This window comes from Terriglobia bacterium, from assembly GCA_035712365.1.
Taxonomy (GTDB): domain Bacteria; phylum Acidobacteriota; class Terriglobia; order UBA7540; family UBA7540; genus SCRD01.
In genome coordinates, this window is record DASTAW010000002.1 from 1 (window position 1) to 56,949 (window position 56,949).

General features: G+C 58.1%; 54 protein-coding genes (1 of these 54 only partly in view). 23 read left to right on the plus strand and 31 right to left on the minus strand.

Going from position 1 to position 56,949, the window contains the following annotated elements; genetic code table 11:
• Positions 1-334: 334 nt before the first annotated feature.
• From VFQ24_00360 to VFQ24_00380, 5 genes are all read left to right on the plus strand, one after another.
• Positions 335-631, plus strand: a complete 297-nt coding sequence (locus VFQ24_00360; GenBank protein HET9176791.1) for a hypothetical protein — start codon at positions 335-337, stop codon at positions 629-631.
• Between the two features lie 66 nt (positions 632-697).
• Entirely contained in the window at positions 698-1,498 is an 801-nt protein-coding gene (locus VFQ24_00365) for an aquaporin (protein ID HET9176792.1), read from the plus strand.
• Between the two features lie 220 nt (positions 1,499-1,718).
• Entirely contained in the window at positions 1,719-2,150 is a 432-nt protein-coding gene (locus VFQ24_00370) for a hypothetical protein (GenBank protein HET9176793.1), read from the plus strand.
• Positions 2,119-3,618, plus strand: coding sequence for a tetratricopeptide repeat protein (locus VFQ24_00375; GenBank protein HET9176794.1), 1,500 nt, complete (start codon positions 2,119-2,121; stop codon positions 3,616-3,618). Before VFQ24_00370 ends, VFQ24_00375 begins: the two co-directional genes overlap by 32 nt.
• 394 nt (positions 3,619-4,012) lie before the next feature.
• Positions 4,013-4,213, plus strand: a complete 201-nt coding sequence (locus tag VFQ24_00380; protein HET9176795.1) for a cold shock domain-containing protein — start codon at positions 4,013-4,015, stop codon at positions 4,211-4,213.
• Positions 4,214-4,328: 115 nt separating this feature from the next.
• Here the strand turns inward: VFQ24_00380 and VFQ24_00385 are convergent, their stop codons facing one another.
• The 10 genes from VFQ24_00385 to VFQ24_00430 form a co-directional block, all read right to left on the minus strand.
• Entirely contained in the window at positions 4,329-6,710 is a 2,382-nt protein-coding gene (locus VFQ24_00385; protein HET9176796.1) for an alpha-L-rhamnosidase C-terminal domain-containing protein, read from the minus strand.
• Positions 6,711-7,010: 300 nt separating this feature from the next.
• Positions 7,011-7,889 carry a hypothetical protein gene (locus tag VFQ24_00390; protein HET9176797.1) on the minus strand — a complete coding sequence of 293 codons (879 nt, stop codon included), beginning with the start codon at positions 7,887-7,889 and terminating at the stop codon, positions 7,011-7,013.
• 105 nt (positions 7,890-7,994) lie between these two features.
• The gene (locus VFQ24_00395) at positions 7,995-8,618 is read right to left on the minus strand and encodes a PEGA domain-containing protein (protein HET9176798.1); all 624 of its coding nucleotides are present in this window, start codon (positions 8,616-8,618) and stop codon (positions 7,995-7,997) included.
• Between the two features lie 401 nt (positions 8,619-9,019).
• A complete protein-coding gene (locus VFQ24_00400; GenBank protein HET9176799.1) occupies positions 9,020-10,078 on the minus strand; it encodes an alcohol dehydrogenase catalytic domain-containing protein in 1,059 nt (352 codons plus the stop codon).
• A complete protein-coding gene (locus tag VFQ24_00405; GenBank protein ID HET9176800.1) occupies positions 10,078-11,184 on the minus strand; it encodes an alcohol dehydrogenase catalytic domain-containing protein in 1,107 nt (368 codons plus the stop codon). The genes VFQ24_00400 and VFQ24_00405 overlap by 1 nt, the downstream gene beginning before the upstream one ends.
• Positions 11,181-11,936, minus strand: coding sequence for a hypothetical protein (locus VFQ24_00410; GenBank protein ID HET9176801.1), 756 nt, complete (start codon positions 11,934-11,936; stop codon positions 11,181-11,183). The genes VFQ24_00405 and VFQ24_00410 overlap by 4 nt, the downstream gene beginning before the upstream one ends.
• Positions 11,933-12,976: a hopanoid-associated sugar epimerase gene (gene hpnA, locus VFQ24_00415; protein ID HET9176802.1), complete on the minus strand. Its 1,044-nt coding sequence runs from the start codon at positions 12,974-12,976 to the stop codon at positions 11,933-11,935. Before hpnA ends, VFQ24_00410 begins: the two co-directional genes overlap by 4 nt.
• A complete protein-coding gene (gene hpnH, locus VFQ24_00420; protein ID HET9176803.1) occupies positions 12,973-14,031 on the minus strand; it encodes an adenosyl-hopene transferase HpnH in 1,059 nt (352 codons plus the stop codon). The genes hpnA and hpnH overlap by 4 nt, the downstream gene beginning before the upstream one ends.
• Positions 14,031-16,067, minus strand: coding sequence for a squalene--hopene cyclase (gene shc / locus VFQ24_00425; GenBank protein ID HET9176804.1), 2,037 nt, complete (start codon positions 16,065-16,067; stop codon positions 14,031-14,033). The genes hpnH and shc overlap by 1 nt, the downstream gene beginning before the upstream one ends.
• Positions 16,068-16,093: 26 nt before the next feature.
• The gene (locus VFQ24_00430) at positions 16,094-17,062 is read right to left on the minus strand and encodes a 4-hydroxy-3-methylbut-2-enyl diphosphate reductase (protein HET9176805.1); all 969 of its coding nucleotides are present in this window, start codon (positions 17,060-17,062) and stop codon (positions 16,094-16,096) included.
• Positions 17,063-17,385: 323 nt separating this feature from the next.
• Here VFQ24_00430 and VFQ24_00435 point away from each other — a divergent pair, with 323 nt between their 5' ends.
• The 8 genes from VFQ24_00435 (at position 17,386) to hpnI (VFQ24_00470) (ending at position 24,548) form a co-directional block, all read left to right on the plus strand.
• The gene (locus tag VFQ24_00435) at positions 17,386-18,387 is read left to right on the plus strand and encodes a tetratricopeptide repeat protein (protein HET9176806.1); all 1,002 of its coding nucleotides are present in this window, start codon (positions 17,386-17,388) and stop codon (positions 18,385-18,387) included.
• 215 nt (positions 18,388-18,602) lie between these two features.
• Positions 18,603-20,111, plus strand: a complete 1,509-nt coding sequence (gene hpnJ / locus VFQ24_00440) for a hopanoid biosynthesis associated radical SAM protein HpnJ (protein HET9176807.1) — start codon at positions 18,603-18,605, stop codon at positions 20,109-20,111.
• A 21-nt stretch (positions 20,112-20,132) separates the two neighbouring features.
• Positions 20,133-20,549, plus strand: coding sequence for an EamA family transporter (locus VFQ24_00445; GenBank protein HET9176808.1), 417 nt, complete (start codon positions 20,133-20,135; stop codon positions 20,547-20,549).
• Positions 20,546-20,917 carry a hypothetical protein gene (locus VFQ24_00450; protein HET9176809.1) on the plus strand — a complete coding sequence of 124 codons (372 nt, stop codon included), beginning with the start codon at positions 20,546-20,548 and terminating at the stop codon, positions 20,915-20,917. The genes VFQ24_00445 and VFQ24_00450 overlap by 4 nt, the downstream gene beginning before the upstream one ends.
• 16 nt (positions 20,918-20,933) lie before the next feature.
• A complete protein-coding gene (gene hpnI / locus VFQ24_00455; GenBank protein ID HET9176810.1) occupies positions 20,934-22,094 on the plus strand; it encodes a bacteriohopanetetrol glucosamine biosynthesis glycosyltransferase HpnI in 1,161 nt (386 codons plus the stop codon).
• 133 nt (positions 22,095-22,227) lie between these two features.
• Complete coding sequence (locus VFQ24_00460) at positions 22,228-22,710, plus strand: toll/interleukin-1 receptor domain-containing protein (GenBank protein HET9176811.1); 483 nt, start codon at positions 22,228-22,230, stop codon at positions 22,708-22,710.
• Positions 22,710-23,204: a hypothetical protein gene (locus VFQ24_00465; GenBank protein HET9176812.1), complete on the plus strand. Its 495-nt coding sequence runs from the start codon at positions 22,710-22,712 to the stop codon at positions 23,202-23,204. Before VFQ24_00460 ends, VFQ24_00465 begins: the two co-directional genes overlap by 1 nt.
• A 129-nt stretch (positions 23,205-23,333) precedes the next feature.
• Positions 23,334-24,548, plus strand: coding sequence for a bacteriohopanetetrol glucosamine biosynthesis glycosyltransferase HpnI (gene hpnI, locus VFQ24_00470; GenBank protein HET9176813.1), 1,215 nt, complete (start codon positions 23,334-23,336; stop codon positions 24,546-24,548).
• 5 nt (positions 24,549-24,553) lie between these two features.
• Here hpnI (VFQ24_00470) and VFQ24_00475 read toward each other — a convergent pair whose 3' ends face one another.
• Both VFQ24_00475 and VFQ24_00480 read right to left on the minus strand, forming a co-directional pair.
• A complete protein-coding gene (locus VFQ24_00475) occupies positions 24,554-26,392 on the minus strand; it encodes a glycosyltransferase family 39 protein (protein ID HET9176814.1) in 1,839 nt (612 codons plus the stop codon).
• A 105-nt stretch (positions 26,393-26,497) separates the two neighbouring features.
• Positions 26,498-29,083 (minus strand): TonB-dependent receptor, encoded by a 2,586-nt coding sequence (locus VFQ24_00480; protein HET9176815.1) that lies wholly within the window; start codon positions 29,081-29,083, stop codon positions 26,498-26,500.
• A gap of 348 nt (positions 29,084-29,431) precedes the next feature.
• Here VFQ24_00480 and VFQ24_00485 point away from each other — a divergent pair, with 348 nt between their 5' ends.
• From VFQ24_00485 to VFQ24_00500, 4 genes are all read left to right on the plus strand, one after another.
• On the plus strand, positions 29,432-31,621 hold the full coding sequence (locus VFQ24_00485) for a M1 family metallopeptidase (protein HET9176816.1): 2,190 nt from the start codon (positions 29,432-29,434) through the stop codon (positions 31,619-31,621).
• 78 nt (positions 31,622-31,699) lie between these two features.
• Complete coding sequence (locus VFQ24_00490; GenBank protein HET9176817.1) at positions 31,700-32,647, plus strand: hypothetical protein; 948 nt, start codon at positions 31,700-31,702, stop codon at positions 32,645-32,647.
• An 11-nt stretch (positions 32,648-32,658) separates the two neighbouring features.
• Positions 32,659-32,970: a hypothetical protein gene (locus VFQ24_00495; protein HET9176818.1), complete on the plus strand. Its 312-nt coding sequence runs from the start codon at positions 32,659-32,661 to the stop codon at positions 32,968-32,970.
• Positions 32,971-33,029: 59 nt separating this feature from the next.
• Positions 33,030-33,716: a CPBP family glutamic-type intramembrane protease gene (locus tag VFQ24_00500; protein ID HET9176819.1), complete on the plus strand. Its 687-nt coding sequence runs from the start codon at positions 33,030-33,032 to the stop codon at positions 33,714-33,716.
• 45 nt (positions 33,717-33,761) lie between these two features.
• On the opposite strand, the gene amrS is transcribed toward VFQ24_00500, so the two are convergent.
• The 13 genes from amrS to VFQ24_00565 all read right to left on the minus strand — a co-directional run bounded on the left by amrS (position 33,762) and on the right by VFQ24_00565 (position 46,841).
• Positions 33,762-34,877 carry an AmmeMemoRadiSam system radical SAM enzyme gene (gene amrS, locus VFQ24_00505; protein ID HET9176820.1) on the minus strand — a complete coding sequence of 372 codons (1,116 nt, stop codon included), beginning with the start codon at positions 34,875-34,877 and terminating at the stop codon, positions 33,762-33,764.
• A 229-nt stretch (positions 34,878-35,106) separates the two neighbouring features.
• On the minus strand, positions 35,107-35,553 hold the full coding sequence (locus tag VFQ24_00510) for a hypothetical protein (GenBank protein HET9176821.1): 447 nt from the start codon (positions 35,551-35,553) through the stop codon (positions 35,107-35,109).
• A 57-nt stretch (positions 35,554-35,610) separates the two neighbouring features.
• Positions 35,611-36,474 carry a GNAT family N-acetyltransferase gene (locus VFQ24_00515; protein ID HET9176822.1) on the minus strand — a complete coding sequence of 288 codons (864 nt, stop codon included), beginning with the start codon at positions 36,472-36,474 and terminating at the stop codon, positions 35,611-35,613.
• 124 nt (positions 36,475-36,598) lie between these two features.
• Complete coding sequence (locus VFQ24_00520) at positions 36,599-38,494, minus strand: CocE/NonD family hydrolase (GenBank protein HET9176823.1); 1,896 nt, start codon at positions 38,492-38,494, stop codon at positions 36,599-36,601.
• 72 nt (positions 38,495-38,566) lie between these two features.
• Positions 38,567-39,157: a pyridoxal 5'-phosphate synthase glutaminase subunit PdxT gene (gene pdxT / locus VFQ24_00525; protein ID HET9176824.1), complete on the minus strand. Its 591-nt coding sequence runs from the start codon at positions 39,155-39,157 to the stop codon at positions 38,567-38,569.
• Between the two features lie 37 nt (positions 39,158-39,194).
• Positions 39,195-40,127 (minus strand): proline dehydrogenase family protein, encoded by a 933-nt coding sequence (locus VFQ24_00530; protein ID HET9176825.1) that lies wholly within the window; start codon positions 40,125-40,127, stop codon positions 39,195-39,197.
• Positions 40,128-40,219: 92 nt separating this feature from the next.
• The gene (locus VFQ24_00535) at positions 40,220-40,648 is read right to left on the minus strand and encodes an OsmC family protein (protein HET9176826.1); all 429 of its coding nucleotides are present in this window, start codon (positions 40,646-40,648) and stop codon (positions 40,220-40,222) included.
• Between the two features lie 150 nt (positions 40,649-40,798).
• Positions 40,799-41,323, minus strand: a complete 525-nt coding sequence (gene bstA / locus VFQ24_00540; protein ID HET9176827.1) for a bacillithiol transferase BstA — start codon at positions 41,321-41,323, stop codon at positions 40,799-40,801.
• Positions 41,324-41,387: 64 nt separating this feature from the next.
• Positions 41,388-42,254 carry a pyridoxal 5'-phosphate synthase lyase subunit PdxS gene (gene pdxS / locus VFQ24_00545; protein ID HET9176828.1) on the minus strand — a complete coding sequence of 289 codons (867 nt, stop codon included), beginning with the start codon at positions 42,252-42,254 and terminating at the stop codon, positions 41,388-41,390.
• Between the two features lie 281 nt (positions 42,255-42,535).
• Positions 42,536-45,280: a GH116 family glycosyl-hydrolase gene (locus VFQ24_00550; GenBank protein ID HET9176829.1), complete on the minus strand. Its 2,745-nt coding sequence runs from the start codon at positions 45,278-45,280 to the stop codon at positions 42,536-42,538.
• Between the two features lie 66 nt (positions 45,281-45,346).
• The gene (locus VFQ24_00555; protein HET9176830.1) at positions 45,347-45,982 is read right to left on the minus strand and encodes an MBL fold metallo-hydrolase; all 636 of its coding nucleotides are present in this window, start codon (positions 45,980-45,982) and stop codon (positions 45,347-45,349) included.
• Positions 45,983-46,203: 221 nt separating this feature from the next.
• A complete protein-coding gene (locus VFQ24_00560; protein HET9176831.1) occupies positions 46,204-46,359 on the minus strand; it encodes a hypothetical protein in 156 nt (51 codons plus the stop codon).
• Between the two features lie 2 nt (positions 46,360-46,361).
• Positions 46,362-46,841, minus strand: coding sequence for a TlpA disulfide reductase family protein (locus tag VFQ24_00565; GenBank protein HET9176832.1), 480 nt, complete (start codon positions 46,839-46,841; stop codon positions 46,362-46,364).
• Between the two features lie 514 nt (positions 46,842-47,355).
• Here VFQ24_00565 and VFQ24_00570 point away from each other — a divergent pair.
• The 4 genes from VFQ24_00570 to VFQ24_00585 all read left to right on the plus strand — a co-directional run bounded on the left by VFQ24_00570 (position 47,356) and on the right by VFQ24_00585 (position 50,605).
• Positions 47,356-48,249 carry a M23 family metallopeptidase gene (locus VFQ24_00570; protein HET9176833.1) on the plus strand — a complete coding sequence of 298 codons (894 nt, stop codon included), beginning with the start codon at positions 47,356-47,358 and terminating at the stop codon, positions 48,247-48,249.
• Positions 48,250-48,475: 226 nt separating this feature from the next.
• Positions 48,476-49,477, plus strand: coding sequence for a VWA domain-containing protein (locus tag VFQ24_00575; GenBank protein HET9176834.1), 1,002 nt, complete (start codon positions 48,476-48,478; stop codon positions 49,475-49,477).
• 247 nt (positions 49,478-49,724) lie between these two features.
• Positions 49,725-50,015, plus strand: coding sequence for a 4a-hydroxytetrahydrobiopterin dehydratase (locus VFQ24_00580; GenBank protein HET9176835.1), 291 nt, complete (start codon positions 49,725-49,727; stop codon positions 50,013-50,015).
• A 236-nt stretch (positions 50,016-50,251) separates the two neighbouring features.
• A complete protein-coding gene (locus VFQ24_00585) occupies positions 50,252-50,605 on the plus strand; it encodes a hypothetical protein (protein HET9176836.1) in 354 nt (117 codons plus the stop codon).
• A 109-nt stretch (positions 50,606-50,714) separates the two neighbouring features.
• Here the strand turns inward: VFQ24_00585 and VFQ24_00590 are convergent, their stop codons facing one another.
• A complete protein-coding gene (locus VFQ24_00590; GenBank protein HET9176837.1) occupies positions 50,715-51,743 on the minus strand; it encodes a zinc-binding dehydrogenase in 1,029 nt (342 codons plus the stop codon).
• A gap of 273 nt (positions 51,744-52,016) precedes the next feature.
• Between VFQ24_00590 and VFQ24_00595 the strand changes: the two genes are divergently transcribed.
• Together VFQ24_00595 and VFQ24_00600 are read left to right on the plus strand one after the other, a co-directional pair.
• Positions 52,017-52,841 carry an XdhC/CoxI family protein gene (locus tag VFQ24_00595; GenBank protein ID HET9176838.1) on the plus strand — a complete coding sequence of 275 codons (825 nt, stop codon included), beginning with the start codon at positions 52,017-52,019 and terminating at the stop codon, positions 52,839-52,841.
• Positions 52,838-53,470: a nucleotidyltransferase family protein gene (locus VFQ24_00600; protein HET9176839.1), complete on the plus strand. Its 633-nt coding sequence runs from the start codon at positions 52,838-52,840 to the stop codon at positions 53,468-53,470. Before VFQ24_00595 ends, VFQ24_00600 begins: the two co-directional genes overlap by 4 nt.
• A gap of 147 nt (positions 53,471-53,617) precedes the next feature.
• On the opposite strand, the gene VFQ24_00605 is transcribed toward VFQ24_00600, so the two are convergent.
• The 5 genes from VFQ24_00605 to ychF form a co-directional block, all read right to left on the minus strand.
• Positions 53,618-53,848 (minus strand): hypothetical protein, encoded by a 231-nt coding sequence (locus VFQ24_00605; protein ID HET9176840.1) that lies wholly within the window; start codon positions 53,846-53,848, stop codon positions 53,618-53,620.
• A gap of 285 nt (positions 53,849-54,133) precedes the next feature.
• Complete coding sequence (locus VFQ24_00610; protein HET9176841.1) at positions 54,134-55,327, minus strand: sorbosone dehydrogenase family protein; 1,194 nt, start codon at positions 55,325-55,327, stop codon at positions 54,134-54,136.
• Positions 55,328-55,383: 56 nt separating this feature from the next.
• Positions 55,384-55,743, minus strand: coding sequence for an iron-sulfur cluster assembly scaffold protein (locus VFQ24_00615; protein ID HET9176842.1), 360 nt, complete (start codon positions 55,741-55,743; stop codon positions 55,384-55,386).
• Positions 55,743-56,480: a ZIP family metal transporter gene (locus VFQ24_00620; protein ID HET9176843.1), complete on the minus strand. Its 738-nt coding sequence runs from the start codon at positions 56,478-56,480 to the stop codon at positions 55,743-55,745. The genes VFQ24_00615 and VFQ24_00620 overlap by 1 nt, the downstream gene beginning before the upstream one ends.
• A gap of 28 nt (positions 56,481-56,508) precedes the next feature.
• Positions 56,509-56,949, minus strand: the final stretch of a protein-coding gene (ychF, locus tag VFQ24_00625; protein ID HET9176844.1) for a redox-regulated ATPase YchF. The gene runs 642 nt beyond the window's last position; the window shows 441 of its 1,083 coding nt (coding positions 643-1,083); its start codon lies off the right edge, out of view; its stop codon occupies positions 56,509-56,511.

Here is a 56,949-nt window from a genome sequence, read left to right on the forward strand (position 1 = left end):
AGCCACGCAGGCCACCGGCTGAGACCCTACGAAGGCCCCATGCCTCGGCCGGAATCGGAAAAGCTCCAAAACATCCTCAACACCTCCTGTAATCGGTAAATTACGTCGCCGCCAAGCCAGTTGCCACACAGACTCTAAAGCTCCGACGTTCGTTGCGCCTCCATCCAGCCGGCTTCAGCCACTGAAGCGATCATCGGGAAATTCTACAGCACTGACCCGCCGCATACATTCCAAACTGCGGAACGTATGCCCGACCCGCCGCTCCTGACTTTTAGCCTCTCCCGCCGATTTTGCTTGACTTTTGTAAGCTAGTATGGTAGCCTCGACGGTAAGGATGGAGAGCGCGCGGTCTGGCAAGACTTCTGCTAAGCCGGCTGTGGACAGCCCAGGCTCCTGTGGCGTCAAAATATGGGACAAAAAAACACGTTTTTTCAAAAACAAAGCGGAGAAGTTGCTGAAAACACACAGGAATGGCAAAAAAACAAACCTGAACAAACCGGAAAACAAAGCGGAGAACTTATTGAAAACAGGTTCCTGTGGAAAAAAGCAAACCGAAAACAAACCGGAAAACAAAGCGGGCCATGTTATTCAAAATAAAGAACAGGGAAAAGGCAAGCCAGAGAACAATTGAAACACATCCTACCCGTAAGGCTAGCCATCCGGCCCTGCGCCGCGCTCCAAACGGCGAAATTAACCAATGACCAAAGCCTCCGATCGCGCGACGCCCCCGATAAAACATTTGTGGGGGCTCTTCGTAGCTGAATTTATCGGCACCGCATTGCTCGTCGCGGTGGGCGTTTCCATCGTGATCCTCGATTTCGGGAAGGGAAGTCCGGTGGCTGCGCTTTTGCCTGATCCAGGTCTTCGAAGATTGCTGACAGGTTTCATGTTTGGAGTGACGGGCGCCGCCATCGCTGTCTCGCCTTTGGGAAAAGTCAGTGGCGCGCACATCAATCCGGTTGTGACCCTGGCTTTCTGGATGAAGCGAAAAATGAGCGGGCCGCATGCACTCGGATACGTGATTTCGCAGGTTGCCGGAGGAATTGCGGGCGCTCTGCCGCTGCTGGCCTGGGGACGCATAGGGGCCAGCGTCGAGTTCGGCGGGACGTTTCCGGGAAGCGGGTTTACGCTTTTCCAGGCCACGGCGGGGGAAGTCGTCACCACGTTGGGACTGATCGCCGGTTTGTTCCTGTTTCTCGGGCACCCGCAAATCCGTTGTTACACACCGCTGTTGTTTCCTTTCCTCTACGCGGTGATGGTTTATGTTGAAGCCCCGCTTTCTGGCACCAGCACCAACCCGGCCCGCAGCATCGGGCCGTCGCTTGTGGCAGGGGCCTGGAGCGGATGGTGGATCTACTGGGTTGGCCCAGCCCTGGGGACTTTCGTGGCGCTGGCGGCCGGGGAATTGTCCTGGTTGGGTCGCCTGGAAATTGAGGTGGCGAAAATTTATCACTTCGGACACGATCCACATGGCGTCTTTCATCGCTCCCGCTGGTAGCGGCACTGCTCAATATTTCTGACGTCAATGGCGGCGGTCCCGCCGGGGCGGGGTCGCCACGTTGCTGCCTGAAGCCGCCGTTACATAAGTTGCTTCTTGCCGTGTCAGCCCGTCGCGCATGGCTTTTGTTATACTCGAGTGCAGAATTGGTACCGGCTATGGATTTGGCCGCTTGCACGGCCCACAAGTTCTCTGATCTGCAACGACTCGGTCAGTTGCCATGATCCGAAAGAAGACTGCAATCCTGACGGTGTCCGGCATCGTGGCCGTCGTTCTCATCTCGGTGGCGGCTTACCGCCTTGGCGTGCGCCACGCCGCGAAACTCGACAACCGCGCCGGCAGTGCGGAGGGCACGCAAGGAGGATGCGTTGGAATTTCGCAGGCCGGCCTTCATACAGGAGAGAACACCTGCGTGGAAGGACGAGTGCTGCGTGTTTTCACCGCGCGTTCCGGCAGCACCTTTCTGGATTTTTGTCAGGACTACCGAAATTGCGGTTTTGGCAGCGTCATCTTTGCGTCGGACCGTTCCCGCTTTGGAAACCTGGGTTCGCTCGAAGGCAAAAGGGTTAAGATTGCAGGCGAGATCACAACTTACAATGGCCGGGCTGAAATCATTATTCATGATCCAGAGCAAATTCGCGTACGGGATTAGCGGCGGTCTGAGAGCTGCGCGGCGTCCGCACGGGCTGGTTTTTTCAGGCTGCTGCTGCGCAGCCCTGCTGCTCGCTGGCGTGGCAGTTTCCGGCACGATTTTAGGCGCCGGACAGAAACCGGAAAGCAGCGTGCGAGCGCCGCAACCCGCCGCCAAGGGGGCGCCATCGCAGGAGGCCATCGCACTCGTAAACGAGGGCAACGGATTGCTCGATCGCAATGACTTTGCGGGCGCGGAAGCCGACTACCAGAAAGCTCTCGAGACCTCTCCTGATTTGCCGGCCGCGCATCGGGGGCTAGGCCTCGCCTTGTGGCGCGAAGGAGCGCTTGCGCGGGCGTGGCAGGAACTGAGCACGGTGGCAAGGCTTGAACCCGACAACGGCCGGGCGCACTTTGAGCTTGGCCAGCTTGCCTGGGCAATCTACAGCGGACCTTCAGAGACGGTCGCAGCCACCGGCCTAACCGCGGGTGATTTCCGGTCGATGGCGTTAAGCCAGATTCAGAGGGCCTCCGCGCTTGCGCCGCACGACTTCAACATGCGCCTGGAACTTGCGGAAATCGAGCTTGAGGCTGGGAAGAAAAAAGAAGCCGAGGCCGATGCATTGGGATCAGTCGCGATTGCCTCCACCGCTGCGGAACGCTCGCAAGCGCACGTGGCGCTTGCGCGCGCCTATTCCGCGACGGGCGATGAATTGCGATCTGAGACCGAGTTCAGGAAGGCCATTGAAGAAAACGCATCCAGCGGCGCCGCTTATCTCGGGCTGGGCCAGCTTTCTCTCTCGCAGAGTGACCCAGCCCAGGCGGAAAAGTATTTCAACCAGGCCATCCATGTCACCCCTGAACTTGGCGCCGCCTACGCTGCCCTCGCCAGGATTTATGTTACGGCCCGGCAGCTCGGGCAGGCCATGGGTTTGTTGAAGAAGGCGGTATCGCTTGATCCGGACGACTGGCAGAGCGAATTTGAACTTGGCAAGCTCCAGATGCGGTCAGGAGATGCGGCCGGCGCCAAAGAGCTGTTTACGAAGATCGTCGCGGCGCGGCCGGATTTCCTTCCGGCCGGCGAGCAACTTGCCTTAATGCGTCTTCGCCAGGGAGACGTGCAGGGGGCCATAGCGCAGGCCCAGGCGCTTGCGACACGCGATCCCGGGGCGGCGGAAGGCCACCGGGTGCTGGCATTGGCGTACTGGCGGGAGCGGCAAAACGATGCATCACTGGCGGAGTGCGCGCAGGCGCTGGCCGCTGATCCACACTCGACCTCCATGCAGGCGCTCGAGGCGTTCGTGCTTTGGCAGAGCAAGCGGCACGGGGAGGCGCGGCGGGTGCTGCATGAGGCGGCCACCAGAGACCCCGAAATCCTTTCGCCCGTGACGTTCTGCCGCGAAATCGTGTGCGGAAGTTCGGATGTTCTGCTGGTGGGCGCGTTTCTGCGGGACAATCGCTGGATTCTGAGGACTCCGGCAGACCAGTAGCCGCCAGTTGTCCAACGGGGTGAGGACCGGACCCTCGGGGTTAATTTCAGGAAAAGTCGATCAATGTTTGGGGGTCAGTCGGTATCGCTCAAACGGCGGTGTCCTGTGCGGTTTGAGACCAGATGATCGGTGGTAACTTGGCTCGATTTGTGGCACGGGCGTCTCGCTCGGGCTTCGGACAAAAAAGCACAGTCAGGATGGCCCGTGCCACAAAATGGGGAGCAAACTGCGCCACCACCAGATAGTCCGGGTGTTTGACAAACGTACAGGCACGCTGATACATTCAAGCCAATGCGACAAAGGGAACCTTTCTCCGACCGGCATTTCCCACTGAAGAAACAACTCTGTGCCTGTCTCTGTGGTAGCCACCCTTCTGTCGACATGCGAGGTGTCTATGCAAGGAACAATCAAGCGCGTGGTTCGCGACCGCGGATTTGGATTCATCCGGTCGGCTGAAGGGCGTGAGGTTTTTTTTCACCGCAGCAGCCTTCAGGGACTTAACTTCGATACGTTGAAGGAAGGTGATACGGTGGAGTTTGAGATCGAGGACGGCCCCAAGGGTCCCAGGGCTGCTTCGGTCCGGGCCGCGGAATAGGGCGCTCGCTCCTTGCAGTTTCCAAGCAATGGAAATCTGGAACAACGCGGACGGACCGTTTGAAGCCGCGACCTTGCAGGGAAGGGTCCTCCGTCATCCGAGGTGATTGCGGCGGCTACCTTGAAACCTGCACGTGCTGTTCGCCCGCGTGCAGTTCCAGCTTTTGTCCTCCCCACGCAAGCCAGCCTGTAGTGCCCTGAGGCAGCGTGATATCAGCGGCCAGGAGGTCATCGTGCCGGTCGTATTTCACCACGATGCTGCCTTGAGGGACGGGGACCGTGGCCGAAAGATGATCGAGCGTCCCCAGGTGCGGCTGGATCAAAACCTTGTTGAAGCCCGGCGCGGCGGGTCCTATTCCTGCCACCGTGTTGAGGAAGTCGAAGTTCGGATGGGCGCTCCAGGCGTGGCAGTCGGACCGCACGGGTTCGGGTTCCTCTGCCCAGGTGGTCAGGCCAAGATCGAGCATCTGCCGCCAGGGCCCAAGCAGGTTGAGATAATCATTGCCCAGCCCAACTTTCTTAAGGGCGCGGAACAGATAGAACCGAAAGTAGTATGAGCACTGGGCGAGTGTAGAATCCGTCAAAACCTTCTGCATGACGCCTTTCTGTTGCTGCTCGGGGATGGCGTTGGCAAGGACGCCCAGGATGCTGGCATGCTGGCTGAAGCTCTGGCGCGCGGGAGTGTCCGCCAGCAGGCGGCGTGCCGGATCCCAGCACTTGTCGTAAACGGCGCGTGCAATTTTTGCCGCCATAGCGCGGTCCTGTTCCGCGAAGTTCTTGTTGCCGATACTCGATTCCAGGTCGGCGGCGTCTTGGAGGGCCGCGACAAATTGCAGCGTCAGGATTGAAGATTGCCCGTCCGCTTCTTCCGGAGGCACGCCATCTTTGAACTGCGGAGTCCAGTCAACAAAGTTCCACCATTCGAGCCGTCCCAGCAGGCCGGACGGACCCATCCGGCGTTCAAACCAGCCGAGGACGTCCCTCATGCCGGGAAGGTACTGCTGGAGAAATGCCGTATCGCCGTGATACCACCAAAGGTCATGCATCATGCCGATCCAGAAGAGAGAAAACGGCGGAATGAACTGCGGCAGACGCGATGGGTAGCGGCTTTGCGTGATGCCTTCAGGAATGCGCGACTCGTTCAGCAGTTCGATGGCATTCTTCGCCAGACGGTCGTCACCCGTCATGTAGAGCGATATCAATATCTGGATTCGCGTGTCACCGCCGTACTGCAATCGTTCATAGTACGGGCAGTCCATATAGGTTGTGTGGGCGCAAAGCCGCGCAGTGCGCCAGCCGACCTCCCACATCTTCTGGAGGGTTGGGTCTCCGCTGTCAAAGCTGGCCTCGACGGTGAAGGGGTAGGCGGTGAAAATCCCGCGAAGGTCATCGAGCGTGAGCGGTTCGTCGCCGGTCCTTATCGCGAGCTGCAGGTAACGGTAAGTGCGCCACCAGAGTGTCCGGAACATTCGCTGCTGGCCGCCATCGGGAAGAAACTGGTCCTGCATCCCCAGCATCTTCTTGCCCTGGATGTCGTTCCGGTTTCCCTTGTCGCGGCCTTTCCACAACGCCTCCGCATAGGTCAGCGTGATCACCGAGCCCTTTCCGCCACTGACCACGAGTTCCGGATAGGCGGTTGTTTCAAAGCTCTGGTCGAAAAGCACCGTGGTGGTTGTGTTGGCCGGGACCGTCACCGGCGAACCTCCTTGCAGAAAGGCGTCCGGGACCTCGACGCCCTGCGACCTCCTCACGCTGGCCAGACGCTGAAGTCTCTGTTCCATCATGGGGATGGTGCGCGGCACCAGCATCCACGGCGAGTGGCTGTCCTGAATTCCGCGTGGCCCTCCTTCGACGAGCATTTCCGCCGGTTTCCAGCTCGAATCGTCAAATCCCACATCCTGCCATCCCCAGGGAACGCGGGATGCGTCAACGCGAATCCCCGGACCCACCACCATATAGAAGGGAATTGTCTTGCGGTCGATAGGGATCATCCGGACAGCCTGACTCTCCAGAACCTTCCAGCTTGCGTTTGTATTGACCTCTGCTTCCTGAGCGGTGTCGCCCTGCACGATCAATCCCGTCTCATGGCTCATCTGAGCCATGGGGGCGAGTTCGGCAAAGTTCCAGACGATGGCGGCGATAGTGTTATGTCCGGTCTGGAGGTGGCTGGCGATGTCGAGCGTTTCGTACCGCCAATGGAACAGGTCGCCTCGCGCCGGGCCTGTGGAGACTCGCGTACTGTTTACAAAAAGCTGGTAATGGTTGTCGGCGCTCACGTGAATGACAAAATGCTCCGGCTTGCTCGAAAGCGAGAACTCTTTTCGGAAATAATAGACCCCAAACTCGCGATGCGGGCTGCCGGGACACGCAATCCATTGGGCTGTCCAGTGCTGATGGAGGATGGCAGGGTTTGACTCGCCGGAACTGGAACTCATGGAAGGGAACGTGCTCAGAAAGAGTGCAACAAAAATCAATGCTCGAGTACGGCTCGCGCTCATGACGGGAATCTCCTGAAGCTTGAGTCTTGCCGCGCACTGCAACTGGCATTACGACGGATGCTGAATCAGTTCAAGGCGGCGATTATGGCTATTTCACGTCTGGAAGTCAAAGGAGAAAGCCCGAATGTGCGCGGGGCAGTTTGAGCCGGGAAGAGTGCAGGGGAGAGGGGTAATGAGGTTGAACAGATCGGGCGAAAGCAATCTATCGACGAGGTATCAACTGGAACGACGGCGGGAAACGTGCGGGCACACAAGCTGGAAGGAGTCGAGATGGCTGTCATCCGGCGCCAGCCATTCTGCTCATCGTCCCTGAAGCTGATTATTATTCATGTGGTCGCTTAATTCTGTTGGAACGGCGAGTGTTCCTGAAACTTCTCCTCTTCCAATCTGTGAAACAATCAGCCGAAGAGGGTACTTGCTCCGTGAAGTGTAGAACTGCACGATTTCATTGAGGGCGCGGTCTTTCAACACAACGGACTTGTCATCCACCATCATGCGAACGGTGTAGTGCTGCTCTCTGACGCTGGTGGATTCCAGCTCCATTGGGATTGGGCCGATACGATGGAGACCCGCTCCCTTTGAGAGCGTGAAGGAGACATCGGACGCTTGCACCCTTTCCAGAAGGTAGTTAACGCCATTCTGCGTCTGCTGGATGGCTGAGCGCTGCGTATCGAGTTCGCCCACGACGTTGCCCAGGCGGTCGGTTGCTGCACGCCATTCATCATGGCTGGCTGCGAGGTTTCCCTGTATCGCATTCAGCTCTTTAGTGGGGACCGTCTGGCCGTTGGTAGCCGGTGCTTTGGTTGCAAGCTCTGGCGCCTTCACCGAAGCGGGCGCCGTGGCAGCAAGCTTTGTCGATATCGATCGACTGCTTGTGGAATGACTTGGATCGCTGGCAGGCGTTTCGCCGCGAAGGCGAGCACCAGGCCGCGCCAAAGATGCAGCCAGCAGACTGCTCTGGCCGGGGGCCGCTTTGGCGGTGGTCGTGCCGGGCGTTCGTCTGCCGGGCGCCGCGTGCCTTCGCCTTTCAAGTTCGTTCACGCGGTCCTGCATCGACTTCAGTCTGGTCTGGAGCTCCGCGATTCGGGCTTTGTCGGCGGCGTCTGAAGGGCCTTTGCCGCCAGCCTTCACGTACCGGTAGGTGGCAAAAGCCGACAGTGCGGCAACGAGCAATAGCACCAAGCCTCCTGGCAGCGGAGATCTCGACAGAGGAGGTTTCGGCTCAACCTTTTTAACGAACACCTGCCTGTCAAATACTGGACCGCCCATGCTCAACTCCCTGCTTTAGTGCAGCCCAATCTTCACGGTAGTCGGATAAAGCTGTTTGAGAGGCAGCAGGAACTCTCTTGTCTCGTTCGGCAGGAGATCAATCTCCTGCTCTGCATGGTCCATCCGTGGTCCGTTCATCGCCACGTCATATTGACCAGGAGGCAGGACCAGCAGAATCGGTGTTTTGCCCACTGGTTTGCCATCAATCTTCACGTCGGCATGGGTTGGTGTCGAACGGAGCATGAGCTTGGCCGCGTTCTTGCCGGCCTGTTTCTCCAGCACTTTTCGGTTTTCCGCCACCGAGCCCTGCTTCATGGAGTCGAATATATACTTCGGGTTTGCGCCGTCGGTCCGGATTGGTTGGCTCATGATGACCGACGATTTGTCGCCGCCGTTCGCGGTCAGGTCAGGAACTGCCACCTTGTTCATCATGTTGCTCCTGCTGATGCTGCCGGCAATACCTGAAGTTGCACCGCCGTATTCCGCCGCAGCCTGTGCGTAGAGACAGCTACTTGCCAGAACCAAGAGCAGTGATAATTCGATTGCGTGCCAAAGCGGCATCGACACGGATCGCAAAAAGTTGGGCAGCCGCATTGGTTCGGGGTGCTGAAGTCTGCTGTGGAGTGGGGTCATGTTCATCCTTTCCGGTTATCAGTGTTCACTCTGGCACGCGAAGGATCCAGCCCAAACCAGCATTTAGCTGCCCGGCCCTTCAGTCCCTGGCGCGGGACCCCCTCCCGGCTGCCCCCCGTAGTGTTGGCCTTCCAGAACTTACGTCCTAGGATATATCCTGAATGCGTTTTCGGCAAGCTCCAGATGAGCTCTCGGGAAGTTGGAAATAGCGATGTGCAGTCAGTTGCAACTTCACAGCCCGACAGAATGTGGTATCGCCTGTGATTTCAGAGGGTTACAAAAAAGAGAATTTCAGGGAGTGGATACATTGCAGGATCTGATGAATCAGGCGGACGGATCAATCATGGGCAGGCGATTTTCGGCGGTTTTGGCGGGTAACGGCGGGAACCTGCCCCGTTGTGGGAAGTTCATGGGATCACCGCCATTTTTAATTCTCCGTTGCGGTGCTTCATTTTCTGGAAGAAATGCGGCAATTCGTCAAGCGGGATTTCCCCTGTCACAAAATCTGAGGCACGGATTTCTCCTTTCGCCACCGCATCGAGGGCCTTACGGACAAATTGCGGAGTGTGATGGAAGGTCGAGCGCAGCGTGATTTCTGAATAGTGAAGGAGCGAGGGATCAAACTGCACCTGGCTGCCGCGCGGACACCCTCCGAATAGATTAACGGTGCCGCCGCGACGCACCATCTGGACGGCCCACTGCCAGGTCTGTGGGATTCCGACTGCTTCAATTACCGAATCAGCGCCGTGACCTCCTTCAGTGAGCTGGCGGACTGCGGAAACCGGGTCTTCCATCTGTGAGATGTCAAACCCGGCATAGGCGCCAAGCCGTTCCGCAGTACGGACCTGGCTCCTCCTTTTGCCGAGGGCAATCACCCGTGCGCCGCGAACTGACAGCACTCGGATGAACTTCAGCCCGATGGGCCCGCATCCCACCACCACCGTGGTGTCGCCGGCTTGAATCCCTGTTTCTTCGATGCCCCGCAGAATGCACGCAAGCGGTTCAACCAGGGCGGCGTCCCGGAAGGGCACGTGTGGGGGAATCTCCAGTGTATTTTCCCGAACGATGCGCCCCGGAATCCGGATGTACTCAGCGTAGGCGCCGTTGTTAAACAGGAGCGAATTGCAAAGGTTCGACTGGCCTTTGCGGCAAAATATGCAGCTATTACAGGGGGCAGAATTGGCAGGCACCACCCAGGATCCAGGCTTCAGCCCGTTAGCGACATCGCTTCCAACTGCTTCGACAATTCCTGAGAGTTCGTGTCCAAAAACAGCCGGAGGTACAATCATCTTGGCGTGATAACCTTGCCGCCAGACTTTCAAGTCCGTTCCGCAGGTCAGGGCCACCTTCACCCGTACCAGGACTTCATCCGGAGTGAAGGTCGGTATCGGAATTCGTTCAATTTTCAGGTCTTCGCGACCATATAACACCGCGGCGTTCATATCGCCGCTGAGATGAGTTTCCATTAAGGCACCACTATGATTTTCAGAGACTCCTCAGTAGGATGAGCTGCCAGATTTAAAGCTTGTTCAATTTCAAAAAGGGGAAACCGGTGAGAAATCAACTTCTGCACCGGAAGTACACGTTCAAAAATCAGACGGGCAGATTCTTGCTGCAGATCATATGAAGCGCTATAACTGCCGAGGATTTCTTTTTCGTCAATTCCCACCGCCGCGGCAGGAAATTCGACGCGCAGCAACGGATCGTTATAGGCAAAAAGGAGGACACGACCTCCGGGGCGGGTCAGTGTCAGGGCCTGCTCCAAGAGTTCACGCTGGGGCGCAGCAACCAGCACGACGTCTGCGCCACGGCCCGAAGTGCGAGTGCGGATGGCTTCAACCAGATCCACGCCCACAGGATCAAAGGACTCCTCAGCCCCGAGTTCGATGCTTTTCCGGCGGCGTGCCGGCACCGGATCGGCCGTCACCACTCTGCTGCCGGCGCAGATCCGCGCCAACATCATCAGCAGCATGCCGATAGGGCCCTGGCCCAACACTAGGACCTTGTCCCGCTCCTCGACACGGGCTTTGTAGATGGCCTTCAGGCATGTATTGACAGGTTCGACAAATGAGGCTTCCTCAAAGGAAACATGTGGCGGAATCCGGACCATTCCCCGTTCGGCGATCCAATCCATTACACGCACGTATTCCGCGAAGCCTCCTCCGCTGGGGCGGAAGCCGCTGGTGACTCCCACCTTCTTGTAGGTGGGGCACTGGGAGTAGAGTTTCTGATCGCAGTAGAAACAAGCGCCGCAGGGAATGTGATGAAATGTCAACACCCTGTCACCCGTCCGCCACTCTCGTACGCCGGCACCAACCGTTTCAACTGTTCCGGCGATTTCGTGCCCGAATATCTGTGGCGGAGGGAGGAACCCGTGCTTGATCTTCTTAATGTCAGTTCCGCAGATGCCGCAGGCGCGGACTCGCACCAGCACTTCGCCCTCGGAAATTGCAGGCAGCGGCACCTCCTCAGCGACCACGCGGCCCTGGCCGCGGTAGACCCCAGCCCACATCCGTTTGCTCGGCTGCTGGAGTTCCGTCGGCGTCCCGGCTTCTGTTCTGATGGTTGTCATTGGCTGATGGCTGGGACGCCCAGGTCCATTTTCTCCTGATGTCCGGTTAAAAAAGTTGTGTACCTCTCAAGGTACCGGGCAAGGGCTGTGGCAGCGCGCGCACTTCGCACACCGAGCTGCGCCAGTGGCCACAGGCGTCGCGGGTCGCCAGCAACCTGGCTTAAGACCTGGACAATGCGAATGCGCCCCGAGTCGTCAAGAGCGCGGTCAAAATCACAAGGGACTTCCATCTCAGCGGAATCGGCTACCACTCGCACTGCAACGCAGGGAACATCCAGGCGGCCCATTTCTTGCATCACTGCAAAGGCTTCCATATCCACTGCGTCGGCTGCAGCCCCGAGGCGAAATTTCTCCTGCGCCGTTCGCACCACATGGCCGCTGGAAAAAAAACGGTCCACGGGTTTTGCTCCGCACTCAACGGCAGCGCTGAAAAGACCCTGATCGCTTTCATACGAAACTCCGGCGCTGGCTTTCTGGACTGCCCTTGCAGCCAGAATTTCTCCCGACCGATGCTGAGGTTTCAGTCCGCCCGCCAGCCCCGAGGCGATACAGATGTCGGGACGGCAATCGGTGAACTTTCTGATTGCCCGCGCCGCGTTCGCCGCTCCGATTCCGGTGAGGAGCACCCTGACATCCTTTCCTGCTGCCCGTGCGATGAAGACCATGCCGTCGCCGGGAGACGCCTGAAATTTCCGCAGGCGAAGCCATGGTTTGAATTCCCACTCCAACGCAAATGTCACCAGAATTCTCATTCGCGTTCCCGGCTTGCTAATGCCGCACGTCCGAAGCCTCTTGCGAGGTTGCTATGGTTGGCGTAGCCATTCTGTATGTACCAGGCGACGGCCCTCTCGAGTGCAGCCTCCACCGGGCCAGCTCTGAAGCCGAGTTCAGCGGCAGCTTTGGAGCAATCCACGAACATTTTGTGCCGCGCCATTCGAACTCCCTCCAACGGGATTCGTGGCTGGCGGTTCAACACGCGCGAACAGACCTGGTCGGCATATCCGGCAGCCATAGCGACGGAATGCGGCAGACGAAGACGAGGGCCGGTACGTCCGCTGATTCGCGCCAGAGCATCTAGAACTTCTTTCAGCATCATGTTGCGACCGCCGAGGACGTACCGCTCGCCGACGCGTCCGCGCTCCGCAGCTATCCAGTGCCCGAATGCAACGTCTTCAACAGGCACCCAGTTGAGGCCGGTCTCGACGTATGCCGGAATCTTGCCGTTCAGGAAATCCACGATGACCTGGCCAGTCGGCGTCGGTTTCCAGTCACCCGGGCCTACCGGAGTGGTGGGATTGACAACCACCAGGGGCAGTCCTTCGCGCGCCGCCCTCAGCGCTTCTTTCTCGGCGAGGAACTTTGAGCGTTTATAGTGGCCAATCATTTCCTCGATTCCCGCCTCGGTTGCTTCGTTGGGCAGGGTGACACCGCGGTCTACTGCAATGGTTGCAACGCTGCTGGTGACCACGATTCGCTGAACTCCCACTCTGCGTGCTGCTTCCAGTAAATTCCGTGTACCGGTTACGTTGGAATCGTAAATCTCCTGAGGGCGGGAAGCACCCAGGCGGTAATCGGCCGCAACGTGAAAGACCCGATCGGCGCCTTTAATGGCGGGACCCAGCGAGCTGAGATCTCGCAGATCGCCGTATACCTTTTCTACCGGCACTCCTTCGAGCGCCAAAAGGCTGCTTTGCGGGCGCACGAGGACCCGGACCTTTTCGCCACGTTCGGCCAGCGTTCGAGCTACGTGGCTACCCACAAAGCCGCTTGCCCCGGTTACAAGAGAAATCATCCTACGAGTCCATTTGCGTACTGGGCGCCGTTGCCGTTGCGCCCGCTCTTCGGTTTCGTAAGCTGCCACCTGAGGAGTTTCCAGGTATCGGGGAAATTGCGGTTGGCTCCCAGCACCGCGGAAGGTTCAAAGCCCACGTGGACCATACAGTGTTCGCATCGAGGATCCTTCCCCGGCCCGTACTTTTCCCAGGGAGTGGATTGCATGAACTCTTTGAAGGTGGCGTAGTGCCCGTCCGTGATCAGGTAGCACGGACCCTTCCAGCCGCGCGGATTATAAGTAGGATTGCCCCATGCCGTACACTCCAGTTCGCGCTCGCCGCGCAGATATTCCAAATAGATCGGCGAAGTCATGACGCAGTATTTTTCCAGCAGACGGCTGGCCAGGCGGAACTTCTGATGAATTTCCTGGCGAGACATGAAGATTTCTTTGGTCTGGACGGCAAGATAGGAGTAAGCCGGTGAAAGCATGTGCCCGTCCACGCCGAGGCCTCGCAGGAATTCAAACAGTTCCGCGATCTCGTTCAGGTCTGTCTGCTTGTAAATGGTGGTGTTGGTACACACCTGGAAACCGCGGTCTTTGGCGAACTTGATGGCCTCGACCGCCTCGCGGAAAACCCCGTTGCGTTCTACGCAGAGGTCGTGGGTGGCCTCCATGCCGTCCAGGTGGATGTTGAAAAACATGCGTGAGGTGGGCTTGTAATCCTGCAGACGTTTTCGAATGAACATCCCATTCGTGCAAAGGTAGATGTTCTTCTTGCGGTCCAGGATTTCACTTACCAGGCGCGGCAAGTCAGGATAGATCATTGGCTCGCCGCCGCAAATGGAAACGACAGGCGCGCCGCACTCATCCACTGCATTGAGGCATTGCTCGACGGTCAGCTTGTCGCGGATGGTATCTTTATATTCTCGAATGCGTCCACAGCCTGTGCATGTCAGGTTACAGGCGTGCAACGGTTCCAGCATCATGACCAAAGGAAATTTATCAACGCGATGAAGCCTCTTTCCAGCAATATAGGTACTCAGATTTGCCGTCAAACTGAGCGGAAATCTCATCAATTCCTCCCGTTTTTCTTTCCGTTTCCATTGTGCGGCTCGAATTCGGCTGGCGAAAGGCGAACGGACTCCGCCTGCGTTCTGTTCAGACGGAGGTTTTGGTAATGCGCCAGCGCATAAAGTGGGAAGGTATTACGATATAAGGTGTAACACAGATAGAAGACCCGCGGGAAGCCGGTCCCGGTAAATTCGTTTTCTTTCCAGAAACCCTCTTCGGTCTGTTCGTCCAACAGATATTGCACCGCGTTAGTGACGGCCGGATCATTGACGCCGCGGGTGGCCAGCAATCCGATCAGTCCCCATGCCGTTTGTGACGGTGTGCACGGCCCCCTTCCTTTGAGGGAAGGGTCGTCGTAGGAAGCGCATGATTCTCCAAAACCGCCCCCCCTGTTCTGAACGGAACAGAGCCAGTCAGCCCCCCTTAGAGCTTCCGGAGTCCGGCCCAGGCCGAAAGCTTCCAGCATCCGCAGAACGCCGCTGGTTCCGTAGACGTAGTTCACACCCCACCGGCCGTACCACGCTCCTTCCGCCCCCTGCTGTCTTCGCAGATAGCCGAGAGCGCGCTGCACCGCAGGGTGCGTAGCCGGCCACCCGAGGCGCGCAACGCACTCCAGCACCCGCGCGGTGACGTCCGCCGTTGAAGGGTCGATCATGGCATTGTGATCAGCAAACGGTACACGGGTAAGGACTGCACAGTCATTATCACGGTCGAAGGCGCCCCAGCCTCCATCGCGGTTCTGCATGCTGACCAGCCAGTGGAACCCGCGCCGGAGTGCATGCTCAAGCCGGACCTTGTCCGGATAGGCGACCCGCTGCAGCGCCATCATCACAAAGGAGGCGTCGTCAACATCGGGATAAAAGTCATTCAGAAATTCAAACGCCCAACCTCCCGGCGGGGCGTCCTGATTCTTCACCTGCCAGTCGCCGGGACCGACAATCTGGCGATCCAGCAGCCATCGCGCGGCATTCACCAGGGCCGGATGGTCTGAAGGCAGACCCGCCTCCTCAAGCGAGTACATTGCAATCGCGGTATCCCAGACAGGTGACCGGCAAGGTTGCAGGGAAATCGTGTCCCCCTTCTCAACCTCGAACCCGCGCAAATGCGCGAGCTCCCGTGCCGTCAGAGGGTCATCAGCAGGATGTCCCATGGCTAGCAAGGCAAAGAGCGAGTTGAGCATGGCCGGGTAAATAGCCCCCAATCCCTCGCTCCTCTCCAGATGTTCCAGCATCCATCTCTGTGCCCGCGCAAGAGCCATCTTACGCAAGGGCCTCCAGGGGAGGGACTCGTGCAACTTGAACAAGCGGTCGATGGCAAGAAACAGGTTCCGCCAGGTGATGATTTTCCGGTCCCAGTCAAAGGCCGGAATGTGACCAGACGCCTCGCGGAAAAGTTCATCAACTCGCGCATGCTTGGGCAGGGGCCAGTGCGGACGCAGAGCGTAGAGGATCGTGAGCGGCACCACGATCGCGCGCGTCCACGACGACAGGGAGTAAACGTTAAAGAAAAACCAGGACGGAGAAAGCATTAACTCGGGAGGGATTGCCGGCACGTGCTTCCATTCCAAAGCGCCCCCCAGCGCCAGGTAAAACCGCGTGTAAGAATTGGTCTGTTCAAGCCCCCCGAGGTCGTGGATTCTCAGGCGGGCAGCCGCCATGGCGGGCTCATCCGGGGAATGGCCGGCCAGCTTCAGTGCGAAGTAAGCTTTGACGGTGGCGTTGAGCTCGGAGGGGCCGCCCAGGTAGATATTCCACCCTCCGTCCGGCAGCTGCCTGCGGCGTATGGAGTTCGACAGCTTCGCTATCCGCCCGGGAACAAATTGCCCGGCCACGTAAAGAAAAAATATGTAGTCAGATTCCAGAGTGGAATCGGCGTGTAGTTCGCCGACCCAGTAGCCCTCTGGTGATTGCAAGGAAAGCAGATGCTCGGACGCCCGGGCAATCGCCCGTTCGACGCGTTGATCGAGGCCAGCATCCAATGCTCCGACCGCACCGCCGTCTTTGAACGATTCGAGCTCTACTCTCGCTTCCTGTGTCATGAACACCCCGTACTCACTAAGTGCCTTTAGACCTTCAATTCCGCAGGCAGGGCAAAGCGAACGTCTTCTTCAATCCACTCGACTTCCTCTACTCGCGTAAAGCCCCATTCCTTCAGGCGATCGACAACTTGCCGGACCAGCACTTCCGGCGTCGACGCACCTGCGGTGACACCAATACGGCGGTGGCCGTTGACCCATTCAGGGAGGATATCGTCAGCGTTGCCGATCAGGTATGCGACCGTCCCTCCGCGCCGCGCAACTTCCACCAGCCGGTTTGAATTGGAACTGTTTTGGGCTCCCACCACCAGGATTCCATCAGCCTTGGGGGCGATGGCCTTGACGGCCATCTGCCGGTTCTGAGTGGCGTAGCAGATGTCCTGTCCCGGCGGCCCGATAATGGCGGGGAATCGCTGTTTGAGCCGGTCCACGATTTCCGCTGTGTCGTCAAGGCTTAAGGTGGTCTGCGTCAGATAGACGATCCGGTTGGGATCAGGTGGATCCAGGGTCTCCACGTCCTCGACTGAGGAAATCAACCGGATTACTTCGGGGGCTTCCCCGAGCGTACCGATCATCTCGTCGTGGTCCCGGTGGCCGATAAGGACAATGGTATATTTTTCGCGGGCGTACCGGATCACCTCCAGATGGACCTTAGTGACCAGTGGGCAGGTGGCGTCAATGATGCGAAGCTGCCGGGCGCGTGCTTCCTCGCGAACTGCCGGCGAGACTCCATGAGCACTGAAAATAACTGCTGCCCCTGTCGGCACCTCTTCAAGGTTTTCGACAAATACGGCGCCCTGGCCGGCCAACTCGTCTACAACATAACGGTTATGAACAATCTCCCGCCGCACATAAACCGGAGGTCCCAGCTTGTCGAGAACCATGCGGACAACATCAATGGCGCGAATGACGCCCGCGCAAAAGCCTCTGGGTCGCAACAGCATCAAAGTTCCTGGTTCAGCGCGAGACGAGTTCTCGACGTGAGGAGCCACGTTCATTGGTTTACCATCATCCTTTCCTGTTACATACCCTCTAAAGATAATCCTCTCATGGTCTTTCCGCACCGTCAAGATAAGCGCAGGATCCAATCCTTTCCGGACCGCGAGGGTTTGGTCGCTGCGCATACCTGACCCTCTGGATTTATTGATGTACCCATCCGGCGAAACGATGCATCATATCCACGGAGGGTTTACTATTTCTGTCACTGCTCTCTGTACACTTGCGGTGGCTTTTGATACAATGCCCTGATTATGGATTGTTCCCACAACGGAGGCCTGCCTCAAGTAATTTCCTAACCCCTGGCTACCAACGTTTTTGAACTATGAAATTTTTGAAACTACCAGTACTCGCAGCGTTACTTTGTTTTTGCGCTCAGGGCGCTCGCGGATGGGCGTCTGGTAACCCCTCGCCCAGTCCGTGTCCTGCTCGGCCGGCAATTGCCAATGACCTGGACGCCGGGAAGTACGCTGAGTCCGCGTCAATACTCCAGCGACAGGTGGCCAAGAACCCCGCGGACGCCCAAGCCACGTTATGGCTGGCGCGATCCTTCATGGACCTTGGCAGTTACGACAAGGCAGTTGCATTTGCCGAACGCGCGGCCCAATTGTCGCCCGACTGTTCAGAATCGCACTTCTGGCTGGCGCGTTCTTACGGAATGAAGGCCGATACGGACCGCAGCTTCTGGCTCGCCCGAAAGGCCAAACTGGAATATCAGAAAGCCATCCAGCTTGATCCGGACAATCTTGCCGCGCGCCGCGATTTAATGGAGTTCTATCTCCAGGCCCCGTGGATACTGGGCGGGAGCAGGGATAAGGCCGAGGCCCAGGTGCAAGCCATCGCGTCCCGTGACGCTACCGAAGGCCATCTGGCGCGCGCCATTTATTGGCGCGATCTGGGCAGATCGGACCTTGCCGCCACGGAGTATCGCAGGGTTTTGGAGGCACGGCCGTCACAGCCAGAAGCCTACTTTCAGATTGCGGATTTTTATGAGTCTGATCAGAAGCCGGTCCAACTGGATGCCGCCGTACAGGCGGTCTCTTTGATTGTGCCGAATGACCCGCGCCTGAATTACTACAGCGCAGTGGCTGACGTGATGAAACGCCGGGACCTCGCAGGGGCTGAGCAGAACCTGAAGGCGTACCTTGCCGGGACCCCGCGCCGGGACGATTTCCCGCCGCATGCGGCGGCGCATGACTGGCTGGGCCGGATTTACGAAATATGGGGGAAGAAGGCGCAAGCGATCGAGCAATACCGTGTGGCCCTCGGGCTGAGCCCCGACAACCAGGGGGCACTGGATGCTCTCAAGCGCCTGGATGCAAATTAGCCGGGCAGCCGACTGTCTGAAGACCAAAGGCCACAGAGTGGGGTGGCCAGTTTTGGTACATAGCGTTAGAATCGTAAACGGGACGTTGCGGATGCGGGTCGGTTTTGCAGCAAGTAAATTCCAAAGAAGTTATAGCTTTCGGGTACAATGCAATTCAACGGATGGCGGAAGATATACAGCCTCGTGGCATCAGGACGTTATAGAAGGGAGTCTGTATGGTGTCTGTTTTGAAGACGCTGTTGCTGAATCCTCCGAGTTTCGAGAAGTTTGATGGCGGCGCAAGTTCGAGGTGGCCCGCCACGCGCGAGATTGAGTCTTACTGGTACCCCGTGTGGCTCACCTATCCCGCGGGAATGCTGCCCGGCAGCCGCCTGCTGGATGCCCCTCCGCACAAAATTACTCCTCAGCAGACCGTCGAAATCGCCAAGGACTATGAGTTTGTGGTCCTTTTCACGTCCGCTGTCGGTTTTGAGAACGACGTTGAGCTTGTCCGCCGGATGAAGGAGGCAAAGCCCGGCCTCCGAGTAGCCTTTGTGGGACCTCCCGTGCAGGTGAAGCCCGATGAAAGCTTGATGGCCAGCGACGACATCGATTTTATTGTGCGCGGCGAATTTGATTATGCCGTGGTGGAGTTTGCGCAGGGTAAGCCGCTCAGCGAGATTCTCGGCGCCAGTTATCGCAAGGACGGGAAAATCGTCCACAATCCGCCGCGAAAGGAACTGCAGACGGAGGATTTGGACCGCCTGCCGTTTGCCACGGAGGTCTACAAGCGCGACCTGAGCATTGAGAATTACAACGTTCCTTTTCTGCTTCATCCCTTCGTCTCGTTCTATTCTTCGCGCGGGTGTCCCGCCCTTTGCACCTTCTGCCTGTGGCCGCAGACACTTTCGGGTCATGCCTGGCGGACACGCTCCGTCGACAACGTGGTTACGGAAATCGGGCAGGCTCTCAAGCTGTTCCCGCAGGCGAAGGAATTCTTCTTCGATGATGACACTTTCAATATCCGTAAGGACCGCGTCATCGAACTGTCAAAGAAATTCAAACCGCTGGGTTTCCGCTGGTCCTGCACGGCCCGCGTCCACAGCGACTATGAAACCCTCAAAGCCATGGCTGACGGCGGCGCCCGGCTCTTTATCGTGGGTTTTGAATCCGGCGACGATCAGATACTGAAGAACATCAAGAAAGGCGCAACCGCGGAAATGGGCCGCAGGTTCGCGAAGAACTGCAAGCAGCTCGGCATAGCAATCCACGCCGACTTCATCATCGGGCTTCCGGGTGAGACACCCGAAACCATCGAGCGCACCATCGATTTTGCGAGGGAATTGGACTCGGAAACCATCCAGGTTTCCCTTGCGCACGGCTATCCGGGGACGGAAATGTACAACCAGTTGTTGCAGGCTGGCCAGTTGGTGAATCTTCCCATGTCTGACACCAACGGCCACCAACTGCCTCACATTCAATATCCGGGCCTGTCGACGGCGCAGATGATGGACGCCGTCAACCGCTTCTACGATGAGTATTACTTCAGGCCGCGAGTGGTGTGGCGAATCGTACGCAAGGCGCTCTGGGACAAAGACGAGCGTAAGCGCCTGTACCAGGAAGGCGTGGAGTTTCTCCGGTTGCGGAGTGAGCGGCTTAAATTTGCCCGCCAGGGACCCGTGAAGGCAACCTCCATCAGCGTGCCGGCGATCGACCTGGCTTCCGAGCCTCCATCGAACTCCTGAGCGGTTGGGCTATGAGAGCTCATGCCTGAATTGAGAAGCCCGCGAGCCAAGACCTTCATCCTGCTGGCGTTTATGGTCACCTTCGGGTCATCCGGTGACGTACTGCTCAGCCGGGGGATGAAGCGGCTGGGCGAGCTCCGTAGCTGGGCCCCGGGGACCGCAGCGGCTTTTTTTGCACGGGCCTTCGAGAGCGGCACCATCTGGTTGGCTATCGCCCTGTTGATGCTGTTCCTGGTGAGCTATATGCTCGTGCTTTCCTGGGCGGATTTCAGCTACGTTTCACCCGCCTCGGCCATTGGCTATGTTTTGGTGGCCCTGATGGGATACTTCTTTCTGGGAGAGCATGTCCCAACCACACGCTGGGTTGGCGTTGGCCTGATCTGCGTGGGGGTTTTTGTGGTTGGCGGCACGCACCCCAGCACAAATCACAACTCATGACGGGTCAGACAGCGCTGTTCATTGCGGTTATTGTTGTGGCCGGGCAACTGGGCGATATTTGCCTGTCGCTCGCCATGAAGACCGTTGGAGAATTCAAGCGTTTCACTCCCGTGAGCGTTTTGCGATTTCTCGGCCGCGCCCTCAGAGTAAAATGGCTGTGGATCGGAGTAGGTCTGATGGCCGTGGCTTTTTTTTCACTGCTGGCGCTCCTTTCTTGGGCCGATGTGAGCCTGGTGGTGCCGGCCACGGCTGCAAGTTACGCAGTCGGCGCCTTGGGTGCTAAGTTTCTGCTGGGTGAATATGTGAACCGGGAGAGGTGGATCGGCGTCTTTATCGTCTGTATCGGAGTGGCCCTGGTCTGCATCTGAAAAAGAGGACGAAGGCATGCATGCGCACTTTCACCCGGTAGAGTGGCTTATTTCAGTCGGCGCCATCGTTTCGCTGCTTTACTATGTGGCCGCACTGTTCAGCGCCTGGAGATATTTTCGCCGTCCTGTCTACCGCGATCCTGAGTTCGCGCCCCCGGTCAGCATCCTGAAACCTGTCAGGGGGCTTGACCGCGAATGCTACGAGAACTTCGCCAGCTTCTGCAATCTTAATTACCCTGAATACGAGATTTTGTTTGGAGTGATGGACGTTGATGATCCCGTCATTCCTGTCATCCGGAAGCTCATCGAAGACCACCCCAGCCGGGCCATCCGCCTTTTTGTCGGTTCTCCCGGCAGAGGCTGGAACCGAAAGGTACGGCAATTGTGCCGTCTGTCGCGCGAAGCCCGTTACCCCACCCTGGTGATCAGTGACAGCGACATTCGGGTCCAGCCGGATTATCTGCGAGCGATTGTGGGCCCGCTTCGTAACCCGGGAGTTGGCGCTGTCACCTGCATGTACCGCCTGCAATCAGAACCCCGACTGGCTTCTGAGATTGAGGCGGTCGGGCTCTCTTCCGACTTCATGCCCGGAGTAGTCGTGGCCCGGCAGTTGGAGGGCGTGAAGTTTGCGCTGGGCGCGAGCATCGCCGTGGCCGCCGAGCGACTGGAGGACCTTGGCGGATTCGAGGCCATGGCGGATTGCTTTTCCGACGATTTTGAACTGGGGAGGCGGATCGCTGATGAGGGCCATGAGGTCGAGCTCATCCCGTACACCGTGGCCAGCGTTTCCCCGTCGCAAGGGCTGTTAGGTTCGATCCAGCACCAGCTTCGCTGGGCCGTTGGCATTACCAATTCGCGTCCGTGGGGCCAGTTTGGCAGGCTGCTGACCCAGGCGCTGCCATGGGTGGTGGCCGCGAGCCTGGTGCATCGCACTTGGGAAGCCACCGTGGGATTTTGCGGAGCTTACCTCGTGCTTCGGCTGGCCGTCGCCTGGACGGTTGGCGTGTGGGGCCTGAAAGATCCACTGCTGCGCAGGAAATGGTGGCTGGTGCCTGCATGGGATGCTCTCGCATTCTTCATCCTGGCCATCAGCTTTTCCAAGCGGCGCATCGAGTGGCGCGGGACCTCATTTTATATCCGCAAAGGCCGCCTGAGTCCTGCGCCCAGCAAGGATTGAGCCACCGCGGTTATGGGGAAGCAGACCTGAGCTATGAGATGAAGATCGGTGCGCGTCTCCTTGGACTGGAAGGGCGTTCGATGAGCAGCGATGAGTAGTATTGCAATTCCAGAAAGGGTAGAATACTCATGCGATGGGATTCAAAGTCTTTCTAAGCTATAGCCTTGATGCTGCCGAACAGGCGCTTGCCTGGCGGTTACAAACACTTGCCGCAGCGCACGGCGTTGAAATGTATGTGCCCCCACGCGGACCGCTCGCACCACAGCAGTCGGCCTCATCCATTGCGATTCACAATGCGATTGACCGGGCTGATTGCGTGCTGGCTATCATTACTGCCAAAGCAAGCGCAAATGTCGAAAGGGAACTCCGCTATGCTCTGACAAAACAAAAACTTGTCATACCAATCGTCCGTTCGGACCTTGCCGGTCATCCTCTCCTAGCGCAATTCCCCCAAGTATTTACATTCTCTCCGTGGGACAATCCTGGGCAAGTCGAGGGAGGGATTGTTGAATTCCTCAAGGAAAAAAAGATCAGTAAAGAACAACAGCAAGCTATAGGTGCCCTCGCCGCGGTAGGAATTGGGCTACTCCTGCTCTTTTCTCTGAGTGAAAAATAGTGCGGATCGCGGTTGTTGACAGCACACCGCTCATTCATCTTGTACACTTGGGTCTATGCGGAGAGATATCCCTCTTCTTTGACGTCGTGTATGTCCCCATGGCCGTCCAGCGGGAAGTTAATCGAAAGAGCAGGTTCCGCTACCGCCTCAAGAAGCTTTATGAGACGGGTTATTTCTTAAGGTGTACCACAGCGAATGCCGAGAATGTAAAGCTGCTGAGGCCTGATGTTGACGAGGGTGAGGCGGAGGCGCTGATTCAGGCGCAGGAGAGAACAGCAACGCACTTTATAGGGGACGACAGGCGGGCACGGGAAATCGGTAGCAATATGGGATTTAGGTGTGTTGGAACTGTGCGGATTCTTGCTCGACTGTTTTTAGAGGGACGGGCGTCGGAAACTCGTAGTCTCGTGCGAAAATTGCAGCGCGACCTTCGATTTCGAGTTTCCGAACAGGTTATTCAGCAGGCGATTGCAATGGCTGAAGAGCCCATTTGATTCTGGTGCAAGAAGGGGAACTTGTCCAGGTCTGCTGTAATTGCAAGAAAACGGTTCTCATGTTGTAGATGGTTGTGATTCCTTGCGCCTGTCTTATGATATTTCACGCGCGTTGTCTCTGTGTGTTCCATGTTTGAACACGCCCTGTTCATCATCGCCGGCGCCGGGCTGTCCGCTGCCAGCGTTTATCTCGTGCTGGTGATGGTCGCCGCTGTGCGTTTTCGGATCTCGGCCCAGCGTTACTCCGCTTTAAGTGGGTCCGATGCACACCTTCCTCCGGTGAGCGTCCTGAAGCCGTTGCACGGCGCCGAGCCCTTGCTTGAAGAATGTCTGGAGAGCTTTTTTCGCCAGGATTACCCGGAGTACGAACTGATCTTTGGCGCCCGGATCCAATCAGATCCGGCGCTCGCCCTTGTCGAAGTCCTCGAAAAGAAATATCCGCACGTGGCAACTCAGACCATCGTGTCTGGTCATCCGGGCCATCCGAATGCCAAGGTGTGCCTGATGGAGAAGATGGCGCCGCTCGCTACCCATCCGATATTGTTCATCGCCGACAGCGACGTGCATGTTGCCCCGGACTATCTCGCACAGGTGGTAAGGCCCATGCTGGATCCGAAGGTCGGCATGGTCACTTGTCTCTATCGGGGCGTTTCTACCGGAGGCTTCTGGGCGCTGCTCGAAGCGCTGGGCATGTCGATTGAATTGGCTTCCGGCGTGCTCGTGGCTGATCTGCTGGAAGGCATGAAATTCGCGCTGGGGCCCACTATGGTCATCCGAAAAGAAGTGCTGGAAGGATGGGGCGGCTTAGGGGTTTTGCGCGATTACTGCGCCGACGATTTCGTCATGGGCGCCTTGACGCATGCAGCCGGCAGGAAGGTGGTGCTTTCGCACTATGTGATAAACCACATCGTCCTGGGCCGCTCCGCGCGGACCTCCATGCTCCATCAGCTTCGCTGGATGAAGAGTTCGCGATTTTCGCGAAGCCTGGGCCATCTTGGAACGGGGTTGACGTTTGCCATGCCGTTTGGTGCGCTCGCCTTGGTTGCGGGATGGCTGTCGGGCAACTGGGTCCTGGGGTTGGGGATGTTGTCGGTTGCTGTTGCCAACCGACTGGTCCAGGCGCTGGTGGTTGGATGGGGTGTTAATCGGGACCGCGATTCCGCGCTCTACTGCTGGCTCTATCCGCTCCGCGACCTTCTTGGATTCACTCTGTGGTGCGCCAGCTTCTGGGGTTCGGAGATAGACTGGCGCGGAGAGCGCTACCAACTCGTTTCTGGCGGACGAATGGTCCCCAAAAGCCGTCCAGGCGAGACGGACTCCAACGACGCAGGATGCCCTGTGTAGCGCCATCACGGCTGGTTGCTGTAGACAACTTTTCCCGAACTCTCAGCGACAACATATCGAGGCTGTGGCAGTGTTTTCTTTACGTCGTCAAGTTGCCCCGGAGGAACAAACAGGAATATCCTGTGATCGCCGCCCCAGTCGCGGGCCAGATCGGCATTATCCAAAAAGATGTGCGGCGCATCGGGGAAGGTCGATCCGAACCACATGGAAGTCGTTCTTCCGTTAACCAGATCAATCGGCCTCTTCAAATAGAACAGCAGCGACGACCCGTATGCCTGGTCGCCATAAATCATCACCTGATCTCCGGGCTCTTCGCGGATGCGGATCGCATCGGCCAACCGCTTGGAGGAGAGAAACGGCCCGAAACGGGCAAAGGCGAGTTGGGCAGCAATCAGGAAGACCGCGGTGGCAAGGCCCGTTGTCCACGTGGCGGCTACGTGCTTATTTCGGAGGCGCAGAATGAGGGCCGCGAGCGGGCCGACGAGCAGCACGGCGGCCGCCAGTCCCGCGGGCAGGCGCAGTGCAGCAAACGCCGAGGTAGTGAGATCAAAAAGTTTTGACATTGATAGCGTGTCGTTGGCAACATCGCGATGGACCAGCAATTGACCCAGGTCTGTAGTGGGCGGAACGTTTCTTGAAGCCCACAGCGCGGCCACCAGGACAGAGCCGGCCGCGAGTCCTGCCGCCGCGTAAAGTCCATTACCTAAGATGGTCCATCGGCTTGACCGTTTCTGCTCTTCATCGCGAGCCAGACTTCCGGCAATCAGCAGCAGCAGCGGAAGGTAGGCGGGAAAGGTATAGTATTCCTGGTTGGTCGAAAACGAGAAGAAAACCAGCACGATGCCTGCCCATATCCAGCATAGCGCCCGCGTCCGGACGGCGAAGTTAAGCGCCGACAGATTTCGCGCTGCGGTGATGTCCCGCTTGAGGTCGCGGAAGACCAGCGGAAAGTAAAGACTCCAGGGAAACAGCCAGACGAGGTGGAGTCCCCAGTAGAGGGCAGGGGGCAGCTTGTTGTAGTCGTGTGGGTAGCGTTCTCCCAGAAAACGCAGAAACTGCTCGTTGACGAAATAGAACCAAAAGAATCCGTGATTGCGGATGCCCGCCAGGATATGCCACGGAGCGCCAACCAGCAGGAACATCAGAATGCCTTTGCCGAGACGCAGCTCTCGCCACCGCCGCCATTCTCTGGTCAGGAGCAGATAGCCCATGGCGGGAACGCCGACAAAGACCAGCGCCACCAGACCCTTGGTGAGCACAGCCAGGGCGATGATGGCATATGCAGCATACCATCGCCACTCGCGCTGCCGCCGTGATTGGAGCGCCGAGAGGAAGAAATAGAGGGCGAGGGCGATCAGGAGGCTGAGAATGACGTCAGGGATAAAGATTCGCGTGAAAAGAAAGCAGCCGAGACATGTGGCTACAAATAGCCCGGTATAGATTCCCCCGCGGTGGCCGAACGCTCGCAACCCCCAAAGCGCGCCCAGGCCGATCATCAGCAGGATGGAAAGAATAATTGGCAGGCGCACTGCAAACTCCGAAACACCGAAGACCGTGAATCCAAGGGACACCAGCCAGTAGGGGAGAGGAGCTTTTTCAAGATAGCGGATGCCGTTCACCCGCAGTGTGACGTAATCGCCCGACTGGTGCATCTCCCGCGCCGCTTCGGCGTGTGTGGAGTCGGCGTCATCCAGCAGGGGAGGATGGAACGCACCCTGAAAATAAACAGACACCCAGACGATGAGGATCAAAATCCAAGGGATGGCACTGCGGGCTGGGGCCGATGCTGCGTGCCGAGGCTGGTCTGACTTCAGTGTGTCGCGCTCCACTTCGTATTGAGGCATCAGTTAAATCCAAGCGCGGGCCTGCAGCCGGACCTTTCGTCAGGGCTTGCGCAGAGCGAGGGAGTCCCCCTACAAACCGCGGCGGCAGTATGCACTGAAAAAAGATTATTCTCCCGTGTCCACATTGACCTCGATCACCCGATGCTGGAACCCGACAAAGTGGCCAAAATTAGGAGAAGTGATATTGTTGTAAACGTCTCGTGCATCGCGAGCATCTGTCAGGTTACGCACTCCAATTCCCCACCGCAGCTTGAAACCGCCTCCCCAGGGTAGCCAGCGTGGCAGAGGTAGCACCTTCCAGATCTTGAAGTCTAAGGAGAAAAATGCCGGAAACCGGTTGCTGTTGGGGGCGCCAACGTAGTTCTGGAACTCGTCCACCTTTGACCAGGGGAATCCCGTGTGCAAATCGATAACCGGAGCAAAGACGACCTTCTTCGGGAGGTGAAAGATTCCCCATGCAATCATACGGTCCGGGACGTCGGCGTCGAGGCTGGCATAAACGTCAGTACGAATAACGGGGTCTTCAAATGGGACATAGATATGCGACACGGAATTCAGGTCACCGATCGTTCTGCTGCGAACGTACGACGCGTTCAACTGATTTCCCCGGTCGTCACGGTAGCTCACCATGGCTTCAAGTTCGTGGTATCGCGCTGCACCTCGGTTGGAGAGCAGCATCATACCTTCAACAGGGGAGGTCAGCACAGGGTTGACGACGAAATCCTTGTAGGTGCTGCTGCCAAGGAAGCTGGCCCGGACCGCAACGCGGCTGGTGATCTGGCGGTCGAACTCGGCGTTCCATGTCACGTTGTAAGGCGTGGCATCGAGGTCAGAACAATCCGAAACGAGCCTCAGTCCTGTGCGGACCCTTGTGGCGCATTGGCTCATGTAAGTGACAGGAACACCGATCGGTGTTTGCGTGGCGTCGAACAGGGATATCACCCGCGCGGGGTTGCTGCCATAGTCCGCCTCCAGCAGTGGTATGCGCGACTTGAAAATCCCGACCCCGGCCCGGAGGATGGTCCGGCCACTCTTGCCGGGAGTGAACACCATTCCCAATCGCGGCGCGAAAGTGGCGGGGTCGCCTACGGCCTGGCCGTAGTAGCGAAATCCGAAATCCACGGCAGCACGTTCAGTCAGCATCCAGTGGTCGCCCACATACGCTGCCCCCTCCGCATTGCTGGTCGAAAACAACGCCGGAGATTGGGTGGAAGGAACTCCGCCTGGACCCAGGAAGTCGATCTGTTTCGCCACCGTACCATCCAGCCGTGTGACGAGTACCGTACGGGAAAGGCTGGTGCCAGTATAAGACCGATAGATAAAATCACCCCCGAGTTCAGACTGGTGTTTGCCAAGCCACTTCCAGCCAGGGAATCGGTAAATCAGGCTGCCCTCTTCCTGATTACTCTTTCGTCCCCATTCATTGAAATAGTTTCCGCCGTAACCGTTGGGCGTAACGAGCATTGTCTCAAGGCCCTGTCCGTGCGAGTTGGCGTCAAACCGGGTGTACTTGAAGAAGCTGTTCAAGATGCTGCCTGATTCAAACTGGACGCTGTCATTTCCCTGGGCGGAATAGCCGCGCTCGGAAAGATTTGCGGAGGCAGGCTGCGCGATCAGCGAATCGATGTTGGCGAACTCCTGCTTGCGCGGGAACAGGTGAAAGTTGAATGAGAAGAGATGCCGGGGCGAGAAGACATACTGAAGTGTAGTGAGTGAATTGTAGCCTTCCTTCTTCGTCTCGTTGTTGGGCCAGGCAAGCCCCCGGACAGGGACCTTCAAGATGTCATAGATGAATGACTCGGAGAAGTTGAGACGGTTTTTCAGAATCGGCCCGGTAAAGCTGATCCTGGGTTCCCAGTCGTTGATGCCCACCAGATGGCCGCTTCGGCCGCGAAATCCGGGAAAAAAGTCGTTGAGGTCCCAGCCCCACTGATAGGAAGGCGCCTTGGTATCAATCGTTGTCAACCCGCCGGAGAAGCCGCCATACTGGGCGTCAAACGGCGCCTTGTAAACATTCAGTGACTGGATGGCGTCGATGGAAAGATCGATATCAAAGGCGCCTGTGATGGGATCTACGGCCTGTGCGCCGTCAATCAGGAGCATGCCCTGGTTCTCTACCGTTCCTTTGATGTTGATCTTACCGTTAGGAGACCGGATGACCCCCGGAACCAGCGGCAGGAATGCCTTAAACTTTTGTTCGGCGATAGGCAAAGTTGTAAGTTCTTCCGCACCAAGTGTGGCCGGAGGCGCAGAGATCTGCTCCGCGGCGGTGCCCGCCTTCGCTCGAACCTCCACCTTCTGGATGATTTTTTGTTGCGTCGGCATGACCGCCCGAACGTAGTTAGCCTGGCCCGCGGTTATGGCCAGATCGGTCTTGACATACGGCTCATATCCAAGCGCTGTGCAGGTCAGGACGTACTTACCCGGCAACAGACCCCGAACGCTGAAGTCACCACTGGAGTCTGTGGTGACGGAGATCCCCTGGCTGGGCAGCAGACCTCCCTGGAGTATGCAATCAACGCCGGCAATGGGAACGCTGTTTTCATTTACAATCTGGCCTCTCAACTCCTGAGTCGGTTGGGGGGCATCCCCATAGGAGATGGGGCCTTTGAGGCTGACGACTGCGAGAAGGACAACAAGAGTGCAAAAAACAGCCTGCCTGAATTTAGAGCGGTGTGCGTCAGTGTGCAAAAAGCTTACCAGTCCTTCCTGATCTTTGGTTGAGCGTCGCCTGGTGATTCTGCCGAACCTCCGCCGCATAACGCTGTATACGCAACAACTTAACGAGCACAAAATTCCAAGTATACCTGCTGAAGTTCCTTGCTGCATAGCCTGTGCTGCTTCGGGCTCCGACCACGAGGACCTTTTGGATGCCGAAAAAACGGTTACCGTTACGGTCTTCCTCCGGAGGTCTGCTGGCAACCGGGTGAATGTCTCCCCGTACCGACCCTCTTTTGATAAAATACCTCCGTTCCGAGGAGCAGTTGGCAGGGAACTGTATTCATTTAAACCTTCGGGAACGTTTGTGAGGCGGAATCGATGCGCCGTTCCTGCATACTCCTGGTGGGCAGCCTGGTTGCTTGCTTAACGGCAGTCCGCGTCACCACGGCGCAGACCTACCAGTCGCACATCGAACACCTCATTGTTCAGTACAAAATTTCGGCATCGCTGTATCCCGGCACGAAAACCATCAAGGGACACTACGTGCTGACGTGGTGGAACCACACCGACGATACCATCCCAGACCTCTATTTCCACCTGTACCTGAACGCCTTCAAAAACCTTGACAGCACCTTCATGCGCCGGGACCCCATCGCAAGAGAACATGATTCGCTAACGGATTGGCTCACCATTCCCGGTAAGGAAAAATGGGGCTGGGAACAGATTGACAAGATTCAGATTGTCAACGGAGTTGACCTGACACCGCTCATCACCTACATCCATCCGGACGACACCAATGCTGATGACAGGACAGTGGTCCGAATCCAGCTCCCTCAGCCCATATCTCCAAAAGGAACCATTGAACTCTCCGTTGACTTTACCGCAAAGCTGCCGCGGGTTTTTGCCCGAACCGGTTACGACGGGGACTATTACCTGGTCAGCCAGTGGTTTCCCAAGATCGGCGTATATGAAGGGCCCGGAGAGCGCGGCCGGACAACCGGTGGATGGAATTGCCACCAGTTCCATCGCTACACGGAGTTTTACGCCGACTACGGGAGCTACGACGTTGATTTGACGGTTCCCTCCGACTACATCCTGGGCGCCACGGGGTTCGAGCGCTCTGAAAAGAAAGATCCGGACGGTACCACGACTTACAATTTCTACCAGCAGGACGTCCACGATTTTGCCTGGACGGCCAGCCCGGATTTCAAGAAGATCACACGCCTTTTCGATTGGGGGAAGGAGGTTCGGGGCGACGAAGTCGCCAGGTGGAGTGAGATTCTGGCGCTGCCCGCCTCCGAAATTGCGCTGCGTAACGTTTCAGTAACGCTGCTGCTGCAACCGTACCACCGCAATCTCGAGGAGCGTTATTTTCGCGCGGCTTTCAGCGGACTCAAGTATTACGGATTGCGGTTTGGCGCCTACCCCTATGACACGTTGACAGTAGTTGATCCGCCCCGCAATTCCTACACCTCGGGCATGGAGTATCCAACGCTGTTCGTTGCGGGCAGCACCTTCTGGCCGGGGAAGCACGAATTTGAGCCGGAGGGAGTGACTATCCACGAATTCGGGCATCAGTTCTGGTACGGACTGGTAGGCAACAATGAGTTTGAAGAGCCGTGGCTCGATGAGGGGTTTGTCACATACTCCACGGCCAAGGTACTGGAAACGGCCTATGGCAATCCGTGTTCGTACCTTCGCTTCCTGGGTATTCCGTACCAGGCGTACGCCTGGCTGCAGGTCCCATTGCCCAGCTTTCCGTTTCTGGGGGTCGGGTCCATTCCCGTCGGGCCTTACTTTTCGTGCGTGAGACTGCCGGAACAAACCTCGGGCCGCAGCTTATACCTGCAGCACGCTACTGATGACAACTTGGTGCGAAACGGCTGGCAGTACCGGAGCCGCCTCAGCTACGTCGTGAATTCCTACATGAGACCAGGGCTGGACCTGGACACGCTCGAGCAATACCTCGGCTCGACCGTCATGGCGCGCGTGATGCGGACCTATCAGCAGGAGTGGCGATACCGTCATCCAACCACCCGGGATTTTATCGACGTGGTCAATAAGGCTTCAGGTCGGGACATGGACTGGTTCTTTCAGCAGTTCTTCTACAATTCCAACCTTGCGGATTATTCAGTGGCAAGCATCTGGAACGAGCCGATGTACGGCCACACCGGTATCTATGACGAGGGTGGAAAAAAGACTTACTATTCCCGGCAGAATGCTTTAAAACAGTATAAGGCAAGCAAGCAGAAGCAATATCGCTCTACCATCACCATTCGACGTCTGGGCGGCGCCTCGGCGCCGGTGGACATCGAGGTCCGGTTTGATAACGGCAAGGTTGCTCATGAACAATGGGATGGCAGATACCGTTGGACGACATTCACCTATGATGGCCCCCAAAAGGTAGTGGCTGCCGTGGTCGATCCGTCCCGCAAACTTTTGCTGGATTCCAATTACACGAACAACAGCCGCACCGTGAAGGCGAATTCCGCCTTTGCCCTCAAATGGTATATCCGATGGATATTCTGGATCGAAAATCTCTTTTTTGCGGCAGCATTCTTCAGCTAGCACTCGGCAAGCACTAAGCATGAACCCGCGCAGCGCTGTGAGGTTTGATCTGGAAACAATCCGGGAACTGGAGTGGACATGGTAAGCGGACGGATGGCCATCCGCCAGGGGTTCCGGCTGGTGCCGCGCACGCGATCGGCCGTGTGGATCCTGTTTGCAGCCAACTTGCTCCTGGCCATCGTTGCAGGTCTGCCGATCTACCATGGAATGCTTCAGTTCACCTCCCACAGCTTGGTGAGCCGAAATCTGCTGACTGGGTTTTCGGTGGACTGGCTGACGGATTTTGCATTCAACAACACGGGGGCCCTCGAACAATATGCTCAATTCATCATGGTGATAGGCCTGATCGCGCTGCCGGTGAACGCCATTCTGGCCGGTGGAGTGCTGGCCCGCTTTCAGCAGCCTCAGCGGTTCCGGCTTGGAACCTTCTTCCGTGACTGCGGCTTCTACGCCTGGCGAATGCTCTGGTTGATGGTCGTCGCGCTGATTTGCTACTGGGCGGTGTTCCGTTTTGTGAATGTCGGCCTGGGAAGTGCGGTGGACCGGGCGACGCTCTATTGGATGAATGACCGCTCGGCATTCGCGGCGCATCTCGGCGTGGGCCTGCTGGTCCTCCTGTTGTTTGCCTTCATAAATATGGTGATCGATTTTGCCCAGATCAGGATTGTCTATGGCGAAGGCTGTGGGTTTATAGAAGCCTTCCTGGGTGCGCTGGGATTTTCAATCGGCCGCCTGCCCAGGGCCATTCTTGTTTACGCCATCCCGTCGCTTTGCGGGCTTGCCTTGCTGGGAATTTATCGCCTGGTAACGCCCTGGCGCATGATCCATGCAGCCCTGGGTGGGAGTACCGGCCCATCATACGAGGTCGCGCTGGTGCTTGGTCTCCTTTTCGTCGGGCAGCAACTGGTGATGTTCGGCCGCTACTGGTTCCGTGTTGCCACCTGGGCCAGCGAGTGGTCATTGTTCGCAAGCACGCGCGGCCCGGCAAGTCCGACGGATAAGTCCGGTCAGCGAGCAACGGCCTGACGCGCGCTCCAATGGGGAAGGACCTTAACTTCGAAAAATTTGTGCTGCGACTACTGTGCGCTGGAACTTCGCAAGGGCCCCTGCGAGCCAGCCTGATTCCACTGGTGCAAAGCTACGCATGGAGTAGCGCGCTGCACCGGGCGATTTTCAGGGCAGTCGTGTCGATCCCTTCTGACGATCTGGCGCTCCTTCGTCAATTGCTCCCCGCAAAGCTCACCCGCATGGGATTTCCCGATGTCGAATGGGAGGAACTATTCGCGCCGGTGTCAATCTCGAGCGACGAAGCAATCGAGTCGGTCAGAAAAGTGCTTGCTGGAGCATAGCTGCTTGCAGCTTCGCATGCGTTCCTGGACTGTGCCGTAAAATGAGAACAGGGGCATTGATGTCCGCATTAACTCCGGAAGTTGACCGCCAGCCTTTGCGCGCGGTGCGCGCCATCAATCCGGTGATTACGGCCAGTGAAGTTCTGGCCATTTACGCCGCTGTTCTGCTTTACATCTGGCGATGGCAGGATGCTCACCCGTTTCTGTGGCTTCCGATGCTGGCCGTCGTTGTTTTCAGCCAGTGGTTTTGCGGCGAGACTCTGGAAGAACTGGGCGTGACCGGAATGGAATTCTGGCCTTGTGCCCGGGCCAGCCTTCCGCTCCTCGCCGTGGTGATCGGTGGAGCGGTCTGTTACGGCTTGTGGGTTCGCTACAATGTTTTCCGGTTTGCTTCCTGGCACGTGTGGCTGTCACTTGGCGGCTACTTTGTCTGGTGCTCTTTTCAGCAGTATCTCACGCAGTCATACTTTCATCGGCAATTAATGAAAGTGATGCAATCTCCGCACCTGCGTTCGCTTGCCATTGGGCTTCTGTTTGCCGGTGCGCACATTCCAAACCCTATTCTAATGGCGGCAACCTTTGCGGGCGGGATCGTCTTCGCGGAAATCTTCTTTCGGCATCGCAACATCTGGCCGCTGGCATTTGTGCAGGCCGTTGCCGGATTCCTTATCGGGATGCTTGCCCCTCCGTGGATCATCCACGGCATGCGGGTCGGCCCCGGATACTTCCTCTTTCACGTTCGCTAACCCGTGGGATTGTTCTTGAGCCGGCAGGGAATCAGTCGAGTGCGGTCAATTGCGCGCCGCGCTGCGGAACTGGGGCAGATAAGGAGAGCTGGCAAGCTGGCCCTCAAACCGCTCGGCCCAGCGGCCGGGAATGGATGAATTGCACGACGGGCAGCGACCCTCGGACGTAATCAGATATTTTGAAATGTGGTAGCCGTAACGTTCGATGAGCGTCTTGCCGCAGACTGGGCAGTGCGTGTCTTCAAGGTCGCCCACCCGGCCCGGCATGTTGCCCGCGTACACGAAGCGCAACCCTGCGACCCGGCCGACGTCCGCTGCCCGCCGCAACATGTCCGGCGTGGTGTCCGCGGGATCCGTCATCTTGTAATCCTTGTGGAAGGCAGTAACGTGCCAAGGTATGTCGGGTGAAACGCTTACAAGAAATTTCGCCAGCCGCATGAGTTCCTCGTCGGAATCGTTGAATCCCTTGATCAGCAGCGTTACGATCTCCACCCAGAAGCCCAGTTCATACGTCCGCCGGATGCTATCCAGGATAGGCTGTATGCGCCCGCCCAATTGCCGGTAGTGGCGGTCATCGAAACTCTTCAGGTCGATTTTATAGAGATCAATCCAGGGACGTAGGTATTCCAGTGCTTCCGGAGTTGCGTTGCCGTTTGAGACATATGCGGTCTTCAATCCCGCGTGGCGAGCTTCCTTAAAGACGGCCACGGCCCACTCGCTGGTGATCAGCGGCTCATTGTATGTGCTCACCATGACCTTGGCGCCCTGGACGACCGCGTCCTCCACCAGCAATTCCGGTGTTGCCCCGAGAGGCGACGAAACGGCCCGAGGATCGCGAAGGGCCTGAGAAGTTACCCAGTTCTGGCAGTATGAACAATGGAGGTCGCAACCGAGCATGCCGAAGCTGTAAGCCAGAGCTCCAGGATAGGCGTGATTGAACGGTTTTTTTTCAATCGGATCGCACTGGACCCCACCGACATAGCCCCACGGAACGTAGAGCTTTCCGTTGCGGTTGAAGCGCACCTTGCAAACGCCTGACTGGCCGTCAGGTATAGGACAGCGGTGGCCGCATGCCACGCAGCGGACAAAGCCTTTGTCCATCCTTTCGCACAGGTCGCCTTCTCGGATGGATTTCTGCAGGATGTCGCTGAGTGTTTTCATAGCTTGCCAGCGTCGGAAGCCGGCGCTTCTATTGATATTATACTCGCCCTTAACTTTTGCGGGAGCGCGTCAGCGGAGATGGACAAACCCACATGAATGGATTCTGAAGAACCGAAAGGCGACCGCCAGGCCCTGGCTTTGTGGCAAGTGCGCCGCGACCCTCTGCACGTTAAGTTCGGCGCGGTTTGAGACGCGGCCGGGAATTCAGGAAGTCATAGCAGGGCAGGGCCTACTTTTTCCTGAGGGCCCCAATGCGTTCCCTGGAAGCGCCAATTGCCTCTGGAGCGCGCTTATTCATCCACTCCTCATAGCTTTCCGCCATCTTTTCCAAATTTTTCCAAAGGAAAGGGTTCTTAAAACTGTCGCGTAAAGCGGGCACCAGCAGTTTAATCTTTTCCCACACAACGAAGAATTCGCCTGTGTTCTGGAAAAAGAAATCCTGCTCAATCAGCCCGCTGTTGACGATCGACCCCACCATCTCCCAATACGTCACCACCATCCGGGTGAAGGCATTCTCCTCGGAATCCGGCGGGTACTTTTTAACATAATCATCGCTGGGCTTAACCTCGAACTCGCGAATGAACCAGTCCCGTGCGCGGCGTAATTTCTCTTCGCGGCGCAAATCATAAAGCCTCAGCATCAGCTCTGCGTCGTGATGATCTACACTCACTCTCACATTTCCTCCATGTTTAACAGGATCAGTCAAGATTTTAACGGCAACCGTCCTCTTAGCTCAAGTTTCTGTCGCGCTGCCGTTGCCAGGCGGCTTCTGCACCAGCGCCGCCCGCGTGTAGAGCACCTGAAATCCGCGGCGTTCAGCATTGCGCTGGGAAGTTGATCCCGGCTGGGTTACAACCCGCGCCAGGTCGCAGCCGGCGCTCAATGCGTGTGCGAGCCGCGCAAAATGGAGGGCCGAATGTGCTCCCCGCCGGCGAAAAGCTGCGAGTGTGCTGGCGCCGTTCAACATCGCCACGCATTCGTGGATAAACAGGCTTCCGCCCCCGATCATTCGTCCGCCAAGGGAAGCCGCAAAAGTAGAGTATCCTTTCGCCTCTTCCCCTGCCATGAGTAATCGGATGAAAGCCTCATCCAGCTTCAAATTGCTGCCCGCTGGCATAAATTCGGGCTGCTCGATAAAACCGCGAGCCACTGTTTCTGCCCACTCGCGGCCCTCGCCTCGCTGAACGGGCCGGACCTCAACCTCGCTGGCGGGCGCGCATGCCACCGATTGGGCGTCGAGCGGCATCGCCAGGACGTTCTCCATTTCAGCGACAGTATATCCGCGCCTCGACAATCCTTCGAGGAGCGAAGGGTGCGCCAGGGGACAAACCACTACCTGCGCCCGGCTATTTCGCGAGAAGAAGAAATCTTCAATCGCGTCAAACTCGTCCCCGCCCACAGACCCGCGGATTCCCGCTCCCTGGACCTGCGTTACAGGGGAATCGCGTCCGGCAAAGACCGCACATCCGCCAGCGACTTCCAGCCACGCGACCCTGTCAGCCGGAAATAGCCGCTGATAGCCCTCCGCCCAGGCGCGCGCGCCGGCGGCTTCACCGCCTTCGATTCGGCAGGCCAAGGCGTGACCGGCGTGGATCATTCGAGACTCCCAGCTCTTGCTGCTGTCATGCGGCTGTGCCGCAAGCTTCCTGCACTGGCAAGCGCCCGTTTCAGTGCCTGTCTATCGTGCTGACGCGGCGCGGCCGTTTCCGGCCCCCAGATTTTCACTTCGGGATCACGGGCAGGACCACGTGCGAAGGGTGGGCCTTGTCCATATAGATGGTGTTCATGGTTGCCACCGCTCCGCGTTCGTCGCCGAGCGCAGCGCCGGTATTTGGGTTCAGATCAAAGCGCGGAAAATTGCTGCTGGAAATGTCCAGCCGGATGCGATGGCCGGCCTTGAAAACGTTTGAAGTGGGATAAAGGTGAATGGTGAATTCGTAAATCTGGCCCGGCTTCATCAGCGCGGGCTTCTGGAGCGAATCACGGTAGCGCGCTCGGATGATGCCGTCCTCCAGGTTCATGTCAATGCCCGCCGGGAAATCGTTGTTCGGGGGATGCACATCAATCAGCTTGGCGGTGAAATCCGTATCAACCGCGGCTGACGAAGCCCAGAGCTTCACATCAATCGGCCCGGTCACTTCAACGTCGTGATCGAGTGGCGGCGTCGTAAATACCACCACGTCCTGCCGCGCGGAAAGTGGACGCGTGTCTTTGCAGTTCCAGACAGCGGACGAGCATTTCTGGTCCCACGCCCCCTGCAGCATGATGCCATCGCCCGACGAGATGTTGCCACCAATCGTCGGCACCGGATTCGCAGGATCGTACTTGTAGGTGATTTTGACATCCGATTCGGAAGGCCCGTCAGTAGACAGCGTGCCGTTGCGGTGGAGATAGAAGGAGGTCCAGCGCGTGCGGGCGAGCGGCCATTCATGCTCATCTCGCCAGTAGCCGCCGTGCTCGTGCGTGCCGTCGCCAAGCTTTGCCTCGCTGCCGCCGCCCATCACAAAGATCTTGACGGGGGCATCGTTCTCAACTCCGTTCGCGATCCCTTTAAGCCAATGGTCGTACCAGCGCAAGCCGAACGCTTCCTGGTCGATCGCGGCGCTCGGCCCGAAATCCACCTGACCGTTCGAGCGACGTTCGTGCATGCCGTGAATCCACGGCCCGAGGATCATTTTTACAGGACCCTTCTTTGCCTTCGACAGCGCCATGTAGGTCATGGTTGTCTGGAGGTCCCAGGAGTCGTACCAGCCGCCGATCAGATACGTGGGAACGTCTTTGTAGCGGGCCACGTTGTCAACCACGTTAAAGCCGGGCTGCTTCCACAGGGGATCTTCGGGTCCGTGGCTCAGCTCAAACACCAGCCAGTCTTCGTACTCAGGCGCAATTTTGAACGGTGTTGTGCCTTTGCGGATGGGAAGGTCCATCAAGTATTCGCGCACGTGCTGATGCGCCTCTTCCAGCACAGCCCGGATTTCGGGATCGCGCGCCTCCCGGCTGCCCAGAGGAGCTGTGAAGAAGATCCAGTTGACGAACCGTAGCTCCAGGGCCCCGCCGTTCCGAATTCCAAAATAGCCTGCATTGGCCACGGCGTCCGCGGGTATGGTTGCCGTCAGGCCTGGCGCACCGGTTTCCGCCATGGCGTGCTGCGTTCCGCCCACATACGAGGTCCCGATCATGGCGAACTTTCCGCTGCTCCATGGCTGCGCCACGAGCCATTTGGCGGTGTCGTAACCGTCGTTCACGTCGTCAGTCATCATGTGCCAGACGCCCTCGGAATGATACCGGCCACGCGTGTCCTGTGCGACATATATATATCCGTGGCCGGCATAAAAAGCCGCGAGATCCTCGGAATGATCTTTGTCGTATGGCGTTCGTTCCAGAATCGCCGGAAGCTTTCCTTCGGTGCGCGCTCCATTCCGAGCAGGGAAATAAACGTCGGTAGCGAGCCGGACCCCATCCCGCATGGAAATCATCACGTTCTTGAGAACCGCATAAGATTTCGGCCCATCCGCACTTGGCTGGCCACTCAGCGCACGATCGCGCGCTACGAGAATGGCGCAGGCCAGAAGCATTGCCAGCAGCAATGCCCGGCAGAAGGAATCGATGGGTCGCATGAGTGCCTCCAGAGGGCACCGATCGTATCACAACTGCTGCATCAGCGTGCGATCCTGCTTATGCCCGCGGCTTCAACTCGATGCTGCCTTTTTGAGGAAATAGCGGTGGATGGTTTCGTCGGCAGTCAACTCCGGGTGGAAAGTGGCAGCCAGCAGATTGCCTTGCTCCACCAGAACAGGCAATTCTCCAGTGCGGCCCAGGACTTTAACCTCCTTGCCGACGCGGCGGATGATGGGAGCGCGGATAAAAACCATTTCCACTGGGTGGGCGGAAATTTCCGGGCATTCGCCCTGCTGGACGGAACTGTCCACTTGTCGCCCGTAAGCATTACGCTCAATGGAAATGTCGATCAACCCCAGGCGTTCCTGTTCCGGGTTGAGGACTTCCTTGGCCATCAGGATCGCGCCGGCACACGTGCCGAAGACGGGCTTGTTCTCTTTTGCGAAACTCTGGATGGCGTCGCCGATTTTTCGTTCGGCCAGAAACTTCAGCATGGTGGTGGTCTCGCCGCCGGGCAGGATGAGCGCATCGATATCGGCAAAGTCTTCCACGTGCTTCACCAGTTTCCATGGAACGCCGATCCGGTCCAGCATCCGGGCGTGCATGGCGAAGTCACCCTGGACCGCGAGAATGCCAATCGTTTTCTGTTCCTTGCTTCCCATGGTGTTGGCCCCGGCTTGAGGGCCCGAGGCGAGTACCTCATCCTCCCAGAAGATTCCTGATCACAAATCCAATGTTTTCGGGCCGCTCGGCCAGCCGCCGCATGTACCACGGAAACCAGAACGTTCCGTAGGAGATCAGCACGGTGGATCTCCATCCCTCTCGCGCCAGCCGGAGCTGCTCCGCCCGTTGAATGCCGTACAACATCACAAACTGAAAGTCTGCCGCGGTCAATGTTTCGGCACGCGCCAGTGCTTCCACGCGGTGGATGAGATTGACATCGTGCGTAGCAATTGCCGTGCGAACACCGCCGCTTCTCGCCTGTCTGTTCAGGAGCCTGGCAGCCAGAACAAAGTAGTTTTCGTCCACGTCCGCTTTTCGAGGGAAGGCCACTCTGGCCGGTTCAAGGTATGCGCCCTTCACCAGCCGGACGGCCGGGCCCATCGGCAGCAGTGAAGCCAGGTCGTCGTCGGTCCGATAAAGATACGCCTGGAGGCAGACGCCGACGTTGGAATAGGTCCGCCGAAGCCTGCGGTACAAACCGAGCGTCGCATCCACGTATCTGCTAGATTCCATATCAATCCAGACGATGGAGTCCGAGCCGGCCGCCTGAATGAGCTTCTCAACATTGGCCTGGCAAAGTTCACGGCTGAGATCGAGGCCCAGGTGAGTCAGCTTCACGGAGAGTTCAGACCCGAGGCCGCTCTCTCGCACCCGCTCAAGAGCGCCCAGATAATGCCGGGTGACGGTTTCGGCTTCCCCGGCGGTCGAGACGTTTTCGCCAAGGTGCGTCAGCACTGTGCCCAGACCCTGACTTTCCAGATTGCGCGCGGCGGCCAGAGCGTCTCCAAGTTCTTCGCCCGGCATGAATCGCGCCACGCTGCGGCGGACAAATTTGTACCGGGCCGCACGCTCGCGCAACCAGTTGTTTCGAGAAGCCCACAACAAGGCCCCTCGCATCGTTCCCGGCATGGGTTCAGGCTCTCAGCATGAAAAGTTGCCAGCAGCCAGGCGCCAGGGCATTGCTTTGCGTGGCCGGTGCATAGCTGCGGCGGGACCTGCGGTTACTGGACGAGCCTGGCTTTCAGTTTGATGGTGGTTCCAGCCAGTGCTTTTGATACCGGGCAGCCCTTCTTGGCCGCTTCCGCCAGCTCCTGGAATTTGGCTTCGTCAATCCCGGGAATCTGTGCTTCTGTTTCAAGATCAATGCTGGTAATGGCGAAACCTGCCTCCACTTTGTCGAAGTGAACGGAGGCGGTTGTGTGAACGCTCTTCGGCGTGAACCCGGCCTTGCCGACGGTCGCAGAGAAGGCCATGGAGTAGCACCCCGCATGCGCGGCTGCGATGAGTTCCTCGGGGTTCGTGCCTGCGCCGTTCTCCATCCGTGATTTGAAGGTGAACGGGCCGTCATAGGAGCCCGTGGCCATTTTCATGTGACCGTTCCCCTCAAGAAGTGTTCCGTTCCATTGTGCTTCAGCCTTGCGAACTGGCATGCTTCCTCCCTTTGTATGCTGAATTCAAGATCAATTGGTGCTGCAAAAAGCCCGTGTGGTGGTCATCTCGGTCCGTTACGCCAAATTGCCCACTGAACAACCAGCCGGAGACGAAACTTTAAGCCCGCTGTTCCTGCCGTTGACTCGCAATTACCATCCCATGCGGTCGCGCAGCGCAGTGATGTGCGCAACATGATGGCGTCCGTGCCACGCGTAGAGGCTGAGGTAGCGGTCAAGAGACACGATGCCTTGCTCCGGGTGGTCCATCGTGCGGGCGAAGTCGGCGGCGCTCATCGACTGCAGAAGCGCCACGAAACGCTTATGCACTGAATCAACCAGATTCAGCGATACCACGACCGGCGCCGTCTTGGCGTCGGGCAGTTCCGCCCAGCGCTCCTGTTGATACGGCTTGACTGTGGGTTGGTCTTCGGTCATCGCCAGCTTGAAACGGATGAATGCGTTCATGTGGCTGTCCGCAAGATGGTGTACCACCTGGCGCACCGTCCATCCGCCCTCGCGGTAGGGCGTGTCGAGCTGCTGTTCTGAAAGCCCTGTTACTGCGGACCACAAACTCGCCGGGGCATCTTCGATCTGCTGGATGAATGCCTGCCGGTCGCGATCCGAGATCTTCTCGGGCGGCTGGAATTTGCCAATGGGATATTGAAGGTCTGTCATCGGTTATGCCATTCAGCCGTCAGAATTCTGAATTCCAAACTCAGCATTCAGAACTCAGAACTACTTACCATCCGCGCGTTTGCAGCATCTCTTTCGGGTCCATCTTGGCAACGTCGAGACCGCGCATGGCTTCGCCCAGTTCTTCTGAGCACTCGGCCACGATGGCGGGTTCGTTGTAGTGTGTTGTGGCGCGAACGATGGCTTTGGCGCGCTTGGCCGGATCGGCCGACTTGAAGATCCCTGAGCCCACAAACACGGCTTCAGCGCCCAGTTGCATCACCAGCGAGGCATCAGCCGGAGTGGCAATGCCACCGGCGGAAAAGTTCGGCACCGGCAGTTTACCGTTCTCCGACACCCATTTCACCAGGTCGAGTGGCGCGCCCAGATCCTTTGCCTTCGCCATGAGTTCTTCCTCGCGCAGCGTTGTCAGCAGGCGAATCTCACTGGTAATAGCGCGCATGTGCCGGACCGCTTCCACGATGTTGCCCGAGCCGGCTTCGCCCTTGGTGCGTACCATCGCCGCGCCTTCGCCAATCCTCCTCAGCGCCTCGCCGAGATTGCGAGCGCCGCAAACGAACGGGACTTTGTAGGGCCATTTATGGATGTGATGCTCTTCGTCAGCCGGTGTGAGCACTTCGCTCTCATCGATATAATCAACACCCACAGACTCCAGCACCTGCGCCTCGGCGAAATGGCCGATGCGCGCTTTGGCCATCACCGGAATAGTGACCGCCTTCATGATCTCCTTGATAATCTTGATGGATGCCATGCGGGCCACGCCGCCCTCTTTGCGGATGTCCGCAGGGACGCGCTCCAGCGCCATCACCGAGCACGCGCCGGCATCTTCGGCGATTTTGGCCTGCTCGGCGTTCGTGACGTCCATGATCACGCCGCCTTTCAGCATTTCGGCCAGGCCGATCTTCAATTTCATTTGCTGGTCATACTCCCACATCGCTCCTCCTCACCAGAACGCAGTTCGGTTTGCAAACCGATGGCGGTGCGAGAGCCGCCCAATACTGTGTGCGGGCGCTCTTTTTGTTTCGAGCGCACCCGGCAAATCGCAGGGAATGGGCCCCAGTCACTGTTTATCTTTCAATTGCCGATGAGGCCAGGCCATCAGCGCTCCGCATACTTCATTATTGGCCGAATAGCGTAAATTGGCAATTGGCAGAGAGGTTTCGCCGCCAGAGGACGGCCTTTTTCTTCATGTACTCACAGCGTCAGGGCCAACTGGTCGCCGGCAGTCAGAGTGACGTCCGGCGTAAAGACGAAACTAACATCGTCACCCTCCTGCTGGACCTTGTAAGGTAGCGGTTTGTTGCGGATTTTACCCGTGGACCCACCGCTGGGCGCGTTTTGAGCCCGGATGCTTACTTTCCGGCATGCCAAACTGCCTTCGGCAACAGAAAGGCTGAATCGGGTTCTCCCGCCTCGCGTGTGCAGCGAGAAATTCCCCCACGCCGTCCCTGCTGACCAGAATGAAGAAAAGTTGCCCTGGTTCACCAGCGGCCTGGCGGACACCGCCTTTTCGACTCCGTCATAACGGAATCCGCTAAGGGCCACGAGAGGCGACCAGCTCGACAAGGGCCGGGCATAATGATAGCCGCACTCCGCCTCGTTCCAGGGATTGCGCTTTTCGCCGTCAAAACGCCGCCGGGTGTTCTCCACAATCTGGATGCCCTCATCCACCATTCCAAGGCTGATCATCAAAGCGGCAGCCGCATATTCTGAGCCGCTCCAGACCTCCGCAAAATAGGGAAACGGAACCTGTGGGCGCTCGCCGTGCGGGTACGCGCACATCACGAGCCCTGCCTCGTCGTTCAGAGCATAGGCCCGCTGCACACTGGCGTGGTCACCGAGGTTCTGCTTGTAGTTGTATTTCCAGATTGATCGCAGCGTGTTCTCGGCGTTACTGCGATTCACCAGCAGCCCCAGTCCGGCAATCAGCGCAAAGTACTGGCCCATCAACTGATCGCTCAGGCAGCCTGCGCCCACCTGATAGGTCGGATGCTCCGTGTCTACTGCACCCATGCCGGCCTGCAATCCTTTCGCGATATCAGCTTTGGCGATGGAGCCAACCTTCTGAGCGTAAAATTCCCCGTTAAAGAGATTGGCGTCTACCCATTTGCTGCCCTGGCGAAAGATGCGCTGGTATTCCGCGGCGGAAGTGTCGCCCATCGCGCGCGCCATCTCTTCTCCGGCGCGCAGCGCCGCCAGATACCACATTCCGCAGAACGGGTTGGGGCCGATAAATTCAATGTCGTAGGTGTTATGCTGCACACCTTCCATTACGCCGTCGCGGTTGGAGTCCCATCCGCCTTTGATCCAAGCGAATTCCAACGCGCGCTTCACTCCGGGCCACTGGCGTCGCAGCCATTCCGTGTCGCCGGAGAGCCGCCAGTCGAGGTATGCCTTCACCACGCAGGCCATCTGCCCGTCAGCGGCTGCGGTGCCGAAATGCTCAATGCCAAAAGGAAGCAGTTCGCGGAAGTCCATCAGGCCCTGGGCATCGGTGGAATAGCCGAATTGCTGTTCGCGCAACGAACGGGACAGGGCGGGGAAGACGTGCGCCGTGGCGAGCTCATAGGCGTAGACGTGTGTACAACTGCCGAAGCAGCATCCCGCGTCGTCCACGCAGCCTTCAAATCCGTGGAACGCGCCATCGCTGGTCCGGAAAGCGGTCGGTGTTGTCAGAGTGGACAGATTGGCCAACGCCGCATCTTTCACCGCCCCTGGCAGCGTCGTGTTCCGAACCGCGTCAAGAAATTTGTGCATTCGTTCTTCAAGGCGGCCAAGATTCGCGGCCGCGTATTCTGCCACCGCCCAGGCATCTTTAAACCGGGTGCAGTAGTAATTCCCGATGAGGTCATTTTCATGGCCTTTGGGCGCCGACCAGCCGCAGCGTTTGGGGGTGCGGTTGGGGAAATGCCAGGTGAGCAGGAAAGTAAATTCCGCGCTTGCGTTCGCGGAAACGTCTTTTTCCATGCACAGCGCTCCCACCGGGCCTGGAGATGCCGTCTGGGGGCCGAGCCGGCCATCGTCTGTAAAGTCGTCCCAGAAGTGCAGCGGGCTACCCCACCAGCGAGCGCTGGGCCAGCCGCGGAGATAGCTGAGACTTTCCGAGTCTCGGTTCAACACCGAGAGTGCAAACGTTCCGGCTTGCGAGTTCGAGGCGCCGAGGAACGGGTTCTTCATCAGCAGACCCTTGACGCCGCTGCCTTCACGATAATCGTTCTGCCTACCGTGGCCGAAGCTCGCCTGGCCGCTGCCGTCGCGCTCCATGCCGACTGGATTTTCAATCGACCAGGCGATCGAGACCTTTGCGTCTGACGCGCCCGGATTCGTCACCCGGTAGCGCAGCACCGCCAGCGGCAGGCCGGATTCGTCCGCGTCCAGAGGAATGAAAGGCGTAAAGGCTTCGAGCTCGACCCGCACCGGCAAATCCGCATCCTCAAAGTTGATTCGGGCCATCGGGTACTCGCCCGTAAAAGTGCAGGTATCAAGGCGGGGCAGGCCAGGTACGTTTTCTGAACCAAGGTCGCTGGGGCCGCGCGAATACGGCGGCATGATGCGCGCTTCGAGAACCCTGGCAACAGGCTTCTTGCCGGCCGCCGCAACGCGAATGGCCGGGAAAGCGTAGTCCGGCGAGCGGCCCTTGTCCGGGCGGTTGAATATCCACCACTCCTCCAGTTGCCCGCGTCCGCCGAGCTTGATGCATCCCGCCGCGACTCCGCCCAGCGGAAACCCGATCATCTCTCGCTGGCGCCCGCGATAGATGCGTGGGTAGCGGATGGCCTCGCCGTTGGATTCTTCCAGCGGAACGACCGGTGGCGCGGCTGATCCCGAGGACGCTGCTGAATTTGCTGGAAGGGCAAGCGTGCTAACTCCCAGCGTCATGGTCTTCAGAAACTTGCGGCGTCCTTTTCCGTTTCTCTGTTTTCTGGGTGACCTCGGCATGGTCTGTGCGCCCTCCTTTTCGGGAGAAAATCATACCTGCGCCGGGCGCCGGATGCAAAACCGCGCCTATAAATCCTGGAGGAAGGGATTCAATTCGCGTTCGCGACCGATGGTGGTGCTGAGGCCGTGGCCGGGGAAGACGGGAGTTTCGTCCGGGAACGGCAGAAGCTTTTCTTGGATGGAGCGAATGAGTTGCTGATGGGAGCCGCCCCACAGGTCCGAGCGCCCGACGCTGCCCTGGAACAGCGTGTCGCCGGCAAACAGGCGCGCGGTTTCGCCCGGAAGGTGCAGCGAAAGACTTCCCGGTGAATGGCCTGGCGTGTGGAGAACTTCAACCGAGAGCGAGCCCCAGCGCAGGCGGTCGCCTTCCTTGAGAAACTGATCAACCTCCACCATGCCTGGCGCCGCCACGCCCAGCCAGGCGGCCTGAGCGGCCAGGTTTTGATAGAGCGGCAGGTCGGCTTCATGCATCAGCACGGGAGCGCCCGTGCTTTCGTGCAATTTCTTCAGCCCGCCCACGTGGTCAATGTGCGCGTGCGTGGCGATGATGTATCGCACCTTCAGATCGTGCCGCGTGAGGACCTTCTGCACGCGCTCGATCTCGTCGCCGGGATCGATGATGATGGCTTCTTTGGTCGCATCGTCAGCCACCACTGAACAGTTGCACTCCAGCATGCCAACCGGAAGAATTTCATGGAACATGGTCAACACCATTCTAGCAGCTTGGCGAGGGGCCGCTCGGGGATTGTGGGTGCCAATCGGTTCTGGCAGATAGGCGACGACATGTCGCCGGATTGAATGCCTGGTAGCCAGGCGACGGCAACACCCGGCGCACGAGTTGCACAGTCGAAGCTAGTTGGATGTAGCCGCAGGAATAAAGCTTGCAGACGTCCGCCGACCCTTCAGGGACAAGACCGCGCCGCTTACGGCCGGCCAGGCTCGGCCAAGGCTCTATCGATCAGTTTTTCTACCTTGCCCGACATTGAATCGTCCCAGCCTATCCAGTGATACGCAATATATCCATTCTTGTCAATCAGGAAGAAATTAGGGACGCCGTGGGCTTCGAACAGACGCGCCATTGTCAAATTGCTGTCCAGGTACTGCGGCCATCCATGTGATGCTCTTCGATGTAGTTGCGCCAGGCGTCCGAGTCCTTGCCGCCACAGATACCGATTATGGTGAAAGAGGCGTTGGCATACTCACTGGCAAGATCGTTCATGTGCGGCATGGCAGCCCGGCAGTAGGGGCACCACGTTGCCCAAAAGAACAGCAAAACGACATTACCCTTCAAATAATCCGGAGTGTAAGTCTGGCCATCATTGGCCATAATCGAAAAATCGGGAGCTTTTGGCGCAGTGTCTGCCCGGGAAGCAGCCACCACGGGGCGCGGGCCAGCGGCAACAAAAACTGCAAAGGCAGCGAGTAAGGCCAAAATGTTCAATCGGCCAATATGCGCGCTCCGGCCCTTGGAGGGACGTACTGATTCAAGCTCGCTCGCTGGATAACTCCGGCCCTTGTTCTTACGCGAAGCTTTCGATAGTTCCTCGCTGGCACTGTTCATGGTCTACTCCTTTAGGGAACGAGAGAAAACACGTTTCGAATAACAGATGCCTCGCCGGTAGTGAGGACATACCTGTCGGTCTCATTCAACATCAACCTTCTTGCGTCATTGCCTCCGGAGGCAGGCTGTAGGCACGCGCATGCTAACGTGGAGGATATTACAGGGTCAATGGAACGAAAGTTCCACGCGGGTGGAGCCCATGCTTGCCTTGTACAGTCTGATGCGATCTTGCGAAGCGAAAGGCTTCCTCAGGATTTGTACCTGCCCTCGTTGTGACTGTCGAGGCGCAACCACCCAAGCCGTTCTCGCGCCGCTCGGTCTGACCCCACTCAGCCTTGCCGACCGCCGAAAGGCTCGGAATATCAATGTCATTGCCGACCATCCAGGAGTTCTAGAACTTCCGTTCGTTGACTGGAGTTCTAAGTAGCTCTATGGTAACCGCGTCAAAGGCTGGTTCGGGGACGACCAGCCGGCGATGGTGCCTTGGAAGCAAGGCATCCACAGAACGACCATAATGAACCGCAAGTTCTACACAGTCCTCATCACACCTGGAGCACACGGCAAGATCCACAAACTACAGCTTCCGCTTTATGTCGTCCCTTTGGTCGCTGCTCTCAGCATCTTTGGGCTTCTCATGGTGGTTGGACTGGCAACCAGCTACGCTTGGATGCTCGTCAAAGTTGAGAAATACAATACGGTACGCAACGAGCGTGAGGTCCTGAAGAAGCAATACCAGAGCCTTGAGGACAGGGTCAGTCGCGCCAATGCCAAGCTGAACTCTTTGCAATCACTCGCGGCGGAAGTTGCCGTGACGTACGGCTCCGGCAACCGCCGTAGATTACGAGTCACTCCTGCCCTCTTGACTTTTGCCAGCCTGAGCAACTCCACCGTTGACACTGGCTACCGCACGTCGTCCAATGCAATCAAAACGGTCAGCTACGGCACAGGCCATGGCCTGCTGGGTCGAAGCCTGTTTCCCAACATGGCGGAGGTCGGTGCGGCGATTCCTGCCGTCTGGCCGGTACGCGGGTACATTACCGGGAGATTTGGGAAGCGTTTGGACCCCATCAGCGGAGAGGGCGCATTCCATCCAGGCGTGGATATCGGCGCTCGATACGGTACGGACGTTAAAGCAACCGGTGACGGCATGGTGATCGAAGCCCAACGCGACGCCGGTTACGGACGGAGTATTTTGCTTGACCACGGCAACGGAATCACCACCCGCTATGCTCACATGAGCAGGCTATTTGTGGTTGTGGGAGAAGAAGTCAAGCGGGGAGAAGTGATCGGGGCCGTCGGCATGAGCGGTCGGACCACCGGCCCGCACCTGCATTACGAAGTCCGGTTTCACGGGGCCCCCGTGAATCCTTCCAGGTTCCTTCCAGCCAGGCTCCTCGCTTTTCGTTGACCACCCAAAGCGCGAACTCTGCGGTTCAAATTTATGCGCTGCCCGCCGTGGCGCGTGCAGGCAATATGCCCAGCCATCCCGCTCGCCGCCGCAAGGATAAAAATGTGATCGCTTCCACCCAAGGGTTGTATACTTTCGGTCGTTGGAGGGATAAAAGGTCAAATCCGGTTCATACCTGGTTCCCAGACACTACATGGGCGCCATCAGCGTAAAATGAAGGTCATTAATGGTAGACCAGTCTTCAGCACGGATCGTTAGAGGCCCCGAAAGGTCTACCATACATTGCCCCCGGAGTACGCTTACCACGCGAGGAAGACTTGCGAACCTGCAACTGGCCATCGTTCTTTGTTGCCTTGCGTCCGCTGCTCTTCACGCGCAAAGCGACCAGGTCCTGACGCAAGTGCTGGTCACGCCTCCCCCTTCTCTGGCAGTGGGCAGACTTACGCCATCCGACATCGAAATTCAGCAGGGCAAACACAACACTGAGCAGGTCACCGCGCTGGTCCGGGAGGCCCCACCGCTTGAAGTAGGTATTCTGTTAGACGAGAGCGGCTCAGCCCGCCACTCGGCTCTCGAACCTTTTCTTGCGGCCAGTGCACTGGCTTGGACAACGGCGGCGTTGAGAAGGTGCGGGGGCAACGCATTCCTACTGGCATTTAACGATCAGGTCATCGTCTCGACGGGATTCACCGACGATGTTTCTCAGCTCAAGCAGACGCTGAAGCAATTGCGGCCGGTCGGAGGTTCGGCAGTCTGGGACGCTCTGATCAGCGCGGCCGAGAAATTCGATTCGCTCAGCCCCATCGGAAGCTCAGCCGCCAGGGTGGTAGTTCTAATCACGGACGGATCTGACAACGCCTCGCGCGCGAACGAACGAGAATGCTTGAAATACTTGCAGATGAGTGGAGTTCGTGTTTATGTCGTTGCTTTCTCATCCCGGGCAGCGCCGGCGGGCAGGAAATTGCTAGGCGATGTGCCTGACCAGACGGGAGGCAAGGCGTTCTTTCCGGGCGGAGAATCAGAGGTGGACGCTGTGTTCACGGAGTTGGACCAGGACCTTTCAAGCAGTTTTCTGGTCGGTTTTGCCCCTCAGGGCAAGGATGGCAGGATGCATCCCTTGAGGATTTCGCTGAAGAACAGCCCGAATGTTGCCCTGCGCAGTCAGTCTGGATACTTTGCTCCTCTCGAACCCAGCCGAATTTCCTCCATCGACTCAACCAGTGATTGACAAGAGTGGCAGACCGGGGAGGCGGCGGAGTCAAGAAGAAGGGGTGCAACCCGCCAAGATCCTCATTTCCGTGGGGCAGGTGCACTTTCAGAGACCCTCTATCTCCTATCAATTACTAATTCTCCACCACGCGCCTCCGAAGGGTGGCGGTTTCAAAAGCCTCTGCCTCCTATCACGATCGTCCGTTGACTTGTCTTGTCCGCCTTTTTATACTCAACTGCGAAGGCAGCGAGGGGAGGGAGGCGCAATGGCGGCACTCAGCAAAAATGAAATCCAGGAAAAACTCAGAGACATACGAGGCTGGTCGCACGTGGGGAAGTCGATCCAGAAGCGGTACTCGCTTAAATCGTTCGTGCCCGCAATCGGCCTGGTGAACAAGATCGCCGAGGTGGCGGAAAAAGCGGGGCATCACCCCGACATCACCATCAACTACAACGTGGTGAGCATCTCGCTTTCCACGCATAGCGAAGGAGGCGTTACGCAGAAAGATTTCGATCTCGCGCGGCAGATCGACGAGCTGGCGGAAACCGGCGCATAGGGCGCGCCGTTGCCTCGACTGCAAGGCCGGGAGCGGCCCATCCCGCCGAGGCCGGACCGGGACACCCAGGCATCCTGATCCCTTCTTTTGATTGGTTCTGACGCTCCAGCAAGTGACGGCGGGCGCTCGGTGTGCAAGCGGAAACAGAGTTGTTCACGAAGGAAAGATGATTGGCCACGTTCGTACAATGGGTCCACCTAAGCTCAGCAGTAATCGGCGTGGGAGGAATCGCTTTCATGCTGTTCGTTCTTTTTCCGTCTGCCGGCACCCTGAATAGCGAGCAGCAGGCCGGACTCCAGAAAGCCGTGTTGGGAAGATTTAACTGGGTGTGGTGGTCGGTGATCTTCCTGCTGCTGGCTTCAGGACTCTACAACGTCAAGCTGGTGTGGCTGGCGCCGCAGGGGACGTACTGGAAGTTTCTCACCATAAAAATTGCTCTTTCACTCGTCGTCTTTATCGTCGTTCTATTCCTCACCATCCCGCTCAGTATCTTTAACTGGTTCCGTAAACACAGCAGCATCTGGCTTTCCATTGCCTTGGTCCTCGCCCTGATGGTCATCCTGCTTTCCGCCTACCTGCGGCGTGGATAATTGTGGAACAGGGGCAGTTATCATGCTGATCCCGCAAAGCGGGAGAAGCATCTGCTGTTGGTTCCCCTTCGCGCCTTTGCGTGAGATGCTTTTGCTCTTTTCGGGCGCTTCACGGCCGCAGCAGGATTTTTCCAAAAAAGTCGCGACCCTCCATTTTCCGCTGCGCTTGGCGGACTTCTGCCAGCGGAAAGACGGAATCGATCACGGGCTTCAGCTTGCGCTGGCCGATCAGCTTGAGAACGTCCATCAATTCCCCTTTGCCGCCCATGTAGGAGCCCAGGATGCTCCGCTGCCGCCCGAACAGTGCCTGGATGTTCAGCTTGACTTCAGGGCCGGTGGTCGCGCCGCAAGTGACGAGGCGCCCATAGGTGGCCAGTGAGTTGAAGCAGCCCTCCCACACGGCATGGCCCACGTGCTCCACAATCACGTCCACGCCGCGCTTGCCGGTCAGCCGCGCCACTTCTTCGGCAACGGACTGCTGCGTGTGATTGATGCCTTCGTCGGCGCCAAGCTCGCGCGCTTTGGTAAGCTTTTCGTCGCTGCCCGCTGTAGCGATCACGCGGCATCCCACAAGCTTTGCCACCTGGATAGCAGCGATGCCCACTCCCGATCCCGCTCCGACCACCAGGACGTCTTCGCCAGGCCGCAGCACGGCCCGGCTGATGAGCATGTGCCAGGCCGTCAGAAAAACCAGCGGTACGGAAGCGGCTTCTTCAAAATTCAGATCGCCGGGAATTGGAACCACGTTCATCGCTGGCGACTTCACATATTCGGCATAGCCGCCGTCCGCCATCACGCCGAAAATAGTGAAGCTGCGGCAGGCGCTGTCCAGGCCTTTCCAGCAGGTCTCGCACTGCCCGCAACTAATCCCCGGAGCCAGCAGGACCCGGTCGCCCGGCTTTGCATTCGTCACTAGCGCGCCAACCTGCGCCACCTCGCCAGAGATGTCGCTGCCTACAATGTGCGGCATGGGCAATTTCCAGACGCGCACGCCGCTGCGCATCCAGAGGTCAAGATGGTTCAGCGCGCAGGCTTTCACCTTCACCAGGACCTCCGTCGGCTGGATTACCGGATCAGGCGCGTCTTCATATTTCAAAACTTCCAGGCCGCCGTGCTCATGGAATCGGACTGCTTTCATGGTTTGCCTCCGGCTCGCGGGGTCACTGGTATGGTATCAGAACGTGCCCAGATAGCGGCTGCGTCTGAACTCACGTTCTCCACACGAGAAAAAGCATTCTCTCGCAAAGACGCAAAGCCGCTAAGGCTCGAAAGGCTGGGAATGCGCATTTTGCCTGCAAGCTTTGCGCCTTCGCGCCTTTGCGTGATGAGCCTTTGCTTCTGGAATGGGTCCATGCGTGGAGGCGCCCGCATTGACATTGCCCGTCACGGAGTTTAACCTGAAAATAATTTTATGGGCGACGTGTTCAATGAAATTGTCAAGCTGCGGAAAGAAGGCCGCAAGGGAGCACTTGCCACCATCATTCAGGTGCAGGGATCGATTCCCAGCTACGAATGTTCAAAAATCCTGATTCGCGACGACGGCTCGATTGTGGGCACGGTCGGCGGCGGCTGCGTTGAGGCTGAGGTGTGGTCCGTTGCCCAGGACGTGATGCGGGAAGAAAAACCGCGCCGCCTGCACTTCAACCTGAATGCCAATCCGGAATTTGACACGGGCTTGGTCTGCGGCGGCTCGCTCGATATCTTCGTTGAGCCGATTTTAGCCACGCCCACGCTCTATCTTTTCGGCGGTGGCCACGTTTCGCTCAGCGTATCGAAAGTGGCTGCACTGGCTGGATTTGACATCGTGGTCTGCGATGACCGCGAAGCGTTCGCCAACCAGGAGCGCTTTCCCTCCGCCGTCGCCACTCACGCCGGGCCGTGGGAAGAAATTTTCCCTCAGATCTCGCCCAACGGCCTCTCTTATGTCGTGATCGCCACTCGCGGCCACAAGGGCGATCTTGACTGTCTGCGCTGGGCCGTCTCGACGCAGGCGCGCTACATCGGCATGGTGGGCAGCAAGCGGAAGCTGGCCGAGTTCTTCAAAATTCTCGGCAGCGAGGGCGTTGCCGCCGAGCGCCTCGAGCAGGTGCACTCGCCCGTGGGCCTTGATATCGGCGCCCTCACGCCCGAAGAGATTGCCGTCTCCATCGTGGCGGAAATGATTGCTGTGCGCAGAAACGTGTCTCCTTCCGCCGCTTCGCTCACCTGGAAGCCCAGGGTGCAGCACACCTCATGAGCGTTCCGCCGGGACCCCACTCGGAAGCTCCCTCATCGCGGGCTATCGCAGGCATTGTGCTCGCCGCAGGCGAATCTTCGCGCATGGGCGCTGATAAAGCGCTGCTGATGTATCGCGGCCGGACGTTTCTTGAAAATCTTATCTCGGCGCTGAAGGACGCCAGCATAAGCCGTGTCATCGTGGTTCTGGGCCACCACGCGGAACAAATCCAACAGCGTACGGATCTTGCGGCGGTTGAAGTGGTCCTCAACCATGATTATCGCCGCGGTCAAACCTCATCGCTGCAGGCGGGGTTGCTCGCGCTGGCAGGAAACGAGCCGGAAGGCGTGGTCCTTTGCCTCATAGATCATCCAGTAGCATCACCGGATACGATAAGGAAGCTAATCCATAGCTTTAAGTCTACCCGCAGATCCATTGTCATTCCGCAGATCAATGGCACGCATGGCCATCCGGTGCTGTTGGGCAGGGAATTGTTCAGCCAGGTGCTGGCTCTTGGGCCCGATGAGGGCGCCGACACGGTCATCCACCAGAACCGCGACCAGACGATGTTCGTGGAAGTCGCGGACCCTGGCATCCTTATCGACGTGGACGACCCAGAAAGCTACCGCAAGTTGGCTACGCAAGAGTAGGGGATGGGCTCGGGCCGTCCGGAAGCGGCCAAGAGCGCAGATGGAACGCAGAAGTTTTCTCCGCCACTTCGCCCTTTCCGTTGCATTTCAGAGAACACCATCCCACGCATGCCTCTGGCGTAACCCTAAGTCGCCGAGGCTTCGTGCCTAGCGCAACCGGTCCATGTCTCGAATCATTAATCGGATCGCCTGAATGAAGCCGGCGATCACGCCGATTGCCACGCACGCCCAGAACACGGCGACATTGTAAGGAATCAGGTATTGGTGAGATTGCCAATCGATCGTAAAGACAGATGAGGCGGGCACCATACCCTGCAGGATATAGCCCGCACCAGAAAGGCTGGCAACGATCAATAAGGCGATCGAAATTGCGCGCATGTGCTAACCTGGCGCCCCGTTGACGCAATTATAACCTATCGCGCAAGCCGAAAGAAGTCTTACCGCCGGTCTGAGGCAAACTCGCGGACCAATCGCCTTGGGGCAAGTTTGCAGGGTACGGAGCGTACAGGCTTGATCGAACCACGGAACTTATTGAAAATGAGCGGAAACCAAGCCGACAGCAGGAGCATATCCATTCCCAGACCCAACGCCAGCTCGACTGGCCTAATGGCCGGACTGGGGGCTGAGCGACATTCAAGCTTGCACCGGCCCAGGCCAGCAGGGCTACTCCTTGGACACTCGCCAGACCACGTTGCCGACATCGTCAGAAACCAACAGCGAGCCATCCCTGGCCACGGCAACGCCGACGGGGCGTCCTTCCACGGCCTTCTGGTGCGGGTTGGGATCGAAGCCGGTCAGGAAGTTCTCCGGGTTAGCAGTAGGCTCGCCGTTCTTGAAAGGAACGAATATTACCTCGTATCCCGAATGGACGCTGCGGTTCCAGGAGCCGTGTAAGGCAATGAAAGCTCCGTGTTGGTAGCTTTCAGGAAACTGCTTGCCCATATAGAAATTAGATTCCAGCGGCGCCGTGTGCGGACCCACGAGAACGTCGGGAACAATGGCTTTGGCCACCAGATCAGGCCGCTGCTTTTTCACGCGCGGATCGAGGTTTTTGCCGATGTAGCTGTAGGGCCATCCCAGAAATCCGCCATCAGGCACGTGAGTAAAGTAGTCGGGCGGCAGGTTGTCGCCCAGCATGTCGCGCTCGTTGACGTCGGCCCAAAGCACGCCGTTATCGGGATTCACGGCCAGGCCCACGGCGTTGCGGAGGCCGCTGGCGTAGATTCTTGCGTTTTTGCCATCGGGATCAGCCACCTGGATGGCGGCACGGCGAGGATCAGACTCAACGCAAACATTGCAGTCGGAGCCGGCGGAAACAAACATCTCTTTGCCGTCGCGGCTGAAGACGACGGTGCGGGTTGAGTGCATGCCGCCGCTCGGCAGGCCCAGGATACGCTCGCTGCCGCCGGTGGGTTTCGAGGTCTCCGGGTCGTAGGGAAAGCGGATGACTTCATCGGTGTCTGCAATGTAGACGTAGTTGCCATGGAAAGCAATGCCGAAGGGTTCATTCAAGTGATTGGCGAACCTAAACCGGCCGTCGGATGCCTTTCCGTTGCCCGGATCGTGCAAGACGTAAACCGTGTTGCCGCTCGTATCCGCGAGAAAGACGTCACCGTTGGGCGCCACCGCCAGATAGCGCGGCTCTTTGAACCCTTTGGCGAACAGGGAAACATGGAAGCCTGGCGGCGCTTTGGGTGTGAAGCCGGGCGAGGTATTGCCAGTCGGCGGATTAGCCACGGTAGGCCCGCTAAACGGCTTGGGCAGCGTCGGCTCCTGGCCATGGGTCACGCCCCTGACCTGTGCAAAGCCCACAGAGCCACCCAACAAGACGAGAAACAGCAGGTTGATGATCTTCATTCGCTCTCCTTAGCAGGTCACGGTTCAAAAAAAGCTTCAACTTCTATTCTGCCACTTCATAAGACCAGCTTGTCGAGCGCCTCGCGCAGCGCGGTGATCGCCAGCATGCTGGCGTGGCGCGAGGCCGCAGGAAGGCCGCCCAGGCCCGTTTCGATATGTTCGGCGTTGATGGCCGCAATGTCCGGGAGGGGCATTCCTTTGATGGCCTCGGTAAGCCAGGAGCCACAGGCCACCGCCGGAACGCAGCCTTGGACCTTAAATCTCGCCTCGAACACTATTCCATCACGAACCAGAATCCACAGCTTCATGGCGTCGCCGCAGACGGGATTCGCGGCCGTGACCACGGCAGTTGGCTTGTCAATCTCGCCCACGTTGCGTGGATTCTGGAAATGGTCAAGGACCTGGCGCGAATACATCAGGCTCCTGGTACAACAAATAATTTGAGCAATATGACCATGACCACGCCCGTGCCCACCGTCAGCGCGATCCGGATGTCCGGCTTCTTATTTACCTCGGGAATCAGGTCAGAGGCCGCTACGTAAAGCGTTGCCCCTGCGGAAAGCGCCAGCCCAAGAGCTGCCCAGCGGTACGCAAAGCCCATGGCCAGAACGCCCAGAATTCTTGAGATGCCGAGAGCCCCCGCCGCTTTCATGCCCGAACCGCGGCCCTTGCCCGCCGTCACCATCACCGAGGCAATCGTAAAACCTTCGGGTATGTTGTGCAGGATGGTGGCGCCGAAAATCACCATTCCCAGCCAGGTTGAAACCATGAAGCCGGAAGCAATGGCGACGCCGTCGAGAAAAGTGTGGACCAGCAGGCCGCCCAGCGCCGTGTATGCCACGCGGCTGTGGACAAACTCTTCGGGATGGGTTTCCTCGCCAAAATGGAAATGGCCGGGCCACACGTGCTCGAAGATATGAACAACCAGATAGCCTGCCAGGATCAGGACAGGTCCTTCCACCGGCGCCAGGCGCAGGCTTTCCGGAATCATCTCCATCATGGCAGTGGCCAGCATAAAACCGGAGCCCAGGGCAAGGAAGTATGCCAGAAAAGACCGGCTCCACGCTCTGGCGGATACGATGGAAGCGCCAAACAGATTGGCGAGCCCGGCGGCCACCGCGAGGACAAGGCTGATCTCAATGGCAAGTAGCATGGCAGTTGGTTGAAGATGCGAAATGGCCTCAGCCCGAATGCCGGAAGTGTACGATCTCTCCGTCGTGGACCACGTATTCTTTGCCTTCCAGTCTCAACGAGCCGCGCGCGCGGGCCTCGGCGAAGCCGCCGGCATCCACCAACTCATCATAGGTAATCACTTCAGCACGGATGAAACCACGCTGAATGTCTGAATGGATTTCGCCGGCGGCGTCGAACGCTGTCATTCCTTCGCGAATGGTCCAGGCGCGGCACTCGTCCTCGCCTACAGTAAAGAACGAGATCAGGCCCAGCAGTTGGTAGCTGGAGCGAATCAGCCGCGCGATGGCCGACGCCTTCAGCCCGTAACTGGCCAGGAATTCGCCTGCTTCCTCGTCGCTCAATTCGGAAAGCTCCTCCTCGACTTTGCCGCACACGGCGGTGACGGCGGTGCGCGGCCGCTGCCTCAGCCCGGCCTGGTGCGCAAACTG

Excerpts from the sequence above, each read along its gene's own strand:
- VFQ24_00360 (HET9176791.1), top strand. The coding sequence starts at position 335 with ATGGAGAGCGCGCGGTCTGGCAAGACTTCTGCTAAGCCGGCTGTGGAC.
- VFQ24_00365 (HET9176792.1), top strand. The coding sequence starts at position 698 with ATGACCAAAGCCTCCGATCGCGCGACGCCCCCGATAAAACATTTGTGG.
- VFQ24_00370 (HET9176793.1), top strand. The coding sequence starts at position 1,719 with ATGATCCGAAAGAAGACTGCAATCCTGACGGTGTCCGGCATCGTGGCC.
- VFQ24_00375 (HET9176794.1), top strand. The coding sequence starts at position 2,119 with ATGATCCAGAGCAAATTCGCGTACGGGATTAGCGGCGGTCTGAGAGCT.
- VFQ24_00380 (HET9176795.1), top strand. The coding sequence starts at position 4,013 with ATGCAAGGAACAATCAAGCGCGTGGTTCGCGACCGCGGATTTGGATTC.
- VFQ24_00385 (HET9176796.1), bottom strand. The coding sequence starts at position 6,710 with ATGAGCGCGAGCCGTACTCGAGCATTGATTTTTGTTGCACTCTTTCTG.
- VFQ24_00395 (HET9176798.1), bottom strand. The coding sequence starts at position 8,618 with ATGAACATGACCCCACTCCACAGCAGACTTCAGCACCCCGAACCAATG.
- VFQ24_00400 (HET9176799.1), bottom strand. The coding sequence starts at position 10,078 with ATGGAAACTCATCTCAGCGGCGATATGAACGCCGCGGTGTTATATGGT.
- VFQ24_00405 (HET9176800.1), bottom strand. The coding sequence starts at position 11,184 with ATGACAACCATCAGAACAGAAGCCGGGACGCCGACGGAACTCCAGCAG.
- VFQ24_00410 (HET9176801.1), bottom strand. The coding sequence starts at position 11,936 with ATGAGAATTCTGGTGACATTTGCGTTGGAGTGGGAATTCAAACCATGG.
- hpnA (HET9176802.1), bottom strand. The coding sequence starts at position 12,976 with ATGATTTCTCTTGTAACCGGGGCAAGCGGCTTTGTGGGTAGCCACGTA.
- hpnH (HET9176803.1), bottom strand. The coding sequence starts at position 14,031 with ATGAGATTTCCGCTCAGTTTGACGGCAAATCTGAGTACCTATATTGCT.
- shc (HET9176804.1), bottom strand. The coding sequence starts at position 16,067 with ATGACACAGGAAGCGAGAGTAGAGCTCGAATCGTTCAAAGACGGCGGT.
- VFQ24_00430 (HET9176805.1), bottom strand. The coding sequence starts at position 17,062 with ATGAACGTGGCTCCTCACGTCGAGAACTCGTCTCGCGCTGAACCAGGA.
- VFQ24_00435 (HET9176806.1), top strand. The coding sequence starts at position 17,386 with ATGAAATTTTTGAAACTACCAGTACTCGCAGCGTTACTTTGTTTTTGC.
- hpnJ (HET9176807.1), top strand. The coding sequence starts at position 18,603 with ATGGTGTCTGTTTTGAAGACGCTGTTGCTGAATCCTCCGAGTTTCGAG.
- VFQ24_00445 (HET9176808.1), top strand. The coding sequence starts at position 20,133 with ATGCCTGAATTGAGAAGCCCGCGAGCCAAGACCTTCATCCTGCTGGCG.
- VFQ24_00450 (HET9176809.1), top strand. The coding sequence starts at position 20,546 with ATGACGGGTCAGACAGCGCTGTTCATTGCGGTTATTGTTGTGGCCGGG.
- hpnI (HET9176810.1), top strand. The coding sequence starts at position 20,934 with ATGCATGCGCACTTTCACCCGGTAGAGTGGCTTATTTCAGTCGGCGCC.
- VFQ24_00460 (HET9176811.1), top strand. The coding sequence starts at position 22,228 with ATGGGATTCAAAGTCTTTCTAAGCTATAGCCTTGATGCTGCCGAACAG.
- hpnI (HET9176813.1), top strand. The coding sequence starts at position 23,334 with ATGTTTGAACACGCCCTGTTCATCATCGCCGGCGCCGGGCTGTCCGCT.
- VFQ24_00475 (HET9176814.1), bottom strand. The coding sequence starts at position 26,392 with ATGCCTCAATACGAAGTGGAGCGCGACACACTGAAGTCAGACCAGCCT.
- VFQ24_00485 (HET9176816.1), top strand. The coding sequence starts at position 29,432 with ATGCGCCGTTCCTGCATACTCCTGGTGGGCAGCCTGGTTGCTTGCTTA.
- VFQ24_00490 (HET9176817.1), top strand. The coding sequence starts at position 31,700 with ATGGTAAGCGGACGGATGGCCATCCGCCAGGGGTTCCGGCTGGTGCCG.
- VFQ24_00495 (HET9176818.1), top strand. The coding sequence starts at position 32,659 with ATGGGGAAGGACCTTAACTTCGAAAAATTTGTGCTGCGACTACTGTGC.
- VFQ24_00500 (HET9176819.1), top strand. The coding sequence starts at position 33,030 with ATGTCCGCATTAACTCCGGAAGTTGACCGCCAGCCTTTGCGCGCGGTG.
- amrS (HET9176820.1), bottom strand. The coding sequence starts at position 34,877 with ATGAAAACACTCAGCGACATCCTGCAGAAATCCATCCGAGAAGGCGAC.
- VFQ24_00515 (HET9176822.1), bottom strand. The coding sequence starts at position 36,474 with ATGATCCACGCCGGTCACGCCTTGGCCTGCCGAATCGAAGGCGGTGAA.
- VFQ24_00520 (HET9176823.1), bottom strand. The coding sequence starts at position 38,494 with ATGCGACCCATCGATTCCTTCTGCCGGGCATTGCTGCTGGCAATGCTT.
- pdxT (HET9176824.1), bottom strand. The coding sequence starts at position 39,157 with ATGGGAAGCAAGGAACAGAAAACGATTGGCATTCTCGCGGTCCAGGGT.
- VFQ24_00530 (HET9176825.1), bottom strand. The coding sequence starts at position 40,127 with ATGCCGGGAACGATGCGAGGGGCCTTGTTGTGGGCTTCTCGAAACAAC.
- VFQ24_00535 (HET9176826.1), bottom strand. The coding sequence starts at position 40,648 with ATGCCAGTTCGCAAGGCTGAAGCACAATGGAACGGAACACTTCTTGAG.
- bstA (HET9176827.1), bottom strand. The coding sequence starts at position 41,323 with ATGACAGACCTTCAATATCCCATTGGCAAATTCCAGCCGCCCGAGAAG.
- pdxS (HET9176828.1), bottom strand. The coding sequence starts at position 42,254 with ATGAAATTGAAGATCGGCCTGGCCGAAATGCTGAAAGGCGGCGTGATC.
- VFQ24_00550 (HET9176829.1), bottom strand. The coding sequence starts at position 45,280 with ATGCCGAGGTCACCCAGAAAACAGAGAAACGGAAAAGGACGCCGCAAG.
- VFQ24_00555 (HET9176830.1), bottom strand. The coding sequence starts at position 45,982 with ATGTTCCATGAAATTCTTCCGGTTGGCATGCTGGAGTGCAACTGTTCA.
- VFQ24_00560 (HET9176831.1), bottom strand. The coding sequence starts at position 46,359 with ATGGCGCGTCTGTTCGAAGCCCACGGCGTCCCTAATTTCTTCCTGATT.
- VFQ24_00565 (HET9176832.1), bottom strand. The coding sequence starts at position 46,841 with ATGAACAGTGCCAGCGAGGAACTATCGAAAGCTTCGCGTAAGAACAAG.
- VFQ24_00570 (HET9176833.1), top strand. The coding sequence starts at position 47,356 with ATGAACCGCAAGTTCTACACAGTCCTCATCACACCTGGAGCACACGGC.
- VFQ24_00575 (HET9176834.1), top strand. The coding sequence starts at position 48,476 with ATGGTAGACCAGTCTTCAGCACGGATCGTTAGAGGCCCCGAAAGGTCT.
- VFQ24_00580 (HET9176835.1), top strand. The coding sequence starts at position 49,725 with ATGGCGGCACTCAGCAAAAATGAAATCCAGGAAAAACTCAGAGACATA.
- VFQ24_00585 (HET9176836.1), top strand. The coding sequence starts at position 50,252 with ATGCTGTTCGTTCTTTTTCCGTCTGCCGGCACCCTGAATAGCGAGCAG.
- VFQ24_00590 (HET9176837.1), bottom strand. The coding sequence starts at position 51,743 with ATGAAAGCAGTCCGATTCCATGAGCACGGCGGCCTGGAAGTTTTGAAA.
- VFQ24_00595 (HET9176838.1), top strand. The coding sequence starts at position 52,017 with ATGGGCGACGTGTTCAATGAAATTGTCAAGCTGCGGAAAGAAGGCCGC.
- VFQ24_00600 (HET9176839.1), top strand. The coding sequence starts at position 52,838 with ATGAGCGTTCCGCCGGGACCCCACTCGGAAGCTCCCTCATCGCGGGCT.
- VFQ24_00605 (HET9176840.1), bottom strand. The coding sequence starts at position 53,848 with ATGCGCGCAATTTCGATCGCCTTATTGATCGTTGCCAGCCTTTCTGGT.
- VFQ24_00610 (HET9176841.1), bottom strand. The coding sequence starts at position 55,327 with ATGAAGATCATCAACCTGCTGTTTCTCGTCTTGTTGGGTGGCTCTGTG.
- VFQ24_00615 (HET9176842.1), bottom strand. The coding sequence starts at position 55,743 with ATGTATTCGCGCCAGGTCCTTGACCATTTCCAGAATCCACGCAACGTG.
- VFQ24_00620 (HET9176843.1), bottom strand. The coding sequence starts at position 56,480 with ATGCTACTTGCCATTGAGATCAGCCTTGTCCTCGCGGTGGCCGCCGGG.